This is a genomic window from Streptomyces sp. NPDC059917, from assembly GCF_042730635.1.
GTDB lineage: Bacteria > Actinomycetota > Actinomycetes > Streptomycetales > Streptomycetaceae > Streptomyces.
In genome coordinates this window covers 1-55,549 of the sequence record NZ_JBHWLC010000008.1, presented here as the reverse complement: position 1 = coordinate 55,549, position 55,549 = coordinate 1, and the positions used below count along the sequence as shown (strand labels likewise).

The following is a 55,549-nucleotide window of genomic DNA, read 5'->3' as shown; positions in this document are numbered from 1 at the left end:
TGAACGTGCCCGAGACGAAAGCAGCCGGATTGAACACGACCGGAACGACAGCAACCGTTACGACGGCGCCCGCTCCTACGACAGCGACCGGCATGACGGCGACCGCGGTGCCGACGATCGCCGGGGCCTACCTCTTCGCCTCGACGTCGCACTCCGACGAACGCGGCTTCTTCTGCCGCACCTTCGACGCCGACGTGGTCCGCTCGGTGGGCCTGGACCCGCACTCCTTCGTCCAGGACAGCGTGTCCCGCTCGGTCCGGGGCGTGCTGCGCGGCCTGCACCTGCGCTCGGGCGCCGGTGAGGCCAAGCTGGTGCGGTGCTCGTACGGAAAGGTCTTCGACGTCGTCGTGGACCTGCGCGCGGACTCGCCGACCTACCGCAACGTGGCCTCCTTCGAGCTGTCCGGCGACACGCAGGTGACCCTGTACGTCCCGGCCGGGTGCGCGCACGGCTTCCAGGCGCTCACCGAGACGGCCGACGTCTCGTACCGGATCGACCGGCCGCACGATCCGGCCGAGGACGTGACGATCGCCTTCGACGACCCGGAGCTGGCCGTTCCCTGGCCGCTGCCGGTGACCTCGATGTCCCAGCGGGACCGGCAGGCACCGGGCCTCGCCGAGGCCCTGAAGCAGCGGAAGGGGTGACGCCGACATGAGCGAGACGGAGTTCTCCCTGCCGCTGTCGCGGGCGGCGAGCGAGCGGATGCACGCCGTGATTCCCGGCGGCGCGCACACCTACGCCAAGGGCGACGACCAGTACCCCGAGCACCTGGCGCCGGTCATCAGCCACGGCCGCGGCGCCCACGTGTGGGACGTCGACGGCAACCGTTACGTCGAATACGGCTCCGGCCTGCGGTCGGTCAGCCTCGGTCACGCCCACCCGCGGGTGCTGGAAGCGGTGCGCCGGGAGCTCGACCGCGGCAGCAACTTCGCCCGGCCCTCCATCGTGGAGGTGGAGGCCGCGGAGCGGTTCCTGGAGACGGTGCCGACCGCCGAGATGGTGAAGTTCGCCAAGAACGGCTCCGACGTCACCACGGCCGCGGTACGGCTCGCCCGCGCCGTGACCGGGCGTGCGCGGGTGGCGATCTGCGGGGACCAGCCGTTCCTCTCCGTGGACGACTGGTTCATCGGCACGACACCGATGTCCGCCGGTATTCCGGACGCGATCCGCGATCTCACCGTGGCGTTCCCGTACGGGGACCTGGCCGCCACCGAGGAGGTGCTCACCCGCCACCGGGGCGAGATCGCCTGCCTGATCCTCGAACCCGCCGGTCACACCGAGCCGCCGCCCGGCTACCTGGCCGGGCTGCGGGAGCTGGCGGACCGGCACGGCTGCCTTCTGGTCTTCGACGAGATGATCACCGGTTTCCGCTGGTCCGAGGCGGGTGCCCAGAGCCTGTACGGCGTCGTTCCCGACCTCTCGACGTTCGGCAAGGCGCTGGGCAACGGCTTCGCCGTGTCCGCGCTGGCCGGCCGTCGGGAGGTGATGGAGCGGGGCGGTCTGCGCCACGCGGGCGACCGGGTGTTCCTGCTGTCCACCACGCACGGCGCGGAGACGCACTCGCTGGCCGCCGCGATGGCGGTGCAGACCACCTACGTCGAGGAGGGGATCACCGCGCGGTTGCACGCCCTCGGCGAGCGGTTGGCCGCCGGTGTCCGTGACGCCGCGGCGGGCATGGGTGTCGGCGACCACGTCCTGGTCCACGGCCGGGCCAGCAACCTGGTCTTCGCCACCCTCGACGAGGACATGCGGCCGTCGCAGCCGTACCGCACCCTGTTCCTGCGCCGACTCCTCGCGGGCGGGGTGCTGGCCCCGTCGTTCGTGGTGAGCAGCGCGCTCGACGAGGCCGACATCGACCACACCGTCGACGTGGTGGCGCAGGCGTGTGCGCTGTACCGGAAGGCACTGGACGCCGGTGACCCCACCCCCTGGCTGGGCGGGCGTCCGGTGAAACCCGTGTTCCGCCGTCTGTCGTGAAGTGACGTGCTGTGAAACGTTTCTGAGGAACCGTCATGGCGGATCACGTCAGTGACGCTCCCGTCCACCGGCGTGGACCATCCGGTCGGCCGTACGGTCGACCAGCCACGCGACGGCCGGGATCGCCGCGAGGGCGGTGCACCATCCGCCGAGCGCGTCGGTCGGGTAGTGCGCGCCCAGGGCCACCTGTGCCCACCCCATGGCCGCGCCGCCCACCAGCGCCGCGGTGAGCACGAGCAGTGTGCCGGCCGCCTTGCCGAGACCGAGGCGGCCGGTCACGAGCAGTGCCACCACGAGGAGGAGCGCGGTGAGGAAGGCGGTGTGTCCGCTCGGGTAGGACAGGTAGCCGCCGTTGATGGTGCGCCCCACCACGTATTTGAGCAGGGTCGTGGTCCCCACGGTCAGGGCGACACCGGCGACGAGGAGGACGGCCGCGCGGCGGCGTCGTAGCAGCAGGCATCCCGTCACCACGGCGGCGACCAGCACCACCGATCCCGCGGGCTCGCCCAGGAAGTCCAGGGCCAGGGCGACGTGCCGCCACGGTGACGGCCGCAGGCCGTCCACCACTCCCCCGATCCGGGAGTCCACCGTGGCGGGTCGGCTGTCGTCGGCGTACCGGACCCCCAGCACCACGACGACCAGTGCGGCGAGAGCGGCGATCGATCCGAGCCACAGGCTCAGCACCGGAGGCAGCACGGCACGCGTCGGCCGGCCGGTCACACGCCCGTCCAACGCGGTCCTCCCGTCACGTCCGATGCCTTCGCCGACCGGTCAGAACAGGGACACGGGCGCCAGCTTCCGGCCGCCAGCCTAACCAACAACCAGGTTCCGGTAAACCAAGCTCCGGTCAGGCTCGGCAAAGCCAAGTCAAGTACTGGCAAACGGAGTTGATGATCCAATGGACGGTTTCATTCCTCGTCCTCGTCCCCCTCCTCGCCCCGGGCGAGCCATGGCGCGGTGGGCGCACCGTCGGGGTCCAGCCCGTACGGCCAGCGCGAGTGGAGGTCGAAGAGGAGCCCGTAGCGACCGGTGTCGGCGACGCCTCGGTAGAGGGCGTCGGTCGTCGCCGCCGGGGCGCCGCCGCGCTCGTACCGGCGCACCAAGAGGTACAGGGCGTGGACGTCGTCGGTGTCCGCCGCCTCGCGGTAGAGGCCCTCCACGTCCGCGTGCCGCCCGTCCCGTTCCCGCGACACGGCGAGGTCCACCAGGGCGTCGCCGTCCCCGAGCGCCGCGGCCTCGCGGTAGAGGGGTTCGGTGTCCTCGCGTACGCCGCCGCGGTCCCGCCAGCGCGCCAGATGGTGCAGCGGGTGGTAGTCGTGGAACCGCCTGTACACGGACTGTCGGGCGATGTCCTCGGCGCCCCGTTCGTCGCCGCTCTCGTCCCGCCACCGGGTCAACTCCCGCAGGGCGTTGGGGTGACCGGCCGCGGCGGCCGCGCGGAAGAGGGGCTCCGCGCCCACCAGGTCGCCGGCCGTGGCGCGCAGGACCGCCAGGTCGCGCAAGGCCTGCGGCCGACCGGCGGCGGCCGCCTCCCGGGCGAGGACCTCCGCTTCGTCGGGGCGACCCGAGCGCTCCTTGAGGACCACCAGGGCCCCCAGCGCGCGGGGATGTCCGCCGTCCCGCGCTTCCTGGAACAGGGATTCGGTGGCGGCGAGGTCGCCGGTGGCCGCCCGTCGCACGGCCAGGTCGAACAACGCCTCCACCGCCCCGCCCCCGGCCGCCCGGAAGAGCCGCTCGGCCTGCGCCGACTCCCCCGCCTCCACGTGCCGGACCCCCCTCTCGTGGAGGGTCACGGGCCCCCGGGCGGCCATGTCCCGGGCGAAGGCGGCCCCGGCTTCGGACGGTCGCGCGTGGGGGCGGTCCCACACCAGGTCCACCAGTTCGTCGAGCCGTTCCTCGACCGTCGCCCCCCGCTCGGGCAACGCCGCGCGCTCACGGTCCTGCGCACGTCGGTCCAGGTGGTGGGCCCACCGGAGGCGGTGACGGAGCTTCGCCTGCTCGGCCAGGGCGCGCAGGTCGCCGGTGTGCACGAGGTGCGCGTGGGCGGCGCTCCAGAAGGAGGCGGGCGGGCACAGTCGGCGCCGGGCGTCGCGACCGTACTGTTCGAGGTAGTCGGCGAGCCGCAACACCCGCCCGGCATCCGCCCCTTCGGCGGGAGCGGCCCGCCCGCCGGGGGAACGCCGGGCGGTCCGGGGCACCGCGAGGCGCAGCGGGGCCTGTTTGCCGTGGACCGGCTGTGCCAGCTCGGCCAGGGCCGCCCGCTCCCACTCGGCCGTGTCCTGGAGGGCGTCGTAGTCGTCCTGCCCGATGTAGTCCAGGGCGGCCTCCCTCAGGAAGCGCTCGGGCAGGTGGAACCCGACGCCCAGCCGCCGCGCGTCCACGGCCGCGTCGAGCAGCGCCCTGGCCGCGGGGCTCGCCGTCAGGTAGCGGTGGAGGAGCAGCGGGGCGCCCGCCAGGTCCTGGGCCACGCGGCCGCTCGTCCGGCTCCGGCCGAGCGCGTCGGCCAGCAGGCCGTCGCCCGCCGCCGCGCGGGCGCTCGCCTCGCGCAGCGCCTTCTCGTCGAAGGCGTCCGCCACCGTGAGGAGTCGGCCCGCCAGGAGTTCCCGCACCCTGCTGTGGGGATCGGGCGCGCCGGGTGCGGGCGGGGCGGTGTACCGGCGCTCGTACTCCGGCCACAGGGTGCCCAGTACGAGCACCGGACCGCGGCCCGTGGTGGTGAGGAGCCCGTGGAGGGCGGCCGCGACGCGCTCGCCGTGGTGCGGGTCGCCGAGGTAGTGCTGGGACTCGTTCAACCACACCACGGTGCGGGGACCGACGCGGGCGAGGTCTTCGACCGCGGCCTCCACCCGCGACGGGTCGAAGGGGTGCCACAGCCACCACCCCCGCGCCGCCAACGGCTGTACGGCCTCCCAGCACGCCCGCGTCTTGCCCGTCGAGGAGGACCCGACGAGCACCACCATCCGGCTCCGGCCCGCGCCCGCCGCGCCGACGGCTTCGGCGAGCACCCGGTCGTGGTCCCTGGTCACGTATCCCGACAGCGCGGCGGGGTGGTGGCCGGCCCCCGGTCCGGCGGGGTGCACCTCCAGATGGTGCGGGTCCCAGTCACCGATCGGCTTGCCGAGGCGACCGGGCTCGGCCGACCCCTCCCCGGCGTCGGGGGCCCCGGCCGCGCGACGGCGCAGTTCGAGGAGTTCGGCGCCCGCGAGACCGAGCGCCTCGGCGAGGGCCGCCACGGTGGCCGCCGAGGGGACCGGGGCCCGGGCGCCGAGGGCGTCGTGCACGGTCGTGCGCCCCAGTCGGGCCCGGGCGGCGAGCCGGGTCTTGGTCAGACCGGCCAGGGCGAGGCCGTCGGCCAGCCGTCGGCGCAGCTCCGCGAGCGCCGCGCCCGGCGCCCCGTTCCCACCGTCCACGTGCCGCCCCTCGCGCCCCGCGCGTGCCGTCCCTACCGGTCCGCGCGCTCGTAGGGGGTCATCATCTCCCGTCCGCGCCGCGGCGATCGCGCCTTTCTCGACGCGCGGCCCGCTCGGCGGGGGCGGCCGTACCGGGAGAGCGTTCGGTGGCGCACCGTGTCGCATAGGATCCGTTGCGTCACGTCCTCGCCCTGCCGCGCCGCGTCGACGGCGCGTACCGGGCCTACTTGGGGAGACCCGATGACCACGGCCTCCGACCGTCCGCTCCCCCGGGTCAGGCCGGGACCGCCGCCCGGGGCTCCGCCGCCCGAGCTGCCGCCGCAGGAGGTGGCGGCCTGGCAGGCCCGCGGCGGCGAACTGATCGAACTCCTCACCCGGGCGGCCGAGCTGGGCCCCTTGGCGGCCTTCACCCTCGGCCCGCGCCGCACGGTGCTGGTCACCGGCCCCGAGCAGGTCCAGCACGTGCTCGCGCAGCACCCGGAGGGGTACGTCAAGCAGTCGCACCGCGCCGGGCTGCTGCTCGGCGAGGGCGTGATCACGGCCGGCGGCGAACCGTGGAAGCAGCAACGTCGGCTGCTCCAGGGTCAGTTCACCTCGGTCGGCCTGCGCCGGTGGGAGCAGCGGATCGCCGAGGCGGCCGCGCGGACCGAGCGGCGCTGGGCCGAGTGCGCCCGTACGGGCGAGCCCACCGATGTCGGCGCCGACATGCAGTTCTTCGCCCTGGACGCCATCTGGCGCACCCTCACCGGGGATCCGCTGGACGACGCGACCCATCGTGAGCTCGACGCCATGAACGAGGTGGCGGTCCACCTCTCCGCGCTCACGGCGACCGCCCCGGCCGACCAGGAAGCGGTGACGGCCGCGCTGGCCCGGATCGACTCCGTTTGCGCCCGCGCGATCGCCGGGGCCAGGGAGCGGCTCGCGGGCGGGGACGAGACCGGGGGCGGGCTGCTCCGGGTCTTCCTGGAAGCGGCGCGGACCATGCCGCGGTACACCGATCGGCTGATCCGCGACGAGCTGGTCAACCTGCTGGTGGCCGGCCACGAGACCACCGCCAAGACGCTGTCCTGGCTCTTCCTCCGGCTCGAACGGCACCCCGACGTCAGGGAGCGGGTGCTCGACGTCTGCCGCAACGGCTCGCCCGAGCAGCGCCGCGAGGTGGTCACCGCACTGATCAACGAGACGATGCGGCTGCACCCCGCCATCTGGCTGATCCCCCGCCACGCGGCGGCGGACGACACGATCGGCGGTTTCCGGATCGAGGCGGGCAGCCACGTGCTCAGCTCCCCCTACCTGACCCACCGCGATCCCGAACTCTGGCCGGAGCCCGAGGTGTTCGATCCCTGGCGCTTCATCGAGCCGGGCCGTCGCCCCGGCCGACTGGGCGCCTTCTACCCCTTCGGCCTCGGCGCCCGGGCCTGCCTGGGCCAGCAGTTCACCTACCGCGAGATGCTCTGCGTCCTCGAGCTCCTCCTCCCCTCCTACGACCTGGACTTCCAGGAGCTCCCGCACTCCACCTTCTTCGGCGTGGTCCTCCACCCCGTGGGCCCCCTGCGCGCCACCGTCCGCTCGCTCTAGGATCACGTCGACGCGATCGACCGCCGCGGTCGCGTCGGCCATGGTCAGGGAGCAGAGTGCCGTCTTTCGTCCACCGCATCACCAAGTACGACCCCGCCGACCGGGACGAGGGCGGCGGCTACGTCGGTGCCGAGGAGCCGGAGAGCGACCACGGTCCGGTGGAGGCGGCGTACTTGCGGGCGGTCGCGGCCTTCGCCGAGGACAGCGGCGTCGACCGGCTGACCGTACGCGGTCCGGGGATCTCCAGCTCCGTCCACTTCGGCCTGGCCCCGGCCGCGGACGGGCACGGCCTCGCCGGGCTCTTCCCGCCCGACCTCGGCGGGTTCCACGACGGCGCGGAGGTGCCCCTCTCCGTCGGCCTGGAGCTGGTCCGGGTGATGCTCCGCGGCAGCGGTGCCTGGTGCGGCCTGGAGGTGGAGGGCCGCTTCGCCGTGCACGTCGACTGGGACCAGTACGTCTACGTGAGCAGCGACCGGCCCTGCGCGGGGGCGGTCGCCCGCACCCGGGCGCTCGGGCTCTTCCCGGAACGGACGGACCGTTTCGACCCGGCCGAGGACGAGGACGACGAGCCCGGCGTGCAGCGGCCCGCCGACGAGGACTTCTGGGACCACGTGCGCCGGCTCGTCGCCACCCGGGGTGCCGTGGTGCTGGAGGAAGGATTCGTCTACAACGCCACGCGCTGGCACCGCCTCACCCGGGACACTTTCGATCCGGTGCGCGCCGGGCTCGCCCCGCGCTCCCGGCTGACCGTGTGGCCGGACCTGTCGACGGACGTGGCGGCGGTCCTCGCCGCGCTGCCCCCCGACGCGGTGGAGTTCGTGTGGGAGGACGAGGACGGGGCGATCACGGGCACGGAGGCCGACGAGTGCGACTACCCGGCGCTGGCCTCCCGCATGACGGGCGCCCGGGCGGCCGCGGCCCTCGCCCCGTACGGCGATGAGCGCAGGCCGCTGCTGTCCGGCGTGTTGCCCGACGCCGACGGCGTCCTGCGCGCCCGGTGGAGGACGCCGGCGACGCCCAGCGACCGGACCTGGGCCTTCCTCAAGACGCTCCGGCGCGGGCAGATCTGTACGGGCACCGTCGTCGCGATGCCCGACTTCGGCGTGACCTTCGTGGACATCGGGGGCTTCACGGCGATGATCAACCTTCCCGAGCTCTCCTGGCGCCGCGTCGAGCACCCCCGCGACCTCCTCAGCATCGGACAGCGGATCTCGGCCGAGATCCTCGACGTCGACCTGTCGAGGGAACGCGTATCGCTGTCGTTGAAGCGCACCCGGCCGAACCCCTCGCCGTAGCGCACGACGCCTTCTCACCCCGTGTCGAGGAGCCGGTCGAAAGCGGCGGGAAGCCGCTTCCAACCGCCGGGACCCGCCGCGTACTCGGCGTCCGTCAGCAGGCAGGAGTCCAGGAGCCGCTCCAGCCGGTCCCGGTCGAGGCCGGGCGAGGTGAAGACCAGGTGCTGGCAGCAGTCGCCGTGCTCCGGGTGCCAATCGAGCACGGCCGCCGCCCTGCGCACGGGTGGGACCAGCTCCCACGCCGCCTCCGGCAACGACGCCAACCAGGGACCGGCACTCTCCACGCAGAGCGCGCCGCCGGCCGCTTCCCAGGCGAGCATGGTGTCGGGGCGGTCGGCGAGCCAGAACCGGCCGCGGCTGCGGGCGGCGACGCAGGACAGGTCCTCCAGCGCCCCGTAGAGGCGTTCGGGGTGGAAGGGCCGCCTACGGTGCCACACGACGGTGGCGACACCCGCCTCGTCGGCGTCCTGGGGCAGGAGCGCGCACGCCGGGTGCTGGGCGGCGGCCGCGGCCTCGACGTCGAAACCGGCGAGCGCCGCCCTGGCGAGTTCGAAGGAGTCGGCGCGTACGCGCCGGGCGGTGGGGTGCAGTTGCGCGAGGAGCGCGCGGTCCGCGTCATCGGCCCCTTCGGTGTCCCCGTGGGCGTCTTCGTCGCCCTCGACGAGGGCGAGGACCGGCGCGTACTCCAGCTGTCGGGCCCAGGTGTCCCCGATCGTGCGCCGGTCGGTGGGGGCCGCCGCGAGGCCCGCGGCCACCAGGTCGTCCCCGTTGGCAAGGACGGGCAGGACGAGCGCGGGGTCCACGGCGGTGATCACGTTGGTCAGGACCAGCCGGTCCCCGCCGCGCGCGGCGATGACCTCGGCCACGGCCTTGGGTTCGACCGAGTCCCACAGCTCAACCACGGCGAGCCGGGTCGAACCGCCGTCCGCCAACCGCTCCAGCTGCGGCACCAGGTCCTCGCGCAGGGTGCAGCAGGCGCAGTCGTCGACCGGCGGGGGCTGCGCGCGGGAGAGGGTGCCGCGGGCGTCGCGGAGCACGCGGACCACGGCGCCGTCGCACGCCCCGGTCAGATCGTGGTGCAGGGCCACGCTGCCCGATACGGAGCGCAGGAGTCGTTCGACGACCTCCTTCCGCGCCTCGGCGTGCATCCCGGCGACGACGACCACGGGGAGCTGGTGTCCGCGGCCCGTCACCGGGCGCCGTAACGGCGCTGGAACTTCTCGACGCGGCCGGCGGTGTCCACGACGCGGGCGGTGCCCGTGTAGAAGGGGTGGCTCGCGGAGGAGATCTCCACGTCGACCACCGGGTAGGTGTGGCCGTCCTCCCAGTCGACGACCTTGTCGCTGGTCATGGTGGAGCGGGTGAGGAACGCGGTGCCGGAGGCGGTGTCGCGGAAGACGACGGGCCCGTAGGCGGGGTGGATGCCGGGCTTCACGGCGGGAACCTTTCGACGGTGGGGCGGAGTCGGCCGAGGTCGTGGTCTGGCCGACGGTCGGGGGCGGCCCGACCTGACGCCACTATATGGCAATGGTTTCCATTTTCAATACGGCTGTAGACGTCGGCCCCGCGCGCTGCGTGTTGCCGCCGTGCTGCGGCAACGTGAACTGCGTGAACAAGCCGTGACCGGCGGCCGCGGAGAGATCCGGATCGCGCGGGCAGCGGATAGCGTCGCCGTCAGAGCCGTTCCGCGGAGCAATCGCCACCCGGAACCACGGTCCGGGCAGCCCATCGGCAGCCGCCGCGCCGCCGGCCCCCTCGCCTCGGCCGACCCCGCGGCGCCTCGGGGAGCGCACGCCACACAGCGCCCGCTCCCGCCACTCCCCCTCCAGTCACAAGGACCCCTGATGCCCTTCTCCCTGCCCGCGGGCGGGCGCCTCACCGCGCTCGCCGTCTCCCTCGTCGTGGCCCTCGGCGCCGCGACGCTGGGCGGAGCACCCGCCTCCGCCGCCGCCCCGGCATCCCCCTACGGGCCGCAGGCGCCGCAGAACCCGTTCACCGCCGCCAACGGCGCGGCCACCATGCACGGAGACACCGCCTCCAGCGGCACCACGTCCTACCCCGGGCCCGGGACGTCCGGCATCAACTACACGCGCACGGCGCTGGCTTCGGCGTGCCCCACCGTGGTCGTGGGCGGCGACGGCTACGTGGTCTCCCTCTGCACGACCATCTTCGGCCGGACGCCGACGGCGCACCTGCTCGACCCCGCCACCGGGGCGGACCTCGCCTCCCTCGCGCTCCCCAAGGGCAGCCTGTTCGGCGGCGTGTACGCCTACCTCGACAACGAGGACCGCCTGGTCGTCGTCGACGGGAACGACAACCTCCTGCGCATCGGCCACCACCGGTCCGCCGACGGCTGGGCGCTCACGGTGGACCGGTCCGTCCCCCTGGGCGACGCCGTCCCCGCTGGGGACAACATCGTCGGCCTGACCCCCGATTGGGACGGCAGGGTCTGGTTCGCCACCAGCGGCGGCGTGATCGGGACCGTCGACGACACCCACGGCACGGTGCGCGCCATCAGCACCGGCGAGGGCGTCCAGAACAGCATCTCCACCGTCCCCGGGCACACCGCGGTGGCCACCGACCACGCCCTCTACCTCCTGTCGGCCGCCCCCGACGGCACCCCCGTCGTGGACCGGCGCACGCCCTACGACCGCGGGCCTGCCCGCAAGCCCGGCCAGCTCAGCTGGGGCACCGGCACCACCCCGAGCTTCTTCGGACCGGGCGACGGCACCGAGTACGTGGCCATCGTCGACAACGCCGCCCCGCACGGGAACCTCCTCGTCTACCGGGTCACCGGCGGCCCGGAGCCGATCTGCCGGATCCCCGTGCTCACCCAGTTCGCCCGCAGCGGCACCGAGGACGCCGTCATCGCGACCGGCCGCAGCGTCTTCGTCACCAACACCTACGGATACCCGTACCCGGCGCTGCCCGAGGGCGCTCCGGCGAGCCAGCCCGCCTCCGCCGGTTTCGACGGCGGCCTCAGCCGGATCGACGTCAACGCCGAGGGAACGGGCTGCTCGGTGGTGTGGAACAGCACGGTAAAGTCGGCGGCGTTGCCCCGCCTCTCCCTGGCCGACGGAAAGATCTACACCGTCTCGGTGACCGGGCCGACCGGCAGCGCCGGACTCAACACCTTCGCCCAGTACCACCACTCGGTGCTCGACCCGGCGACCGGCGCCCAGCTCAGCAGCTCCTTCCTGGGCATCGGGCTGGTCTACAACCCGCTCCAGATGCGCGGCACGGCCGCCCCGGACGGCACCCTCTACCAAGGCACCGAGACCGGAGTGGTCCGCATCTCCAAGCGCTGACGGGACCTCACCCGGTCGACGTCGTGCGTCGCGGAGGCACGCGCCCCGACCCGGGCGGCAGGGCGCGTGCCTCCACGACGCGCGACGTCGACCGGGATGTCAGGGAGCCCGGTGCGCCGGTCCGCCGGCTCCGCCCTCGTGGGTCAGGGCTTCGATGTACGCGGCGAGGCGACCGGCGGCGCGCAGTTGGGCCAATCCGCGCGCGGTGAGGTCGCGCTGCCACCGGCCGAGGCCGGCATTCAGCGCGTCGAGGCCACCGGCGTCGCGGAGGGCTCCGAGGATCGTGGCGATGGCGCCGAGGGGCTGGCCCCCTCGGCGCAGCAGGTGCGCCAGCTCGGCGTCGCGCACGTCCCGTGCGAGGTACTGGCGGTGTCCGGTGCGCGGGTCGCGCGGCGGGGTGAGGATTCCGGCCCGCTGCCAGCCGCGCAGCGTGGCCGGGTCGAGCGCGAGGTGGCGGGCGAGTTCGCCGATGCTGTACGGCGCGCGGCCGCGGTCCGCCGCCTCCGGGGCGGCCGCCGCGAGGTGCCGGAGACCCTCTTCGACGGCCCGGAGCGTGGCGCGGTCGCGCGCCAGGAGCGCGTGCCCGGCATCGATGTGTTCCAGGGCCTCGTCGAGCCGACCGCCGGTGACGGCCCGCATGATGCGTCGACCCGTCGAGTGGCCGAAGGCGGGGACGAGCGCCAGGTGGGCCGCGAGACCGGCGGCGTGGACGGCGGTGTAGTCCCGGTATCCCGCCGGGCTGCGGCGCGCCGGGGCGATGATGCCGGCGTCCTCGTAGTTGCGGACCGCCTGGGTGGAGAGGCCGTGGCGGCGGGCCAGGTCCACGGGTCTCATCTGACCTCCACTTGAAGGTTGGGGCCCTGTTCATGGGGTGCGGGCGCGAAAAGTCTCCACCGGGCGTTCAAGGATACGATCCAGAGGCATGACACAGAGCACGCATACGGTGGCGGGCGACTTCGACCTGACCATGGACGAGCTGCGCGCCGTGGCGCACTACGCGGTGCGGCACGCCGAGGACGTCCTGCCGACCTTCGAGCGGGCGGTTCCCGATGATCCGCGCCCCCGCACGGCCGTCGAGGCCGCCCGGGTCTTCGTCGACGGCGCCAGGAGGACGGCCCTGCAGCGCACGGCCGCCGTCGACGCCCACCGGGCGGCCCGGGCCGCCCCCACCGAAGCCTCCCGGCTGGCCGCACGGTCCGCCGGTGACGCCGCGGCGGCCGCGTACCTGCACCCCATCGCCCGGGCGAGCCAGGTCGGCCACATCCTGCGGGCCTGTGCGAACGCCGCACGCGTCGGGGAGCTGGAGGCCGGCGGCGACCCCGCGATCGGGGACGCCCTGCTGGAGCGGTCCCGCCGACGCGCGACGCCGTTGCTGATCGAGGTGTTGCGCCGCTACCCGGCCGCGCCGGCCACCGGCGGCCGGGTCGCCCTGCTGATGAGCGCCCTGGACCTGTCCCTGCGCGCGCGGTGGTCGGCGTCGTGATCCTGCCGACCGTGCGCGATCCCCGGTTCGTGACGCTCCGCCGTGGCGGGACCCTCACCGACGCCGACCACCGGCTCCTCGCCCTGTGGGCCGCCGCGTGTGCGGAGCACGTGCTCGACCTCTTCGAGTCGGTCAGGCCCGAGGACCCGCGCCCCCGCCATGCGATCGGGCAGGCACGGGCCTGGGTGCGCGGCGAGGTCAAGATGATGGCGGCGCGGGCGGCGGGCGGCCATGCGATGGGCGCGGCCAGAGACCTGCGCGGGGCGGCCCGGCACGCCGCGTACGCGGCCGGGCAGGCCGGGGCCGTCGCCCACGTGGCCGCGCACGAGCTGGGCGCGGCCGCCTACGCGATCAAGGCCGTACGCGCCTCGGTACCGGAGGCGGCGGGCGCGGAGGCCGCGCGACGCGAATGCCGGTGGCAGCGCGAGCAGCTCCCGGCGGCGATCCGCGACCTCGTGCTCGACGACCAGCGGCTGCGCAACGACATCTGCTGGTCGGTCTTCGACTGCTGAAGCGGTCGCGCGCCCGCCCGGGTTGGGCTCGTGGCTCAGCCCCAGAGGGCGGCCAGGTGGGCGTCCAGGACCTCCTCGGCCTCTGGCGGGGTGAGGTTGCCGATGAGGACGTGGGTGGTGAGGCCGTCCGCGAGGGCGATGAGGGTGCGGGCCTCGCGCCGCGGGTCGAGGGGCGCGGCGCCGTCGGTGTCCCGGGCGGCTTCCGCCATGAGGTGGGTGAACGCCTCGTACAGGGCGCGGTAGTTCGCCTTCAGCGTCGTGGCGAGCTCCTCGCTGACGGTGGCCTGCGCCACGAAGGCGAGCCAGACCCTGGCCTCGGTCCGGTGCTCCTCCCTGAGCAGCGCGATCTCCGTGGCCGCGTGCCCGAGGGCGGTCGCGGCCGACTGGGCCGGACTCCGCAGGAGGCGGGACCGTACGCGATCCGCGATCTGCTCGCTGATGTGTCCGAGCGCGAAGACGAGCATCTCCTCCTTGGTGCGGAAACAGCGCTGGACGGCGCCCATCGACACCTGCGCGCGGGCCGCGACGTCGCGCAGGGTCACGCCCTCCAGCCCGCGTTCGTCGGCGAGCCCGCAGACGGCCTCGGCGATCAGGCGCCGCCGCCCTTCGTGATCCACCTGCCTGGGCATGCCCGACCCCGCCTCCTCCGCGGTTGCCCGCGTCTCCCGCGGCGCTCCGCCACGACAGCAGTTTATGCGATGCGCCCGCATCGGTTCCAAGGGTACGGTGTCGTTCCGATGCGAGCGCATCGGAACGAGACGGGGAGGGAAGGGCTATGCGGGATGCCCTGTGGAAGATGTCGGCCGCCGCTCAGGCGGAGGCCGTGCGCCGAGCGGAGGTCTCGGCCGTCGAACTGGTCGACAGCCATCTGGACCGGATCGCCGAGGTCAACCCGCGGGTGAACGCGGTCACGCAGCTCCTGGCCGAGCGGGCGCGGGCGGGCGCGGCGCGGCTGGACCGTCGGCGGGCGGCCGGTGAGGAACTGGGACCGCTGGCGGGCGTACCGTTCACGGTGAAGGAGAGCACCCCGATCGAAGGCGTGCCGACCACCTTCGGCGCCGAGCGCTTCCGCGACCTGGTGGCGGCGGCCGACGCGCCTCCGGTGGCGCGGCTGCGCGCGGCGGGGGCCATCCCGGTCGGGCACAGCAACGTTCCCACCCTGATCCTGGCGGGGATGCACACGCGCAGCGAGCTGTTCGGCGACACGGTCAACCCGTGGGACGACGGCCGCACCCCCGGCGGCTCCAGCGGGGGCGACGCGGTGGCCGTGGCCACCGGCATGGCGGCGCTCGGGCTGGGCAACGACTCCGGCGGGTCGGTGCGCATCCCGGCCCAGTTCTGCGGTGTGGCCGGGCTGAAGCCCTCGACGGGCCGCTTCCCCGCCGACCACCGCGTGCTCGGCCCGGACGATCCCGGACCGGCCTCCCAACTGCTGGTCACGGACGGCCCCTTGGCCCGGACCGTGGACGATCTCCGCATCGCCTACGAGGTGCTGGCGGGAACCGATCCGCGCGACCCGCGTGCCGTGCCGGTGCCCGCCTACGGCCCGCCGCTCCCGGGCCGCGTGACGGTCGCGGTGGTCGCCGATCCCGGCGGGCACGGCGTCCACCCCACGGTGCGCGCGGCGGTCACGACCGCGGCCGACGCGCTCCGGGACGCCGGTTACGACGTCCGCGAGGTGCCGGACGTACCGCGGCTGGACGAGGCCCTGGAGGCGTACGGCCGGATCACGGTGACCGAGTTCGCCCCGTCCTGGCCGGTGGTGCGCACGCTCCTGGGCAAGGGCGGCGACCGCTACATCGCGATGATGATGGAACGGACCCCACCCGCGAGCGCGGCCGAACTCGTGCGGCTGATGGGCACGTGGCTGAGCATCCGCCGCTCGTGGGCCGAGTTCCTCGACACCTACCCGCTGCTGCTCGGCCCGGTCTTCACCGAGCCACCGGTCGAGCCGGGGCTGGAGTCGCGCGACCGGGCGGGAAGGGACCGGGTCGGCTCGGCCATGCGCCTGTGCACCGTGACCAGCTTCGTGGGCGTTCCCGCCGTGGCCGTGCCGACGGGAGTGGTCGACGGGCTCCCCTGCGGGGTGCAGGTCGTCGGCCGCGCGTTCCGGGAGGACCTGTGCCTGGACGCGGCCCGGGCGATCGAGGAGCGGCTCGGCGTCCTCACACCCGTCGACCCGCGGCCGCGGAACCCGCGGGGCCGGGCGCACTGACGGACGGGGTGCGGGCGTGGGGGGCGGTGCAGCGGTGGGATCGGGTCTACGGTCGGGGCATGACTGCTGAATCACTGCGTTCCGTCACCGTCGAGCGGATCGGGCCGGGGCTCTTCTCCGCCACCAATGCCCGCGGGGGCACCATCACCTTCAGTACCGGTTCCGGGGAGGGGTTCACCCCCGTGGAGCTGTTGCTCGCCGCGATCGGCGGCTGTTCCGCGGCCGACGTGGAGGTCGCGACCTCGCGGCACGCGGAGCCCGACACCTTCTCCGTCGACGTCCGTGGGCACAAGGTCCAGGACGAGGGCGGAGGCAACCTGATGACGGACCTGGAGGTCGCCTTCACCGTGGGCTTCCCCGAAGGGGAGGGCGGCGACCGGGCGCGGGCGATCCTGCCGCGTGCCGTGAAGACCTCGCACGACAAGCTCTGCACGGTCAGCCGCACGGTGGAGGCCGGGGCACCCGTCGTGACGAGGGTCGTCGAGTAGGGCGGCCGCCCCAGGACGCGAAGCGGCCGGTCGCCCCCGGGCAGGGGCGACCGGCCGCTCGCCGTGCCGGTCCGGGGCCTCAGGCCCGCTTGCGGCGCCCGGCCGCGATCAGGGCGTAGGCGATCAGGAGCACGACGGTGAAGGCGAGTCCCACCCCCGCCGCCTGGCGCATGTCCGGGACCTCGATCGCGGTGGCCGCGACGGCGAGGACCCCGGCGCCGGCCACCACCGCGAGCACCGGACCGCCGGGGACGCTGAAGCCGGTGAAGTCCGCCGGGTGCGCGTCGCGGTGGCGGCGGAAGGCGACGTACGAGGCGAGGATCAGCAGCCAGACGAGCAGGACCGCGAACAGGGCGATGGACATCAGGATGCCGAAGATGCCGCCGACGTCGTAGAAGGCGAGGAGCGCGGCGACCGCGATGCCCAGCGTGGAGGCGGCCAGCGCCGCGGCCGGCACGCCCCGGGCGGTCAGTGCGGCCAGCGGGGCCGGAGCCAGGCCGTCGGCGCCGAGGGAGTGGAGCAGGCGGGAGGCTCCGTACAGGTGGGCGTTGGCGGCGGAGATCGCCGCGATGAGCACCACGAGGTTGGTCAGGGTGGCCGCGGCGGGCACACCGACGTCGGAGAAGACCCGCACGAACGGGCTCGCCTCCACGCTGCCGTCACCGGCGGCGAGCCGCTGCCACGGGATCAGGGCCATGACCAGGGTGATGGACAGGACGTAGAACACGCTGAGCCGCCAGGCGAGTTGCCGCATCGCGGTACGGATGGTGCGCTGCGGGTCGGCCGCCTCGGCGGAGGCGATGGCGACGACCTCGAATCCGGCGTACGCGAACATCACCACCGACATGGCGATCCAGATCGACTTCGCACCGTGCGGCATGAATCCGCCGTCGTCGGTGAGGTGCGCGAAGCCGGTGGCCTCGCTGTCCGGCAGACCGAAGAAGACGAGGAACGCGGCGCACAGGATGAAAGCGCACAGGGCGGTCACCTTGATGGTGGACAGCCAGAACTCGGTGGTGCCGAAGGACTTCACGTTGATGACGTTGACCGCGAGGACCACCGCCGCGACCGCGAGGATCGCGGCCGTCATCGGCACGCCCGGCCACCACCAGCGTATGTAGAGCGCGGAGGCGACGACCTCGGTGCCGATGACGACGACGGCGCTGAACCAGTACGTCCAGCGGGTGAGGAACCCGGCCCAGGGACCGAGGTACTTGTGCGCGATGACCCCGAAGGAGCCCTGGACCGGGTGGGCCGCGGACATCTCGCCGAGCAGCACCGCGATGATCGCGACGAGGACCGCCCCGATGGCGTAGGAGACGATCGCGGCCGGACCGGCGGCGCCCATGGCGGAGCCGGAGCCGAGGAAGAGGCCGGTGCCGAGGGCCGAGCCCAGGCCGATCATGGTGGTCTGGCGGTGGGTGAGCGAGCGCACCAGGCCCGGCTGCTGCGCGGACGGACCTTCGGGGGGACCGGCGGGTGCGGGCACGGGCGAGGACGCGGGGGCGGGTCTTTCCGGAGCGGCCATGGCGGGGACGTCCTTCTCTACGGAGAGCTGGCGGGGTGGGAGCGGGGCGGGAGCTGCTCAGAACTCGCTGTTGCGGAAGGGCTTTTCGGGGCGCGTCAGGTGGGGCTGTCCCAGGACCTTCTGCGAGGACAGCGCGTAGATGCCGTGGTTGGTCAGCACCCAGGCGATGTTGCGGTCCCACTCCACGTACACGCCGTGGGTCTGGTTGCCGTACGCGTAGTCCGGGGTCTCGGGGCCGTACGCCTTGGGGACGAAGTACGCCTCGATCTCGGGCCGGGCCGGGTTCTTCACGTCGAAGAACTGCACGCCCGCGTTGTAGAAGCCGTACCCGAGGACACCGGCGTCGTGCTTGCCGGGGTTGGTGTAGTAGCCGGTGCGCTTGGGGCCGAAGCTGCCGCGCCGCTGGCAGAAGTCCTGGAAACCGGCCGCCTTGGGCGGGGTCGGGCGGGGCAGGGTGCCGACGACGCGCGGGTGCTTCGGGTCCTTGGCGTCGATCTGGTAGACGTCCTTGTACGGCTCGTAGCAGTCCTCGGTGAGCGGGTAGCCGGAGTAGTAGATCATCCCGGTCCGCTCGTACTGCGACACGTCGATGTTGTCGCCCTCGGTGCCGGAGACGGAGGGCGGCAGGTCGAGGTGGCCGACGGCCTTCATGTGGGCCGGGTCGGAGATGTCGAGGACGGTCAGGCCGTAGCCGCCCATGGCGGCGAAGGCGTAACGCCCGCCCTGTTCCACCGGCTTGGGGATGAACAGCGGCATCCGCGCGCCCATCCAGCTGGTGCGGTTGCCGCAGCGCGGGTTGGCCCGGTACGCCGCGTCCTCGCCGGTGCGCTGGCCCGGCAGGTGCCAGGTGTCGAGCAGCTTCGGGTGCGCGGGATCGGACATGTCCCAGGACTGGTAGCCGGCGGAGTGCAGGTTGGTGGGGTACTCGGTGCCGGAGTAGGTGTCGTTCGGGGCGGTGGCGATGAACATGTACTTCTCGCCGGTCCAGTACGGCACGTCAAGCGAACCGGAGCCCTGCTGCGCCGTGTTCGGGTCGGAGGACAGCGGGTCCCGCTGGGTGGAGTCGGTGGAGACCGTGGCCAGGAGCTTCCAGTCCTTCTTGCGGGGGCCGTCGAGGCGGAAGACCTTGAAGCCCTTCAGGCCGGGCTTGGCGCGGAGCTTCTCGACACCGGCCGGGTCGCCGTACTTGTCGTGGCCGGGCTCGTCGGTGAGTTCGGAGATCTGCCGCTTGTCCTCGAAGCTCTGCACCATCACGTACGCGCCGAGCTTCTTGTTCCACTGGATGGTGGAGGCGCCCCAGTAGTCGCCCGCGGCCCAGGAGCCGTTGGCCTTGGACTCGTCGCCGCCGACGTCGCCGCGGGACATCTTCTCCACGACCGTCACCTTCTTCACGTCGGTGATGTCGTAGACGCGGCCCTCGGAGCGGTCGTACTGGAAGAGGTAGCGGCGGCCGTCGAAGTCGACGACGTTCTGCCAGGTGTGGAAGAAGTCGGGGGTGAAGTCGGCGCCCTCGTAGGCGGCTTCGACCTTCATGTTCTTGATGTACGAGCGGGTGTCGTACTTCTCGTTGCGGCCGGGGAAGGAGTGTTCGTGCTCCTCGTCGACCGGGGTGAGGGCGGGGTGGCGGAAGGTCCCGTCGAGCTGCATGCCGTAGGCGCCGGGGTCGGCGGGGCCGGGGCGGCGGTCCTCGCAGACGTCGGGGATGTTCGGGTCCTTGGCGGTGGCCGTGGTCGGGGCGGTGGTCGCGGTGGCGCCGGGCGCGAGCAGGGTCGCGACGGTGGCGACGGCCACGGCCGTGGCCAGTGCCGCTGTGGTGCGCAGGGATCTCATGTGAGTCCTCGAAGGTCTCGGCTGCGGGGGGAGGGAAGAGGGGGCCGGAAGCGGCGCGGGCGGGCCGTGCCGCGGGCCCTCAGGTGACGGTCGGGCGCTGCTGGAACTCCGGGACCCGGTGGGCGGACGTCGTCACGATGTCGCGCAGCTCCCGTACGGCGTGCAGTACGTCCGTGTGCGTGAGGTAGAGCGCGTTGAAGCCGAAGCGCAGCAGGTCGGGGGCCCGCATGTCGCCGATGACGCCGCGCGCGGTGAGGGCGGCGACCAGCGGGTACGCCTGCGGGTGGCGCAGCGCGACCTGGCTGCCGCGGCGCGCGGGGTCGCGCGGGGTGGCCATGGTGAAGCCGAGGCCGTCGAGGAGCGCGTCGGCGCATTCCTGGAAGAAGCCCGTCAGGGACAGGCTCTTGGTGCGCACGGCCGCCATGTCGACCCCGTCGTAGGCGGTGAGCGCAGCTTCCAGGGCGATCAGCGAGAGCAGCGGCGGGGTGCCGATGCGGGCGCGGGTGATGCCGGGTGCCGGGGCGTACGTACCGGACATCGCGAAGGGCTGCGCATGCCCGTGCCAGCCGGTGACGGGGTGGTCGAAGTCCTCCTGGTGCCGGTGGGCCAGGTAGGCGAAGGCGGGGGCGCCGGGTCCGCCGGAGAGGTACTTGTAGCCGCAGCCCACCGCGAAGTCGGCGCCGATGGCGTCGAGTTCGATGGGCAGCGCGCCGGCGGCGTGGCAGAGGTCCCAGTGGACGAGCGCCCCGGCCGCGTGGGCGGCGGCGGTGAGGGCCGCCATGTCGTACAGCTCGCCGGTGCGGTAGTCGACGGGGGCGTAGGCGGCGACGGCGACCCGGTCGCCCTCGGCGGCCAGCACCCCGGCGGCCTCCCGGGCGGGGACCCGGCGGACCTCGAGGCCGAGCAGCCGGCCGACGGAGTCGGCGACGTACTGGTCGGTGGGGAAGTGGTCGGGGTCGGTCAGCAGCAGGCGGCGGCCGGGGCGCATGCGGGCCGCGGCGAGCAGGGTGTTGAAGAGCTGGACGCTGGTCGAGTCGCCGACGACGACCTGACCGGGGGCTGCGCCAACCAGGCGGCCGATGGCGTCGCCGGTGCGGACGGGGGCGTCCCACCAGCCGTTGGCGTTCCAGGAGCGGATCAGGTCGGTGCCCCACTGGCGGTGCAGGGCGTCCTCGACCGCGGCGGGGACGGCGGTGGGCAGGGCGCCCAGGGAGTTTCCGTCGAGGTAGACGACGTGCTCGGGAAGGGCGAAGCGGTCGCGCACGTGGGCGATCGGATCGGCGGAGTCCAGCTCGGCGGCGCGCTGTTTCAACATGCGGGTACGTCCTCCGTACAGGAAGGGGTGGCGGTGGCCGGGCCGGTTTCCCGGCGCAGGTCGAGCGCGATGTCGGTGAGCAGGTCCTCCTGGCCGCCGACGAGCCTGCGGCGGCCCGCCTCGACGAGCAGGTCGCGGGTGTCCAGGCCGTGGCGGGCGGCGGTGGTCTCGGCGTGCCGCAGGAAGCTGGAGTAGACCCCGGCGTAGCCGAGCGTCAGCGTCTCGCGGTCGACGCGCACGGGCCGGTCCTGGGTGGGGCGTACGAGGTTCTCGGCGGCGTCGGTCAGCGGGAAGAGGTCGCAGCCGTGCTCCCAGCCCAGCAGGTCGAAGACGGCGACGACCGGTTCCAGCGGGGCGTTCCCGGCTCCGGCGCCCTGTCCGGCGAGCGAGGCGTCGACCCGGTGGGCGCCGGCCTCGACGGCGACGATGCTGTTGGCGACGCCGAGGCCGAGGTTGTGGTGGGCGTGGATGCCGATCTCGGTGCCCGGTTCGAGGACGTCGCGGTAGGCGCGGACCCGGTCGCGGACCCCGTCCATGGTGAGGCGGCCGCCGGAGTCGGTGACGTACACGCAGTGCGCGCCGTACGACTCCATCAGCCGTGCCTGGACGGCGAGTTCGGCGGGTTCGGCGAGGTGGGACATCATCAGGAAGCCGGCGACGTCCATGCCCAGCTCGCGGGCGAGCCCGATGTGCTGGGCGGAGATGTCGGCCTCGGTGCAGTGGGTGGCCACGCGTACGGAGGTGACGCCGAGGGCGTGGGCGCGGCGCAGGTCCGCCGCGGTGCCGATGCCGGGCAGCAGGAGCGTGGTGAGGCGGGCGCGGTGCAGGACGTCGGCGGCCGCCTCCAGCCATTCCCAGTCGGTGTGGGCGCCGGGTCCGTAGGTGACGGAGGAGCCCGACAGGCCGTCGCCGTGGGCGACTTCGACGGCGTCGACACCGGCCGCGTCGAGCGCGGCGGCGATGGCACGGACCTGGTCGACGGTGTAGCGGTGGGAGACGGCGTGCATGCCGTCGCGCAGGGTCACGTCCTGGACGTAGACGCGGGTCATCGGGCCGGGCTCCGTTCGGCCAGGCGCTCGGCGGTGCGCAGCGCGGCGGCGGTCATGATGTCGAGGTTCCCGGCGTAGGCGGGCAGGTGGTGGGCGGCGCCCTCGACCTCCAGGTAGACCGAGACCAGGAGACGGCCCCCACCGGCGAGCCCGACCAGGGGGTCGTCGGCGGCCAGGGTGCGGAACTGGGGCTGCTGCTTGAGTCGGTAGCCGGGGACGTAGGCGGCGACGGACGCGGCCATCTCGCGCACGGAGTCGGCGACGCGGTCGGTGTCGCAGTCGTCGACGACGCAGTGCACGGTGTCGCGCATGAGGAGCGGTGGTTCGGCCGGGTTGAGCACGATGATGGCCTTGCCGCGGGTCGCGCCGCCGACCTGTTCGATGGCGCGGGCGGTGGTGACCGTGAACTCGTCGATGTTGGCCCGGGTGCCGGGTCCCGCGGAGCGCGAGGCGATGGAGGCGACGATCTCGGCGTAGTGGACCCGGGCGACGCGGGAGACGGCGGCGACGACGGGGATGGTGGCCTGGCCGCCGCAGGTGACCATGTTGACGTTCGCGGCGTCCAGGTGCTCGTCGAGGTTGACCGGCGGGACGACGTAGGGGCCGATGGCCGCGGGGGTCAGGTCGATGAGCGTCTTGCCGTGGGGCGCGAGGGCGGCGGCGTTGGCGCGGTGGGCAGCGGCGGAGGTGGCGTCGAAGACGATGTCGATGTCGTCGAAACCGTCCAGGGCGATCAGGCCCTTCACCCCGTCGGCGCTGGTGGGGACGCCGAAGCGGCGGGCCCGGGCGAGTCCTGCGGAGTCGGGGTCGATGCCGATCATCGCGGCGGCGGTGACCACGCCCCGGCCGCGGATCAGCTTGACGAGCAGATCGGTGCCGATGTTTCCGGAGCCGATGACGGCGGCCTTCATCGGGCGGCCTCCTTCTCCATGTCGTGGTCGTGGTCGTGGCCGTGGTCGGGCGCGGTGCGGCCCGGGGCGCGGCCCCGGACGCTGTCCCCCACCAGGTCCTCCAGCCCGAAGAACCGGACGGCGTTGCCGCCCAGCACGGCCTCCTTCTCGTCCGCGGTCAGCCCGCTCTCGCGCACCAGCCGACCGATGTCCTCCTCGCCCAGGGGGAAGGGGTGGTCCGAGCCGAGCAGCACCCGCTCCGCACCCATCACGTCCACCAGCAGGCGCAGCGCACCCGGGTCGAAGACGGCCGAATCGACGGAGAACCGGTCGGTGTAGGCGGACGGCGGGCGCGGACTGTCGGCGCGCACCAGGTCCCGGCGGCGCCAGGCGTTGTCGGCGCGGCCGAGCAGGTACGGGAAGCTGCCGCCGCCGTGCGCGAACAGCAGCCGCAGCGAGGCGGGCAGCCGCTCGAAGGCGCCGGAGAGGATCAGCGACAGGATCGTCAGGTGGGTCTCGGCCGCCATCCCGGCGAGCCAGGCGAGCATGTAGCGGGAGAACCGCGGTCCGGTGGGCAGGTCCCAGGGGTGCACCAGGACGGCGGCGTCCTCGTCGGCGCAGTGCGCGAGGAACTCCACCAGCGCGCCGTGGTCCAGGTCGCGGTCGCCGAGGTGATTGCCGATGTGGACGCCGCGGAAGCCCTGGCGCATCGCCTCGGAGAGCGTGGCGCAGGCCGCCTCCGTGTCCTGCAGCGGCACCTGGCACAGGGGCGCAAGCCGTTCGGGAGCGTACGAACTGTAGTCGAGCAGGGACGAGTTGACGGCCGCGCACCAGTCGACGGCTCGGTCGGCGGGCAGCGAGTAGCCGAACATGAGCGGGGTGCTGGACAGCACCTGCACCGCCACCCCGAGGCGGTCGAGGTCCGCGACGCGGGCGGCGGGGTCCCACAGCGTGCGCCGCACCGGCCGGTACTCGTCGGCGCCGGCCATCATCATCCCGGCGTCCGGGCCGTCGGAGGTGCGCAGCCAGGGGGCCTCGTCGGACCCGGTGAGGCTCCGCGACCGGGCGCGGGTGATCTCCGGGAAGACGTGGGCGTGGATGTCGACGACGGTCATGCGTGCGCCCCGTCCCGACGGGTCCGCGGGCGCATCGCCTCGGGCCATTCCTTGCCGGGGTGCACGGCCCCGCAGTTGCCGCAGGTGCGGGCGGCCTCGTCGGCGTAGAAGGCCTCGAAGAGCGGCGGCAGGTCGTCGACGATCGAGGTCAGCTGCACCTCGCTGCGGTGCACCAGGTGGTGGCATCGCGTGCAGTACCACTCGAAGGCGTCGCGGCTGCCCTGCGGGCGGGCGAACTCGACGACCATGCCGATGCTGCCCTCCTCCGGGCGCTGCGGCGAGTGCCGTACGTGCGGCGGCAGCAGGAAGACGTCGCCCTGGCGGATGTGTATGTCGCGCGGGGGTTTGCCCTCCTCGTCCATGACCCGCAGCACCATGTCGCCCTGCAACTGGTAGAAGAACTCCGCGATCGGGTCGTCGTGGAAGTCCGTGCGCCGGTTGGGGCCGCCGACGATGGTCACCATCAGGTCGGCGTCCTGCCAGATCTGGACGTTGCCGACGGGCGGTTCGAGGAGGTGGCGGTGTTCCTCGATCCAGGCGTGGAGGTTGAACGGGGTCGCGCTCATGCGTGCAGCTCCTGCGGAAGGTGGGCGATGGCACTGATCTCGATCAGCAGGTGGGGGTGCGGGAGTTGGTGGACGGCGACGGTGGTGCGCGCCGGTCCGTCCGCGTCGAAGTACTCCGCGTAGACCTCGTTGTAGCCACCGAAGTCGTTCATGTTCACGAGGTACGTGGTGACGGACACCAGGTCGGCGAGGCCGCCCCCGGCGGCGCCGAGCAGGGCGCCGATGTTCTCGATGACGGCGCGGGTCTGGGCGCGGACGTCCAGGTCGGTGACGCCCATCGGGTCGGCGCTCGCGCCGACGAAGGTGCCGTCGGGACGGCGCGAGCTGGTGCCGGAGACGTAGACGAGGTCGCCGGCCCGGCGCAGGTGGGGGAAGCGGCCACGGGGCTCCGCGGCACCGGGGACGATCATGCGGTCTCCCTCCGGGTGGTGCGGGGGGCCGGGTCCGGGACCGGCGCCGTGGCGAACTGGACGCTGCCGAGGGTGGCGACCGTGGCGCGTACGTGGGTTCCGGGCGGCAGCGGTACGGCGGCCGTCGCCGCTCCGGCGAGGACGACGGTCCCGGCGGGCAGCTCCCCGGCGAGCCGGGCGGCGGCGGCCAGGGCCCGCAGCGGGTGCCCCAGGATCGCGGCGGTGGAACCGGTCTGGGCCGGGCGTCCGTCGATCTCCAGCAGCACGCCGAGGTTGGCCAGGCCACCGGGGTGCGTCAACTCGCCCGCGGCGGTCCAGGGGCCCACGGCGTAGCCGGCGGCGGAGGTGTTGTCGGCGATGACCTCGGGCAGGGAGAAGGCGAAGCCGTCGTACCGCGAGTCGATGACCTCCAGGGCCGGGGCCACCGCGGCGACCGCTGCCACCGGGTCCCCGCCGGGGACGAGGGTGTCCCCGAGCAGGAAGGCGACCTCGGGTTCGACGCGCGGATGGATCAGACCCGAGACGTCGTAGCGGCCGCCGTCGGTGATGCGCATCCGGTCGGTGATCCGGCCGTGGATCAGGTCGGACACCCCCATCTGCCGCATCTTGGCGAGGCTGGTGAAACCGAGCTTGAAGCCCGTGATCCGCTCGCCGCGCGCCGTCATCCGGGCCACCAGCGCCCGCTGGACGGCGTACGCCTCGTCGGTGGTGGCGAGCCCGGTGCCGCCGCCGGGGAGCGTGCGGGCGTCGAGGGCGGCGGTGTCGAGGCGTTCGGCGAGGGCGGCGACGTCGAGGCCGGTGGGGGTCGGGTTCATCGGGCCTCCCCCGCCGGTGCCCGCATCGGGTCGGCCCCGAAGGCCGCGCGGACCGAGCCGAGACCCTCGATGCGCGCTTCGAGCACGTCGCCGGGGGCGACGGCCGCCATGGGACCGAGCGCGCCGGTCAGCACGGTGTCCCCCGCTCGCAGCGGACGTCCCAGGCGTACGAGCGTGTCGGCGAGCCAGACCGCGGCGTGCAGCGGGTTCCCGAGGCACGCGGCGCCCGCCCCGGTGGAGACGGGCTCGCCGCGCCGCTCCAGGACCATGCCGGCCGTGCGCAGGTCGAGGTCGCGCAGCCGTACGGGCCGGGTGCCGAGGACGTAGGCGCCGCTGGAGGCGTTGTCGGCGATGGTGTCGACGGCGGTGATGTCCCAGTCGCGGATGCGGCTGCCGACGATCTCGATGGCGGGCAGCGCGAAGGCGGTGGCCCGGATGACGTCGGCGACGGTGTGCCGCTCGTGGTCCAGGTCGCCTTCCAGGACGAGGGCGACCTCGGCTTCCGCCTTGGGCTGGAGCACGGCGCCCCAGGGCAGGTCGGCGCCGTCGGGGACGGCGGTGTCGTCGAGCAGGGCGCCGAAGTCCGGGGTGTCCACGCCGAGCTGGGCCTGTACGGCGGCCGATGTCAGGCCGATCTTCCAGCCGGTGATGCGGCGGCCCTCGGCGAGGCGGCGGTCGGTGAGCAGGGACTGGACGGCGTAGGCGCCGTCCAGGTCGCCGCTCGGCAGGACGTCACGGACGGGGGCGCAGGGCACCCCGGTGCGGCGCGCCCGGTCGAGGAGCTCGGCGGCCCGCGTCACGGCGGCCGTCCGGTCCAGGGCCACGGGGGCATGGGTCACGGGGTCGTGGGTCACGGGGGCATGGGCCACAGGGTCGTGGGTCACGGGGTCGTGGGTCACAGTTTCACGCACACGTTCATCGGCTCGGAGAAGAAGTCGAGGGAGTGGTCGCCGCCCTCGCGCCCGATCCCGGAGGCCTTCACGCCGCCGAACGGGGTGCGCAGGTCGCGCAGGTTCCAGGTGTTGACCCAGGCGATGCCCACCTCCAGGGCGGGGGCGACCCGGTGGGCGCGGGTCAGATCGTCCGTCCACACCGTGGCGGCCAGGCCGTACGGGCCCGCGTTGGCCAGGGCGAGCGCCTGCGCCTCGGTGTCGAAGGGCGCCAGGTGGACGACGGGGCCGAAGATCTCCTCGCGCACCGCCGGGTGGTCCTCGGGCAGTCCGGTCAGCACGGTCGGCTCGACGTGGAAACCGCCGTCGCGCTCGTCGCCGAAGCGCGGCGCGCCGCCTCCCGCGAGGACCTCGCCGTCGGCGGCCGCCTTGGCCAGGTGACCCAGCACCTTGTCCCGGTGGGCGGCGGAGATCATCGGCCCGTAGCCGCCGAGCGCCCGCGCCCCGGCGGCGAGCCGCTCGGCGAACTCGTCGAAGACCGGGGCCTCGACGTACAGCCGCTCGGTGCACAGGCACACCTGGCCGCTGTGGGTGAAGGCGGAGCGGAGCGTACCCGCGACGGCCCGGTCCAGGTCCGCGTCGGCGAAGACCAGCCCCGCGTTCTTGCCGCCCAGCTCGAAGGAGACCGGTGCGAGGCGGGCCGCGGCGGCGCGCATGATGGTGGTGCCGGTGCCGGACTCGCCGGTGAAGGCGATCGCGTCCACGCCGGGGTGCTCGGTGAGCCACTGACCTGCGGCGTCGGCGCCCGGGCCGTGCACGAGGTTGAAGACCCCGGCGGGTAGTTCGGCCTCGGCGGTCACCTCGGCCAGCAGACAGGCCGTGCCGGGCGTGAGCTCGGAGGGCTTGGCCACCACCGTGTTGCCCATGGCCAGGGCCGGGGCGACCTTCCAGGTGAGCAGCAGCAGCGGCAGGTTCCACGGCGAGATCACGGCGACCACGCCGAGCGGCTTGCGCACGGTGTAGTTCAGCGCGCCCCGCCCGTCGGGGGTCGTGGTGTGCCAGGACCGCTCGGCGCGCCCGGCGAGGAGCTCGGCGTACGCGCGGAAGTTGGCGACGGCCCGCGGGATGTCGACGGCGGCCGCCAGCTCGCGGGGCTTTCCGGTGTCGGCGCACTCCGCGGCGACGAACTCCTCGAACCGCCGCTCGATGCCGTCGGCGATGCGGTGCAGTGCTCGGGCCCGGTCGGCGGGGCTCCACGCACCCCACGGCCCGCGCAGCGCCTCCCGGGCGGCGCGCACCGCGCGGTCGACCACCTCGACGGGGGCCGAGGGCACCTCGCCGACGGTGCGCCCGTTGACCGGGTCGACGAGCGGGAACGGATCGCCCGACGCGTCGAACCCGCCTCCCACGTAATGCCGCACAGGTGCGCTCACCTTGCAGACCTCCCCTAGCAGGTCGGGGCCTTCGGTTCTGGACCCCGGATCGTGCGGACATCATGCGCCGACATCGGTATGCCTAACCAATGCCAAATCATGTGGTTCCCATAGCGGTTCGGATATGGAAGGGTCAGATGCGGCCTGCAAAACCGCCGGGAACCGGCCAGCGCTCCGCCCGGACACGGCGCGTACGGCGGAGAGACCACGGCGGACAGAACCCTCTGGAAGGAGCGGCCCCGATGGACCTGCTGGACGGCCGGTTGAAGTTCCGGCACCTGACGCTCCTGGTCGCGATCGTGCAGCACGGGGGCGTGGCGCGGGCGGCGCAGGCGCTGCACCTCACGCAGCCCGCCGCCACCCGCACCCTGCGGGAACTGGAGGCCATCGCCGACCTGCCGTTGTTCGTGCGCGAGCCGCGCGGCATGCGCGCCACCGTCTACGGGGAGGCGCTGACCGGACACGCGCGGGCGGTGATCACGGAGGTCCGCCGGGCCGGTGAGCACCTGGAGGGCCTGCGGCAGGGCCACGAGGGCACGGTGACGGTGGGGACGTTGCTCGCCGGTGCGAACGTCCTGCTCCCCCGGGCCATCGCCCGCCTGAAGCAGGAGCGCCCCCGGCTGACCGTGGTCGTGCGCGAGGGAACCGTCGATGTGCTCCATCCCGCTCTGCTGGGCGGCGAGTTGGACGTCATCGTGGGTCGGGTGGGCCCGGCGCCGAAGGAGGGCGAGCGGCTGCACCAGCGGATGCTGTACCGGGAGCGGATCATGCTGGCGGTCCGTGCCGGACACCCCCTCCTGGCCCCGCGGCCCCCGGCGGGGACGGAGCCCGAGCCGCTCACGCTGCCGGACGCGCTGGCGTACCCGTGGATCCTGCCGGTGGAACAGACCGCGCTGCGGCAGGAACTGGAGGCCCTGTTCGTGGAGCAGGGCCTGGCGCTCCCGGTGGACCGGGTGGAGTGCACGTCGATCCTGACGATGCGCGCCCTGCTGCTCCAGACGACCATGGTGGCGCTGCTGCCCGAGCTGGTGCTGCGCGACGACGAACGCCTGGCGGCCCTACCGGTCGACCTCCCCTCGGTGAGCCGGACGGTGGGCACGACGGAAGCCTCGCACCGCACCCGCACCCCCGCCCTCCAGGCCCTCCTCCAACACCTGGACGAGGAGGCCGCCCACCTGGTCGGCCCACCCACCTGAGGCCCGGGGAATTCCTCGGTGACGACTCCGACGACATTTGGTGACCCGCCAGTGGTGCGGACGCGCGGTGAGCGGGGTGTGCCCGCACCGTCCATCTCGCCCGCACCTCAAGTGGTTTGTCCGCCTCACCCCATACGTCACTCTCCAAGTCCCGTGCCGCTTTTGAAGATTTTGTGAACGACCCAACCGCGACCCCGATGTGATCATCTTCCCGGCCGAGTCCGTCGCCGCCCCGAAGCGACGGCTCGCGATCGAGGAGGTCCGCATCCCCCATGAGGCTGCCCCACAAACGCCGCGCGGATGGCACCGACGGTACGGACGCCACTGGTCACGACGAGCGAACGGCAGGTCCGGACCGAGCGGATCGCACGGACCGCACCGACCGCACCGACCGCACCGGGCGCCCGCCGGGCCGAGCGGAGAGACGCAGGTCGGCCCGTAGGAAGGTCGGGCGCCGGCTCATCGACTTCCCCCGGCGCGGGCGGCGCGGCTGGCGGCGCTGGACGCCCTCCTGGAAGCTCGTCTGCGGCCTGTTCCTCTTCTTCGTCGCGGCCCTCACCGGCCTCTTCGTCACCGTCTACATACAGGTCGAGATACCGGACCCGCACGATTCGGCGAGCCGCCAGGCCACCGTCTACTACTGGGCGGACGGCAGCCGGATGGTGAGCGTCGGCAATGTGAACCGGCAGGACGTGAAGCTCGCCCAGGTTCCCGACTCCGTCCAGGGCGCCGTCATCGCGGCGGAGAACGCGGACTTCTACAGCGACTCGGGCGTCTCGGTGACGGGCATCGGCCGCGCCGCCGTCAACATCTTCAAGGGCCAGGAGACCCAGGGCGGCTCCACCATCACCCAGCAGTACGTGAAGAACACCTACCTGAGCCAGGACCAGACCGTCACGCGCAAGGTCAAGGAACTCTTCCTCTCCCTCAAGGTCAGCAACCAGCGGCCCAAGACCGAGATCCTGGAGGGATACCTCAACACCTCCTGGTTCGGCCGCGACGCGTACGGCGTCCAGGCGGCCGCGTACGCCTACTACGGCATCCCCGCCAAGGACCTGAACCCGAGCCAGGGCGCGCTGCTGGCAGCGGTGCTCAAGGGTGCGGAGAGCTTCGACCCCTCCCTCAGCGCCGACAACCACCAGCGCGCCGCGGACCGCTGGAGCTGGATCCTGGACCGCCAGGTCACCACGGGTTCGATGAGTGCCGAGGAACGCGCGAAGTACACGCAGTTCCCCGAGCCGAAGCCCCGCGTCAAGCCGACCAGCCAGGCGGGGCAGACCGGTTACCTCGTCGACATCGCCAACAAGTACATCAAGAGCCGCAGCGGGATCACGGACAAGGACCTGGCCGGTGGCGGCTACAACGTCCACACCACCTTCGAGAAGGACAAGGTGCTGGCGCTGACCAAGGCCGTCGAACAAGTGCGCACGGAGCGTCTCGACCCGAAGAAGCGGCCGGAGGACGAGTACGTCCAGGTCGGCGCCGCCTCGATACGCCCCAAGGACGGGGCGGTCGTCGCGGTGTACGGCGGCTCCGACGCGATCGAGCACTTCACCAACAACGCGGACACCTCGGGCGTTCCGGCGGCCTCGGCGTTCAAACCCTTCGTGTACGCGGCCGCCCTGGAGGAGGAGTCCACCGGCAGGAACCGCCCCACCGCCACGGCGGGCACCCTTCCCCCCAGGCCCGAACCGGCGGGGGCGGCGTCGGCGTCGTCCGCGGCCCTTCACGCGGCGCTGGTCAACTCCGACCACACGCCGTTCGTGGAGACCGGCAAGAAGATCGGGCTGAAGACGGTCAAGGAGGTGGCCGTCGCGTCGGGGCTGCGCGAGGAGAGCATGGCCAAGCTGGAGCCGACGTTCTCCATCGGCACCTCCACCCCCAGCGCCGTCCGGCTGGCCAGCGCCTACACGACCTTCGTCAACCAGGGCCGGGCCGCCGACCCCTACTCGGTGACCAAGGTCGAGCGGGGCGGCGTCGTGGTGGACGCCGGCTTCGGTCCGGGCAAGCCGCGGCGGGCGATCAGCGCCGACACGGCCGCGGCCGTCAGCTCGGCGCTGCGCCAGGTGAGCTGGACCACCCTCGGACCGCCCAAGGACGCGCGCACCTTCGTCCCGTCCTGGGCGGGCAGGACCGGTCCGAACGACCGCATGAACTCCGCCTGGTTCATCGGCGCGACGCCGGACCTGAGCACCTCGGTCGCGATGTTCCGCACGAAGCCCGACGTCCCGCAGCTGCTGCCGATGCAGGGCGTGGGCGGCCCCGATTCCGAGCGGGGCAGCGCCTTCCCGCCGCTGATCTGGAAGGCCTACAACGAGGCCGTCACGCCCGCGCGGCCGTAGCCGGAGCCGTAGGCCGTACCCACAGGTCCGGCGGACGCTTCGCCCTTGGGCCGGATGCCGCCGCGTACGGCCCCCTTCGGGTGAACGGACCGGCTCGGGCCGAACCGTACTGCGGCCCCGTGCCGAAGAGGGGGTGCGGGCCGGTACCGGGCCGCTGGCGCCCGGGCGCCACTGGAGCAACAAGGAGAGCCCTCATGTCTCGTCTTCTGAAGAGCGCAGCCCTCGCGATCGCCGTCGGCATGGCCGTCGTCGGTGGAGCGACCGCGGCGTCGGCCGACGCGGGCGCCTCGGCCGTGGCCGCCAACTCTCCGGGCCTCCTGTCGGGCAACGTGATCCAGGTCCCGATCCACATCCCGATCAACGTCTGCGGCAACAGCATCAACGTGCTCGGCCTCCTCAACCCCGCCGGCGGCAGCACCTGCATCAACAAGTGACGCCCCCGGCCTGACCCCGGCCCGGGGCGGAACTGCCGCAAACTCCTCCTCCGGGACCGATGAGTTCGGGCGGTGGCGGCGGTCATACCCGAGAAAGCCACGACAGCCGACCGGGGAGACCTCACATGTCCAGCACCGCCGCCACCACGCCCGCCACGACCACCACCGCCGCCGCTACCGGCACCCCCTCGGCCACGAAGTCCGGCAAGGCCGTCGTCCGGGTGGTCTGGACGCTGCGGATCCTGCTCGCGCTCTTCTTCGCCCTGGCCAGCGCGCTGCCCAAGCTGCTGGCGCTCCCCGCCGCGGCCACCGTCTTCGACTCCATCGGCGTGGGCCACTGGTTCATGTACCTGACCGGACTGGTGGAGCTGGCCGGAGCGGTCGGGCTGCTGGTCCGCCGACTGACCGGACCGGCCGCCACGGCCCTGATCGTCTTCTTGGTGTTCGCCTTCGTCACCCAGCTCACCGCCATGCACGGCGAGAACGCCGGGACCCCGTTCCTGTTCATGGTGCCGCTGGCCGTCATCGCCTGGAACCGGCGCGCCGAGACCGTCGAGCTGCTCGGCCGACTGCGCTGATCCGCTGCGCGCGGGGCCCGTCACACGCCCTGGGACGCGCCCTCCCGTACGGGAGCCCCGGGTGCCGGAGGAACGGGAGCGGCGTCCCGGGCGGCGGCGTCCAGCGCCGCTTCGACCCGCCGGTTGTTGGTCATGGACGCCGTGACGACCGTCATCGCCAGGAGCATCGCGGCCGCGGCGTAGAGCGGGGTGCGGAGGTCGAAGGCGGTGGCGAGCCAGCCGCCGAGGAAGGCACCCATGGGGGCGGCGCACATGGACAGCATGCGGGAGGTGGAGGCGACCCGCCCCATGAGGTGGGCCGGTACGATCGCCTGCCGCAGGGAGGGGCCGAGCACCATGGTGGCGCCCATGCCGGCCCCGCAGACCGCGAGCGCCAGCCCGGCGACGTACGCGTTCGGGGCGGCGGCCAGGCCCAGGATCGCGAGCCCTTCGACGGTGGCCGTGCAGGTCAGTGCGGTGCCGGTGCCCAGTCGTCGGCCCAGGTAGGAGGCGATGGCGGCGCCGAGCAGGCCGCCGGTGGCCTCCGCCGTGAGGAGCAGGCCGAAGCCGAAGGTGTCGACGCCGAGCCGGTCGTGGGCGAAGAGGGCCAGTACGGTCTCCACGGCGAGGAAGGCGACGTTCCCGACGGCCGGGCGCAGCGCGAGCCCGAGCAGCAGCCGGTCCCGGAAGACGTACGAGGCCCCCGCCCGCGCCTGCCGGAGCAGCGACTCGCGGACCTCCGGCGCGGGTCGGGGTACGGCGGGCAGCGTACGTACGAGCAGGGCGGAGACCATGAACGACACCGCGTCGGCGAGCAGCGGAACCGCCCGACCGAGCGCGAGCAGCGCACTGCCCGCGGGCGGACCGGCGAAGCCCGACATGGCCGTCTGGGCGCCGCGCAAGCGGGAGTTGGCGCGCTCCAGGAGTGCGGGGTCGCGCCGGAGCAGGTCCGGCAGGTAGGCGGTGGCGGCCGTGTCGAAGAAGAGTCCGCCGATGCCGAGGAGGAAGGCGACGGCCGCGAGCAGCGCGATGCTCAGCAGGTCGAGCGCCGCCGCCACCACGGGGATCACGAGCAGCACCGCCCGCGCCGCATCCGCGACCCACATCGTGCGTCGACGGTCCCAGCGGTCCACCAGCGCTCCGCCGAGCACGCCGAAGAGCAGCCACGGCAGCGTTCCGGCGGCCGTGACGACGGCGAGCGCCATCGGGTCCCGCGTCAAGGTCAGCGCGAGCAGGGGCAGGGCGGCGTGCATCACCCCGTCGCCGAGCGAGGACACCGTCTGCGCGGTCCAGAGCCGCCCGAACCCGGTCGGCAACTTCTTTGTTTCGGTGCTCACTTGGTGTCCTCCTCGGCCTGCTGGCGCGCCGCCGGGTGGAACAGCGCGAAGACGAGCGACGTGTCCGGGAGCGCCGGATCGGACAGCTCCCGGAACTCGTCCGCCAGGGCCTGCAAGCGCTCCCCCAGGTCCGCGAACTGCTCGTCGGTGAGCCGCAGGTGCGCCATCCGCACGTGCCGCTCACCGTCCGCGGGCGAGGCCTCCAGGTCGGCCACCGCGTGCCGCATCAGCAGGTCCGGGCCGCCTTCGCCCGGGTCCGGCAGCACGATCGACCGCGCGGCCATGGCGTAGTACCGCTCGGTGACCCCGCGGACCTTGCGCGTCCGGACGACCTTGACGAGGCCGGCGCGCTCAAGCAGCCGCACGTGATAGCTGGAACTCCCCTTCGCGAGGCCCACCCTCGCGGCGATCTGGGTGATCGTCGCCGGCTCGAAGCGGAGCACGGCCATGATCCGGTGGCGGGTGAGGTTGGAGACGGCGCGCAGCTGCTCGTCGGTGGTGACGTGGAACGTCTCGGGGACGTCATCGGTTGGCATGGGAGTAATGGTCAACGATTCTTGACCATTAAGCAAGGGCATATGCCGAGCGGGCGTTCGGGCGTGCCGGGCACCGACGTTCCCGCTGGTCGGCGGGCGGAACGGGAGGGGGACCCGGGGCGACTACACCCTTTGGCCTACCGCGCTTTGGGCCCTGCGGAGGACGATCTCGGGGCGCCGCCACGAGAGGGTTGATCCGTGCGAACAACCATCGGATACATCCTCGAAAGCATCGGCTACGTCGTAGGAGCCCAGGGGCTCATCGGCTTCGGGTCGCGAACCTTCTTCGACACGGAGTGGGGCTGGCTGCACAAGGTCGTCGACCTCCCGCCCGCCGCCTACCTCGGCATCGTCGCCGTGGGGCTGGTCCTCGTCGTCGTCGGGGTCAGGACACGAAGGACGCCCCGGCACCAGGAGACGGTCTGAGGACCGTCCCTCGATCGGCGGCTCGAGCGGCTCCCGGCCCCGCGCGCTGGACGACGGCCGGACGCGTGCTCCCCGTCGACGACGGCGCGCATGGCATCATCGGCCGCATGACTCACCTCCGTACAGGGAAGGGCGGCCACCGCCCCGTCCGATGAAGTGGCTGGACGAGGCCGTGGCCGCGGGGCACGTCACCGTGGCCGGCCACCCGTCCCGCATCGCGGTCATCGACGCGCTGCGCGCCGACCGCGCCGGTCCCGTATCCCTCCGACTGCTGCGACTCTCCTCCGCTGACGCCCCGTTCACGCGTCGCGCGGCCCTGGACCTCCTGTCGTGCGCCGAGGCCGGCAGCCCGTGGCCCGAGGCCGCCGCGGCCGCGCTCGCGCGGCTCGCCGACCCCGATGACGAGGTACGACGCCGAGCCGCGCACCTCGTCGTGCGGGCCGGTGGTCGGGACGCCGGGCTCCGGGCGCTCGGGGAACTCACCGACCCCGTGGTGCGCACCGTCCTCGCCGATCATCTCCAGGGTTCCCTCGCGCACCTGGGGGAGGACCCCCTTCCCTCCGTACGCTTCCTCGCCCGCCTGGAGGCCCTGCGCGTCGCTCCGGTACGCCAATGGCCGCCGCTCGACGGGGCGTTGCTCGCCGATGCCGGTGCGGCGGCGATCCACCTGGACGGTGTCGGGGGGCGCTGGGGCCGGGTCCTGTGCGGGCTGGGGCGCGAGCGGCACGTCCACGCGCTGACGGCGCGGCTCCTGCGCGACCCCGTCACCCGGGACATCGGCGCGGGCCTGGCCCGGGAGGCCTGTCACACCTGGCGGGCCGCCCCGGTCGCGCTCCTCCCGCTCCTCGTCCGTCACTGCGGACCGGACGTCAGCCCTGCCATGGCCGAAGCCCTCACCACCGCCTCCGTCTCGCGCGCCGCGATGCGTGCGCACGGCGCGCTGTTCGCCACGGTCGCCGTCACCCCGTATCCCCGGCCCCGCCACCTCTTCGGCAGTTCGAGCCCGCCGCAGGGGCCCGTGTACGACAGCGCCACCGCCGCCGCGATCCTGCGGGCCAAGCCCGTGGACACCGGTCGGCTCCGCCACGCCCCCGAACTCTTCGGAGCCTTGCTGGACGCGGGTCCGCTGAGCTTCCGCCAGGCTGCCCAGCTGTACAACCTGACGTTCAAACGGCCCGGGCGCCTCCAGGCGGTGTGCGCACCACTATGGCTGCGGCACGCCGGTCCCACCGCCGCGCCCCGCGTCCTCGCCCTCATGACACCGCACCTCGACGCCTACGGCATCGGCGAGTACTACGCGGAGGGACTGGCGCGCATGGGCCGCCGTGCGCTGCCCGCGCTGCCGTCGCTGACGGCACTGATCGAGCGACGTACCCGGATCCCGGTCAACGACTCCACCCGGGACGGCGAGACGATGCTCGACGAGAGCCTGCTCGCCGCCGCGCTCGCCGCCCGCCGCGCGATCCTCGCCGATGCCGCGCCCCGGCTCCCGCCGCCCACCCCCGAGCGGGCGTGAACCCGTGGGCGGGGTCAGCGGGCCAGGGAGATGGCGAAGGGGGCGAAGCCCTTCCGGCGCAGGACGTGGGGGACCACGAGGACCATGGCTTCGGTGGCGCGGGCCGTCGTGATGTCGCCGAGGTCCTCGATCTGTTCGGGACGCCAGCCCAGGTCCGCGAGGAGGTCGGTGACGGTCTTCTTCGCCTCGTCGTCATCGCCCGACAGGTAGGCGGTCGGTGGGGTGGTCAGGATCTCCGGAGCGGTCATGACCATGAACAGCATGGTGTTGAGGGTCTTGACGACCCGGGTGTCGGGGAGGGCGCTCTGGAGTTTCTCGGCGAGGCTGCTGCCGGGGTGGACGAGGTCGCCCGGGAGCCCGTCCTCGGCGTGGTGGGTGGCGTTGGAGACGTCGACGAGTATCTTGCCGGCCAGCTCGGTGCGCAGGTCGGCCAGGCGGTCGAGGGCGCTGTCGCCGGGGGTCGCGTTGATCACGAGGTCCGTGGTGCGGGCGGTGGTGCGCTGGTCGGCGAAGGAGATCCGCGGGGAGAGACCGGTGGCGCGGGCGGCGTTCTCCTTCGGGGTACGGCCGCCGAGCGTGACCTGGTGTCCGACCGCGGCGAGCTTGGTGGCGAGGTTGGCGCCGACCCGGCCGGTGCCGAGGATGCCGATGTGGGTCATGGGGTGGTGCTCCTTGTGGGTGTGGGGCGTCGGAGGGGGGAGGAAGGAGCGGCCGCGTCAGGCGAGCGGCCGCAGGATGTCCAGGGTGGCCCGGTGGAGGCCGGGGGCGGCGGCCAGGAAGTCGCCGCTGGCGGTGCTCCAGGGCGCGCCCGCCAGGTCGGTGACGGTGCCGCCGGCCTCGGAGACCAGCAGGGCGCCGGCGACCAGTCCGGAGCGGACGTCGGAGAACTGCCAGAACGCGTCCGTCCGCCCGGCGGCGACGTGGATGAGCTGCATCGTCGCGGGCACGGACACCCGCACCACGAGGCCGTTGATGAGCATGGCGGTGACCGAGTCGCCGATCCGCCGGAACGTCGCCTCGTCCTCGCCGGGCTTGGCCTGGCCGGTACCGATGAGGGCCGCCCCCAGATCGGTCTTGGCGGACACCTTCAGCGGGCGGCCGTTGAGGTGGGCGCCGCCGCCGGCGACCGCGGTGTAGGTGTCCGCGGTCAGCGGCAGGTGGACGACCGTGAGCACCGGGTGGTTGTCCCGGACCAGCGTGGCCGTCACGGCCCAGTCCGACATGCCGTGGACGTGGTTGATGTTGCCCTCGGCGGGGTCGACGACCCACCACTCCCCCGCCGGGAGCGCGCCCCCGGCCAACTCGTCCTCGGCCCACCGCGACCCCGGCCGGGCCCGCAGCAGCGGCTCCCGGAGCACCGCCAGCACCGCGTCGTCGTTGGCGTGGATCTCCGCCACGACCTCCTCCAGGCTCACTCCCCGGGCCTGCGGGGTGAAGCGGTCGAGCAGGATCAGACCGGCGGTCTTCACCGCGGCGGTCACCTCGGACAGGAACGCGTCGGTGACAGCGGCGGTGGCGGTGGCGGTGGCGGTCGTAACGGCAGTGTTCATGGAGGGCTCCCCTGGTTTCGGTCCGTACGTCGGTCGGGCGGGCGGTGCGGGGGGCGACCTGCGCCGCTCCCCTTGCCGCACTCCGAAGTTATGGCCCCCACCAATTAACGACAAGTGCATGCTCTGCACTTGTAGAGTTACTCCCATGCAATTGGACCTGAACCTGCTCACCGCCCTGGACGCCCTCCTCGAAGAGGGCAGCGTCGCCGGCGCCGCAGCCCGTCTGCACGTCACCGCCCCCGCGATGAGCCGCTCGCTGGGCCGCATCCGCAAGGCCACCGGCGACCAGATCCTCGTGCGCACCGGCCGCACCATGGTCCCCACCACGCGCGCGCTCGCCATGCGCGCCCAGGTCCACACCCTCGTGGAGCAGGCCCACCAACTCCTCGCCGCGCAGCAGGAGCTCGACCTGGCGGGGCTGAAGCGGGTCTTCACCGTGCGCTGGCACGACGCCCTGAACGCCGCGTGCGGCACGGCCCTGATCAGCGCCGTCCGCGGCGAAGCCCCCGGCGTCCAGCTGCGCATGTCCGCCGAGCCGGGCACCGACACCCCGGAGCTGCGCCGCGGCGAGGTCGACCTCGAATCGAGTGCCGGCATCCCGTCGCTCCCGGACGTCCGCCACCGCCTCGTCGGCAGGGACCGGCTGGTCGTCGTCGTCCGCCCGGGCCACCCGCTGACCGAAGGCGCGCTGACCCCCGAGCGCTACGCGGCCGCCGAGCACCTCACCGTCTGCCGGCGCGGGAACCTGCACGACCCGCTCGACGACGCCCTCGCGGCGACGGGCGGCCTCGAACGCCACGTCGTGGCCTCCGGTCCCACGTCCGCCTTCGCCATGCAACTCGTCCTCGCCACCGACCTGGTCGTCACCATGCCCGACGCGGTCACCCGCACCGCCCGGGAGCAGCTCGGCCTGGTCGCGCTGCCGCTACCGGCGCCGCTCCGGATGCCCGACGTCCCCCTGTACCTGCTCTGGCACCAGCGCTACGACGACGACCGCGCACACGCCTGGCTGCGCGAGTTGGCCGTCCGCACCATCCGGCCGCTGTTCGCGCCGCAGTGAGGCGGCCGCCCGTCGGCAGGGCTCGGCACGGCGGCCGACAGGTGCGTCACGCCGGGTGGATGAGGCGGCTCTCATAGGCGAACACCACGGCCTGTATCCGGTCGCGGAGTTCCAACTTGTGCAGGATGCGCCCCAGATGGGACTTCACCGTCGCCTCCGCCAGGTCGAGCGCGGCGGCGATCTCGCTGTTGGACCGACCGGCGCCGACCTGGACGAGCACCTCGCGTTCACGCGCGCTGAGCCGGTCCAGCCGCTGGGCGCGCTCCCCGGCGCTGCCGTCGGGGATGTGCGGGCGCAGGTCCTCCAGGAGGCGGCGGGTGATCCGCGGGGACACCACCGCGTCGCCCGCGGCCACGTTGCGTATCGCCGCGAGCAACTCCTCGGGCCGGGTGTTCTTCAACAGGAAGCCGGACGCTCCGGCCTTGAGCCCGGCGAAGGCGTACGCGTCCAGGTCGAAGGTGGTGAGGATCAGCACCCTGCTCCGCGGCGAGACCCGCACGACCTGGCGGGTCGCCTCGATCCCGTCGGTCCCGGGCATCCGGACGTCCATGAGGACGACATCGGGGCGCAGCTCCCGGGCGAGGCGTACGGCCTGGGCCCCGTCGGCGGCCTCGCCGACGGGCGCCATGTCGGGCTGGGCCTCCAGGACCGTGCCGAAGGCCATGCGCAGCAGTGCTTCGTCGTCGGCGATCAGGATGCGGATCGTCATGCGGACGCCCCTGCGCCGCTGCCGAGGAAGAGGCGCGTACGCACTCCCCAGCCGCCTCCCGGGAGCGGTCCGGCCTCCAGCGTCCCCCCGTAGGCGGCCGCGCGCTCGCGCATGCCGGGGATGCCGTGTCCGGCCGGGGTCGCGACGGGCGGGCCGGAGCCGCTGTCGGTGACGTCCACGGTGACGGTCCCCGCGCCGACCGCGGTCCCGGCGCCCGTGCCCTCCCCCGTCCCCGCTCCTGTCGAGCACCGCACGCGGACCCTCGCGTGCGTGCCGACGGGCGTGTGTTTGAGGCTGTTGGTCAAGGCTTCCTGCACCAGGCGGTAGACGGTGAGTTGTGCGGTGGCCGGTACGTGGTCGTGCTCGCCGTGGACCTCGACGCGGGTCGGCAGCCCGGCGGCGCCCATCTGACCGGCGAGCGCTTCCAGTTGGGCGATGCCCGGCAGCGGGTGGCGCTCCGCGCCCGCCCCGCCGTCCGGCTCGTCGGCCCGCAGGATCCCCAGCGAGCGCCGCATGTCGGTCAGGGCCTGCCGACCCGTCTCGGAGACCTGGTGCATGGCGGCGGTGGCCCTGTCGGGCGCGCGGTGCTGCGCGTACACGGCGGCGTCGGTGAGCGCGACCATGACGGACAGGTTGTGGGTGACGATGTCGTGCATCTCCCGGGTGATGCGGGCCCTCTCCTCGGCGGCGGCCAGTCGCGCCCGCTGGTCCCGCTCCCGCTCCAGGCGTGCCGCCCGTTCCTCCACGGCCGCGAGGTAGGCGCGCGTGGTCCGTACGTTCACCCCCAGGACCGCGGCGGCGACGACCATCGCGGTCACCGCGACGAAGGGGGTCAGGAACGCGCCGTCGGTCGCCCAGCTCAGGCAGGCCACCAGGGCCCCGCCCTCCGCGACGGCGGCGGCGATCAGCGTGCCGCGCCGGTCCGCGTGCGCGGCCACCGTGTAGAGGGCCACCAGCAGGGCGACGTCCGCGGGCAGCGGGACGTCCATCAGCCACTGGGCGAAGGCCGCGGCCGCCACGGCGCCGAAGACCGCGCGCGGGGCCCGGCGCCGCCACACCAGGGGCAGCGCGAGGGCGGCGGTGAGGGCCGCGGCCACCGGCAGCTCTCGCGGCGCGCGCGTGGTCACGACATTGAGCAGGAGGAGCGCCGGCAGCAGCGCGTCCGCCACCACGGGCGGCAGCCGCAGATCCCGGAACCGGTACCGGTGCCCCACCACCTCGATCATCACGCGTCCCGTCGGTTCGGCTCAGGAACCGCGACGCTCCGGAACTCCGGCGCTGCGGCAGCCCCGTCACCGTAGACCGCCGGAGCGTGCGGCACATGAGTCCAGCGTCTGACGGCGCGAGGGCGGAGTACGACCGCAGGAGGAGTTCCGGTACCTCCCCCGGTCGCAAGGAGTCCGCGGACCCGACCCCACCGCTTGCCCTCCCGGTCGCACGGGGATCGCGTCGGCGTGCGACCCCGGTCACCTGCCGGGGCGACCCGGGACCGATGTGGCGCCGTCCGCCCGGCGCCGAGCATGGCCGGGTGAACGAGACCATCGCGGGGCTGTACCTGTCGCCCCTGGAACTCCTTGCCCTGCTGGGCGCCGTCGCGCTGGTGTCGGCGCGCTGGCTCCCCGCCGCCGCCCGCCCACCCGTCGCGTTCGCGGCGGCGTCGGTACTCGCGGCGTCCGCGCTCGTGCTGGGCGTGACGTCGGGGATCCGCTGGCAGATGTGGCCGGTCCTGGCGGGCGGCGCCGTCGCGTCGCCGTTCGCCCTCGCCCCCCTCCTGCGAGCGAGCGGCCCGCCGCGCCCGTTCCGGCACCGCCGCGCCGACCGCGCCGACCGCACCCCCCACACCGCCCGGCCCGTCCGGCGGGCGCGCTGGTGGCTGGCGCTGCCGGGATCGGCGGCCTGCCTCGGCCTCGTCGCCACGGGCCCGGTGGCCGCCTGGGCCTTCCCCGTCCCCGTGTTCCCCGAGCCGACGGGGGACTACGCGGTGGGCACCCGGGTGGTGCAGTGGACCGACCCGGGCCGCCCCGAGACCTTCACCGCCGACCCGCACGACCTGCGCACCGTCGTGGTCCAACTCTGGTACCCCGCCCGGGAGATCCCCGCGGGCACGCGCCGGGCCCCGTACCTGGGACGCACGGAGCACGAGGCGCGCACCGTCTCGCACGCCCTCGCCCGCGGGGTCGGCCTGCCCGACTTCCTGGTCGACGGCGTCCCCCGGGCCCGCACCCGCTCGGTCTTCGACGCCCCCGTGGCCGGTGGGGGCGGACGGTTCCCGGTCGTACTGTTCTCCCCCGGGTCGGGTGGCGTGCGCACCCAGAACACCGCCTGGGCGGAGGAACTGGCCAGCCACGGCTACGTGGTCGCCGCCCTCGACCACCCCTACGACTCCGCCGCCGTCGTCCTCGCCGACGGGCGGACGATCGAGGGCGTGACCGCCTCCAGCGGAGACCGGGACGAGGACGCCGAGCTGGCCGCCCGGTGGACGGCCGTCCGGGCCGCCGACCTCGGCTTCGTCCGCACCCGGTTGGAGCGAGTGGACCGTCCGGACCCGGGCGGGAGCGCGGACCCGCTGACCGGGCGCCTGGACACCGGTCGGATCGCGGTCGCGGGCCACTCCCTGGGTGGCGCCGCCGCGCTGCAGGCGGCGCGGCAGGACCGCCGGTTCGCCGCCGTCATCGATCTGGACGGCTACCCGCACGGCCCGGCCTCGCCCGCCCTCGCCCAGCCGACGCTCGCGCTCACCCAGGCCGTCACCCCGGAGACCGACCCGCGCTACCTCCCCCGCCTCACGGAGGCACTGAGGCGCAGTACCGCGACGAGTTACCGGCTCACCGTCACCGGCGCCGCACACCTCACCTTCATGGACGGCCCCCTGTACCTGCCGCCCGTGCCCTCGCTCGTCGGCTCCCTGGGCCGTACCGGGAGCCCCCGGGTCGTCGCCGCCGCCACGCTCGCCTTCCTGGACGCGACCTTGCGGCGCGAGCCCGGTGACCTGTCCGGCGCCCTGTCGGCGTACGGCGAACTCAGCGTGTACGCCCCGGACGGCGGCCGCTGATCGGCGTTGCCGCGCCGGTGGCCGTCACTGGCGGGGAACGGCGACGCCGGCCGCGCGCAGCTTCGTCTCGACCAGAGCGTTCAACCTGGCGACGGACCCCGATCCGTCCTCCCGGTGGTGGTTGACCATCCCGTACCGGGAGGCGGTCTCGGGGTGGTCCCGGAACCCGACCGGCATCGACAGCAGCGCGCGGTCCGCGAGCAGTTTGTCGGCCAGCGCGGACGCCAGCTCCTCGATCCGCGGGTCGTCCGGGTCCCAGGACCGGGCGTCCAGGCCGCGCCGGGTCAGCTCGACGGACTCGGGGTCGTCGAGCGAACGTTCCAGCCGGGTGAGGAAGGCGTCGAAGATCTCCGGTACCAGTGCCCGGGCCAGCACCAGGGCCTCCCGTTGACCGGACACGTAGTCGCAACCGAAGCCGAGTGCGACGAGCCGGTCCAGGACCGCGCAGGCCCGGTCGGGCAGCAGGGCCCGGTCCCCGTGGTCGAGGCGATGCAGCCGGTCGCGGCGCGCGGTCAGCTCCTCGATCCGTTCGGTGAGCCGCCGGTGGACGTCGCCCAAGGTGGCCGCGAAGGCCTCGGGGTCGGCGTCGAGCAGGTCGGCGATCTCGGCCAGCGGCACACCGGCCGCGGCCAGGGTCCTGACCTGGACCAGCCGGAACAACTCGCCCGACCGGTAACGGCGGTAGCCGGACACGTCACGTTCCGGCTCGGCTACCAGGCCCAGCCGGTGGTAGTGGCGCACGGTCTTGATCGTGACACCGACGTACGAGGCCGCCTGGCCGATCGTGAGCCCGTCTGCCATCGGCTCGGCGCACCTCCCGTTCGTGGACGGCCGTCGGCCCGTCGGCAACTGCCGTCGCCGGCGAGCATAACGCGCGCGCCGCGGTCGCGGGGTTGACCTTGACCTTGGGTCAAGGGTGCAGGTTTCTCCGTAGGCCGCCACGACAACCGCGACGGCGCACCCGCACACCACGCAGAGGAGACCCGTCTCATGGGATCGGTCGACACCACCAACACCCACACCAGCGGCACCCACACCAGCAGCACCGACGGCGGCACCGGAAACGACAGCGGCTTCACGGACGACGGGCTGCGCCGATTGCGCGAAGTGCTGGCACGGCACGTCGAGTCCCGGCGGATTCCGGGACTCGTCGCCCTGGTCGGCCGCGGCGGCCGGACGCACGTGGAAGCGATCGGGACGATGCGTCACGACGGTGGCGCGCCGATGCGCCGGGACACGATCTTCCGGATGGCGTCCACGTCCAAGCCGGTCACGATGGCCGCGGCGATGGTGCTGCTCGACGAGTGCCGTTTGCGCCTGGACGACCCGGTGGACCCGTGGCTGCCGGAACTCGCCGACCGGCAGGTGCTCAGGCGGCCCGACGGACCGCTGGACGACACCGTCCCGGCGCGGCGGCCGATCACCGTGCGGGACCTGTTGTCCTCCACGTTCGGGCTCGGCGTGGACTTCGAGTCGATGGCCTCGCCGATCCGGGCGGCGACCTTCGAGCGCCTCGACTACAGCGTGGCCTCCGGGCCGGCGCCCGGGCCGGACGAGTGGATGCGGCGCCTCGGCGAACTGCCGCTGCAGTACCAGCCCGGCGTCCGCTGGCAGTACGACCTGAGCAACGAGGTGGTCGGCGTGCTCGTCTCCCGGGTCGCGGGACGGTCGTTGGAGGCGTTCCTGCGCGAACGCGTCCTCGATCCGCTGGGCATGGTGGACACCGCCTTCCACGTGCCCGCCGACAAGGTGGACCGGCTGCCGCCCCTGTACGGGCCCGATCCGCAGACCGGCGAGTTCACCGTGTGGGACGAGGCGGTGGGGGGACGGTCCAGCACGCCGCCCGCCTTCCAGGGCGCCGGTGGCGGGTTGGTCTCCACCGCCGACGACTACCACGCCTACTTCCAGATGCTGCTCCACCACGGGATGCACGGCAGTGAACGGATCCTGTCCCGGGCCGCCGTGGAGCTGATGACCACCAACCGCCTCTCGACCGACCAACTGGCCGCCCGGGAGGCCATGTTCGCCAACGTCGCCCACCTGTCCTGCGGCCAGGGATCGGCCGGCGGCTGGGGCTTCGGGATGGCGGTGCGCACCCGGCGCGACGACTACGCGCCCGTCGGCCAGTTCGGCTGGTTCGGCGGTACCGGCACCACCGCCCACGCGGACAGGACCACCGGGATCACCGGTGTCCTGCTCACCCAGGTCGGGCTGTCCACCCCGGATTCACCGCGCGCCATGAACGACTTCTGGACCACCGTCCACCAGGCCGTCGCCTGACGCCGGTGCCGGGACCGGTCCGTGCCGTGCGGCGCCCCGCATCACCCCACTGACCGACCCCGCTCCCGGCGCGAACAGCCGGCGTCTCGTCTGGCTGGCCTCCGACGGCGATTCGAACCCCGTCGGAAGCGCCTTCCTGCGCCTGTTCAACAGTCCCGAACAGGAGCACCTGGCCGAACTGACCCTCCGGGTCCATCCGGCGGAGCGGCGCCGACACGTCGGCTCGCGGCTCCTGGACGCGGCCGTGGCCGCTGCCCGGACGGATGCCCGCCGCTGCGTCATCGCGCAGGCCGGGGCCGGATCGCCGGGCGACCGCTTCCTGCCGGCGCGCGGTTTCAGGAAGGTCCTCACCATGCGGTACACCCGCCTGGCGCTGGCCGACGCGGACACCGCCGCCCTCGCCCGCGTCGTCGAGCGTCCGCGTCCCGGCTACCGGCTGATGTCATGGCACGGAACCGTGCCCGACGACCTCGCCGAGACGTTCGCCGCCTCCCGCCGTGCCATGGACGACATGCCCATGGACGAAACCGACTACGGCACGGTGAGCTGGGACGTGGACCGGGTCCGGGCCGCGGCGAAGGCCGTCGAACAGCGGGGCGACCACCTGCACACCGTCGTCGCCGTGGACGCGCGCGACGGTTCGATCGCCGGGTTCACCGAGCTGGTCGTCCCCGGCAGCGGCCGAGGTGACGGCCAGCACTACGGCACCGGCGTGTTGCCCGAGCACCGTGGGCACGGCCTCGGCCGGTGGATGAAGGCCGAGTCGATCCGGCACGCCCAGGAGCGCCATCCGCACCTCGACGGCCTCCTGACCGACACCGCCGACAGCAACACGTCCATGCGGCGGATCAACGACGGTCTCGGCTACACGCCCACGCACACGACGCACCAGTACCAACTCGACCTCTAGGCAGCGGCGGACGGTCGGGCCGGTCCCGGAGACCTCGTGGACCGGCCCGACCAACCAACCACCGACAGACCGAAACCACCCGACCCGGTCAGGAGTCGGAACGGAACGCCCCGTGGACGCGCAGGTCGCCGTTGACGGCCACCTTTCCGTCGTTCGTGTGCATGATCCAGGCGCCCCCGCTCCGGACCGACAGGTGCCCGCCCGCGTTCACCTTCCCCTGGAGGCGCGATTCGCCCTGGACGCGCAGCATGCCGAGGGTGGTGAGGTCTCCGGCGACCGTGACCGTCCGGTCCGCCTTCACCTCGCCCTCGGCGTCCAGGCGCCCGTGGACGATCAGCCGCGGCGGGCCGTCCTGCGTCTCCAGCACGTCGTCGACGCTCAGTCCGCCGTGGAGGGTGAGGCGTTCCTTGACCTGGGCGCGGTCGGTCGCCAGGTCGTTCAGGTCCGCCTTGTCGGCCGCGACCGTGCCCCACTGGCGGCTGCCGGATCCCTGGAAGACGTTCAGCCCGGAGGGCGGGAACTCGATCCACCCGTCGGCGGCCGTGCGGCCCTGCACCCACTGGGTGTTGACGCCGTTCAGGTCCGCCAGGTCGGCGGCGACGGTTCCCCAGTCCTGCTTCCCGTCCTTGCGGACGTTCACCCCCGACTGCGGGAACTCGACCCATCCCTTGCCCGCGTCCCGGTCCCCCACCCACTGGGTGTTGATCCCGGCCACGCTGAGCTTGTCGGCCGTCACCGTTCCCAGGTCGCCGCCGCTGCCGTGGCCGACCCTGATTCCGTCGGACGGGAAGCGGATCCACCCGGCGTCGCCCCCGCGCCCCCGGACCCACTCCGCGGTCACGGTCTCGACGTCGGCCCGCGCGGCCGAGAGGGCGCCGGGGTCGTCGGCGGCGTCGCGGATCCACGCCCCCTGCGGGGTGAAGACGATCCGGCCGCGGTCCGTCGTGCCCTCGACCCACGGGCTGTGGATCCCGGCCGTCGCCGTGACGCCCTCGAACTCGGGGCTGCGCAGGTGGACCGTGGTGGTGAGGAAGTAGCCGGGCTGTGCTCCGCCCGGGGACGTCGCGATCAGGGTGTACGTGGCATCCCGCTTGGGCTCCCGGCCCGGGGCCGGTGACCACTGCCAGCCCGTCGTGCCCTGCGTCGGCGCCGCCGTCTCCGGGGAGCCGTCCGGGCCCTGGATCCGGTAGACGAGGGTGTCGGGCCCGTCCCACCGCAGGACGACGTCCGCACCGCCGGCCACCAGGGACTGCTGCGCACGGAAGTTGCGCGGGACCTTGGGCAGTTGCTTGAGCAGGCTCAAGGTCACCGGGGTCCTGCGGACGAAGGCGCCGTTCGCGGCCCGCTCCGTCACGCGCAGCAGCACCAGCCCCGACGCCGCGGAGACGGGGAAGCCGTCCAGGACCAGGACCATCGAACCGGCTTCCTGGAAGAGCGTGTTCGGCCGGGCGGTCACGGTGAGGACGCCCGCGGTGTCGTCCCAGGCGACGAGCGGCTCCTCCCCCTGCTTCGTCCCGGTGTTCCGCTCCACCCGGGCGGTGATCGTCTTCGGGTCCGCCGTCAGGTCGCCGTCCCCCTGGCCGCAGGGCACCCGTACCTCGATGGAGTACCAGATCACCTCGTCCATGGTCGGATTGGAGACGACGACGTAGACCGATCCCTGGCGTTCCTCGCCCGCGGCCGGCACCTGGAGCGGAGCCGGATCGGTGAGTATTTCGTAGTGCAGAGAAGCCATCGCTGAAGACCCCCTGGTTACGCTCTCCGACGCTCGCCCCCGACGGGCCAGCCCCTCCAGCACAACACCCACCGGTCCGCCCGACACGCGGATCGGCCCCAACCGGCCCGAAACAGAGGTTCGCTGGCCGAATCGGGAATCTCCCACTTTCTGGCTGCCGTCCTCCTGCGGTCCGGGGGCGGACGCGGGCCGGGAGGACCTCAGGACCGCGTCCGTTCCGTCCGGGCGCCGACGCGGAAGCGCAGCCGGCAGATCACGGCGTCGGTGTCGCGGCGCACGGCGTGGGCGACCACGGAGCCGCGCTGGTTCTGGAGCATCCGCTGCCACAGGTGGGCGGGTTCGGTCTCCGGGATGAGTACGGTGATCTGGGCGCCCGGACGGCTCCGGGCCAGCTCGCGCACGTACGCCGACACCGGGCGTCCCACCTCGCGCCTGTCCGAGGCGAGTTCGACGAGTTCCATGCCGGGGTTCCACAACTCCCAGTCCCGGCGCAGCGCTTCCGCCGAGCGGAGGTCCTCCGACGCGGGATGGGTGACGGTGACCGCGAGGACCTCGTCACCGAGGGAGCGAGCGGCGGTGAGGGCCTGGCAGGTCAGCCGGGACAGCCCCGCTACGGGGACGACGACCAACGAGTGCGCCCGGTGCGGCGGTCGGGGTACGCGCCCGAGCTCGAGGCGGTCACCGATCTCGCCGTACGCCCGGTGGACCTTCTCGAAGCCCAGGACCATCAGCGGCAGCGCGAGGACGATCACCCAGGCGCCCTCGGTGAACTTGGTGGCGGTGACGACCACGGCGCAGACACCGGTCAGCAGGGCGCCGGAGCCGTTCAGCGCCGCCTTGGCCCGCCAGCCCCTCGGCCGCTCCGCCTGCCAGTGCCGGACCATCCCGACCTGGCAGATCGTGAAGCCGACGAAGACCCCGATGGCGAAGAGCGGGACGAGGGTGTTGGTGTCGCCGCCGGAGAGGACGAGCAGCGCGGCGGAGACGACGGCCAGCGCGAGGACGCCGTGGCGGTGCACCTGCCGGTCGGCCTTCAGGGCGAAGAGGTGCGGTACGTGGTGGTCGCGGGCCAGCAGGCCCATCAGCACGGGCAAGCCGCCGAAGGAGGTGTTCGCGGCCAGCGCGAGCAGCACCACGGTCGCGAACTGGACCGTGTAGAAGGCCGCGTTGTGGCCGAAGGAGGCGTCCGCGAGCTGGGCGAGGACGGTGACGCCCTCGACGGGCTGGAGGTGGAAGCGGCCGATGAGGATCGACAGTCCGATCAGCATGACGCCGAGGAGCGCGCCGAGGGCGACCTCGGTGCGCTGGGCCCGGCGGGCGGCCGGCGCGCGGAAGGAGGGGACGGCGTTGGCGACGGCCTCGACTCCGGTGAGGGCCGAGCAACCGGCGGCGAAGGCCTTGAGCAGCAGGAGCGCCCCGACGGTGGTGGCTCCTTCGCCGAGTACGGAGGCGTGTCCGGCGGCGGAGGCGGTGCTGACCGGTCCGTCGCGCAGGAGGCCGACGACGATCATCGCGAGGATCGACCCGACGAAGAGGGCGGTGGGGACGAGGAACGCCTTGGCGGAGTCGACGATCCCGCGCAGGTTCACGGCGGTGACCAGCACCAGGACGGCGAGGCAGATCCCCACCCGCTCGTCGTGGAGGCCCGGGAAGGCCGAGGTCAGGGCGGCGACGCCGGCCGTGACGGAGACCGCGACGTTCAGGACGTAGTCGAGGATCAGCGAGGCGGCGGCGACCAGGCTCGTACGCCGACCGAGGTGGCGCCCGGCGACCGCGTAGGCACCGCCGCCGTCCGGGAACGCGGCGATCACCTGGCGGTAGGAGGCCACCAGCACGGCCAGGAGCGCGGCGATCGCCAGGGTCACGGGGAGGGTGAACCCCATGCCGTGCGCGCCGGCGGCGGCCAGGACGAGGACGATCGCCTCCGGCCCGTACGCGACGGACGCCATCGCGTCGAGCGACAGCGCGGCGAGGCCCTGGACGGCGGTGAGCCGGTGCCGGTCCGCGGCCACGGCCTCCACGGTCGCGGTCCCTTCCCCGGTCGCGGTCCAGCCGGTGTCCGGGGGCTCCTCCCGGCTCGGCCCCCGCGCCGCCCCGGTCGTCTTTCCTACCTGCATGGCCATGTCGCCAGTCCCTCCGAATGAGCACGTCAGGACAGCGTCGAAGGCGTACGGGGTGGTCGGCGGCGCTCTTGGCATGATCCATACGGCGGCCCCGCCGCTCTTCACGCGATCCATACGCACGGGCGGGCGTCGGCTCGGACACGGGGACAATCCCTGCCCGCGAGGGCGTGACCCCAGGGCTGCCGGATCGTTTCTCCTTGTAGCGCGCCGGATGCACATTCCGCTCCCCTGCGGCGGCGCGCCACGCGGAGGCCCCGGGAACCATCTCCCGGGGCCTCCGCACCCGTGACCGAGCCCGTAGACCCCGTGGCCGCGCCCGTCGCCCCCGCAGCGGATCCACCGCGCGGCGTCGGCGGCTGATCGATCCCCGGTCGAAACACCGCGCACCCCCTGGCGCGCCCTCCGGGCCCCGGCGCCGGGGCCCGCGCCGACCTGCGGGAACCGTGTGTGAGCATGGGGCTGTTCCGGCACATCCGAACGTCATGGGGGGACCATGCGCACCCGTACCACCCTCGCCTCGACCGGCCTGGCCACCGCGCTCGCGGCCGCGCTGGTCCTGTCCGGCTGTTCCGCGTCCGGCGGCGGCCCGCGCGCGGGTGGCGGCGGCGCCACCGCCTCCGTACCGGCGGCGCCCCCCGCGCCCGCCACGGGCGGCGGCCCCGGCTTCGAAGGACCGCGACCGCAGGACCAGAACCTGCTCGCCTGGACCGGCGACCCCGGTGACGCGGGGCACGTGACCGCCCAGTCGGCGGCGGGTGTGGGCGGCCGCGTCACCTTGGTGCGGATCGTGCTGCGGGAGCGGATAACCTGGTCCAACATCTGGCTGGGGCTGGCCGGCATCGACCCGAAGGCCCAGCTCGCCAACTGCCAGCTCGGCGTGTACGACGCGAAGGGCGCCCTGGTCGCCGCCACCGCGGACATCTCGCCGCAACTGATGACCGACGCCGTGGCGAAGCCGCTGCCCCTGACCACACCGTTCGCCGCCGACCCCGGCACGTACTTCATCGCCCTGCTGCTCAACGGCAACTGGGCCACCAACGGCCTCACCCTCAAGTCCACGGGCGCCGGCATCTCGGTCAACGCGGGCCTGGCCCCGCCGAACCTGCGCTACAGCACCCTGCTGACGGGCCAGACGTCCCTGCCGGCCACGGTCAACCTCGCCGAACAGTCCACCAGCACCATCAACACCGGCTGGGCCAGCCAGTGGTACGCGATCTCCTGAGCCGACGGCGCCCGTACCCAAGGCGTCCGCGGCCCTACGGCCCGTCCGTCTCCGGGCGGCGCAGGCGGTAGCGGACGCCGTCCTCCCCGGATCCCGCCCGCTCGAAGCCCGCCCGGGCCACCACCGCGTGGGAGGGGAGGTTGCCCTCCTCGACCACGGCGTGCAGCTCGGTGAGACCGGGCCGGGCGAACGCCAGGGCGGCGAGCGCGCGCAGCGCCTCGGTCGCGTGGCCGTGGCCGCGGGCCGAGGGGACGAGGTCGTAACCGACCTCCGCGTGGCCGTCGGGGTCGGGGGCGCCGTGGAAGCCCATGCCGCCGATCGCGCGGCGGTCGCTCAGCCGGACGATCGCGTACGGGCCCCAGCCCGGGTGGTACTCCCCCACCTCACGGGCCAGCCCCACCATCCCGGAGGCGATGCGGGTGCCTTCGCCGGGGCCCTCCTCGGGCCAGTGGAATCCGCCGTCGCCGCCCTCGTACAGGTCGGCCGCGGCGGACGGGGAGATCTCGCAGAGCACGACCCCGACGCCGGGGACCGGGTCGTTGTACCAGCGCCAGCCCCGCCGTCGGGGCAGGCCCGGCAGGTCGGCCCGGCCGGTGGCGACGAGCAGCGACCCCCACGGGCCGCCCTCGGCGGAGCGCGGCGCGTGCGGGAAGAGCCGGTCGAGGACCGGCCCGGCCGTGTCCGCGGCCCCCTGCCACTCGGCGTCGCCCAGGCCGTGCGCGATGTCGTGGGTGTGCAGGAGGAGCTCGGCCGCCCCCATCGCGGCGAATCCGTCGGGGCCCGCCGGACCGGCGGGGTGCCAGGCCCGCACGTCCTCGCCGGTCGTGCGGACGGCGGCGGACAGCATCCTCCCGCTCGCCTCGACCAGGTCGACCAGCCCGTCGGGCGGGGTGCCGGGAGCCGCTGCGACGACCAGCGGGAGGTAGCCGCCGGTGACGCGCCCGGCCAGCTGCGCGGCGAAGCCGGTGAGGTCGCCGGCCAGGTGGACGGCCGTTTCGCGGCAGCTCCACTCCAGCCCCGCCGCGGGCACGGACCAGTCGAGGTGCGCGAGGGCCCGCAGCGCCCGTACGGCGTCCGAGACGGCGCGGTCGAGGTCCTGGGGGCCCATGTGTGTCATGCCACGACCCTACGGGCCGCCCGGTGCCCCGCCGCGCGCGGCCGGCCGCCCCCGTCCGCGTCGGGGACGGCGAGGTGACGCACGGGGGCGCCGCACGTCGACCGACCGCGGGACCCGGACTATCGTGCCGATCCGTAACGTCCCCCGGCCGCGCTGACCGGCCGTTCCTCCCCCGGGGCACCGACCTTGAGAGGCACCATGCGCATGGACGACCCGAAGCGACACGCCCTCGACGCGTTGGCGTCGCAGGCGGCATTCGACGAGGCGTTGCGGAAGATCGACGCCGACGCGGGCTTCGACGCCGCGCACGGGATCGATACGAGCACCGTGGTGGAACCCTGGGAGATCGAGGAGGCCGACGCCGCCACGCTGGAGCACAACTCCCGCTACTCCCCCACCCCGCTGCGCACGATCCGGCAGGCCCTGGCCGCGTCCCCCCTGCGCCACGAGGACGTGTCGTTCGTGGACTTCGGATCCGGCAAGGGGCGCGTGCTGCTCGTGGCCGGGGAACTGCCCTTCCGCAGCGTGATCGGCGTCGAATTCTCCCGGAGCCTGTGCGAGACCTCCCGGCGCAACATCGAGCGCTTCGGTACGGACCGCCGACGGTGCGGATCGATCGAGGTGCACCACGGGGACGCCGCGCGGTACGCGGTCCCGGACGACGCCGGGTTCTTCTTCCTCTACGAACCCTTCACCGGGACGATCGCCCGCGCGGTGCTCGCCAACATCCGCGCCTCCCTCCTGCGCCGACCCCGCGGGGCGGTCCTGTGCCTGGTGGGGGACGACCTGCTCCCGGTGATCGCGCAGGACCCGGAATGGGAGCGGGTCGGCGAGGTGCTCGTCTCCCCCGACGCCCCGTACTTCGACACCCACCTCTTCTCCTTCGCGCCCCGGCCGTAGTCCGGGGCGGGGCCTGCCGGGGCGGCGCGAGGGGTGGGGCGTGCGCGCCCGGCGCCGGGGCGTGGTGTACCAAGTTCTTCGTGACCGAACAGATCCAGCCCTCGACCATCCGCGTGTTCATAGCGCTCGCCCCGCCCGACGAGGCCAAGGACGAGCTCGCCCGGGCCCTGGGCCCCGCCTACGACGCGTACCCCCGCATGCGGTGGAACCGGATCGAGGACTGGCACATCACCCTGGCGTTCCTCGGCGAGCTACCGGTGTCCGCGGCGGGGCTGCTGCGGCCGCCGCTCGCCGAGCTGGCGGCGGCGCGGCCGCCGGTGGAACTGGCCATGCGCGGCGGCGGGCACTTCGACGAGCGGGTGCTGTGGAGCGGGATCGAGGGCGACCTCGAAGGGCTCCACCTGCTCGCCTCCGAGGTCCGCGCGGTGGTCAAGGAGGCCGGGGTGGCCTTCCCGGAGCGGGCGCTGCGTCCCCACCTGACGCTGGCCCGGGCCCGGCGCGACGATCCCGCCAGCGTGGTGGAGGCGGCCGCCGGGCTCTCCGGTTTCGTCGGGCGCCCGTGGCGGTCGCGGCGCCTGCACCTGGTGGGCAGCAACATCGGCCGCGGGCCGGGCCCGATCCACTACCGCGACATCGAGGCGTGGGACTTCGACGGCGGGCGCTGAACCCGGTGGGGCGGCGCCGTAAATGGGTCGTCCGCGGCCGGGCGCGGTGGCAGGATCCGCTCGACGGGATCGTCTCCGAGAGGTGGCCGTGATGTCCCTTGCCGCACCCGGGCCCTCCGGGTCCGCCGCACGCGCCGGGTCCGCCGGGGCCGCCGGACCCCTGGCCGATCCGCTGGTCAGGACCCCGGCCGGGCTGCTGCGCGGCGGCCGGGAAGGGGGCCTGGCGGTCTTCCGCGGGATCCCCTTCGCCGAACCGCCCGTCGGCGCGCTGCGCTTCGCCGCGCCGCGTCCGGTGCGCGGCTGGGACGGGGTGCGGGACGCCCGGGCCTTCGGGCCGCCGCCCCCGCAGGCCGGGGTGTTCGGGATGGACGCGTGGTCGCGCGAGGCGGCGGGCGACGACGACTGGCTGACGGTCAACGTCTGGTCGCCCGACCCCGGGCCCGGCGCGGGGCTGCCGGTGATGGTGTGGATCCAGGGCGGCGCCTACGTGATCGGCGCCGCCGGACTGCCCGAGTACGACGGCGCCCGCCTGGCGCGCGAGGGCGGTGTGGTCGTGGTGACCTTCAACTACCGCGTGGGCATCGAGGGCTTCGCGCAGATCGACGGGGCGCCCGCCAACCGTGGCCTGCTCGACCAGATCGCCGCGTTGGAGTGGGTGCGCGACGGCATCCGGGCATTCGGCGGGGACCCCGACCGGGTCACCGTCTTCGGCCAGTCCGCGGGGGCCGGGTCGATCGCCGCGCTGCTCGCCACGGGGCGTGCGCGGGGGCTGTTCCGGCGGGCCGTCGCGCAGAGCGTGCCGGGGCCCTTCTTCGCTCCGGAGCTCGCCGCCGACATCACGGCCGCCTGCGCGGACGAGCTGGCGCTGCGGCCCACGGTGGCCGATCTGGCCGAGGTCGATCCGCTCCTGCTGTCCGCCGCGGGGGACGCGGTCACCGCGTCGCTCGACCGGCGGGTGCGGCGCTGGGGCCTACCGGCCCACCGCGCCATGGCCTTCGCGCCCGTGGTGGACGGCGAGGTGCTGCCCGTCACGCCGTGGCGGGCGCTGGGCGAGGGCGCCGGGCGGGACGTCGAGCTGCTCGTCGGCCACACGCGCGCCGAGCAACGGCTCTTCACGGTGATCGAGGGCCTGCTGGGCGCCGTGGGCGAAGCGGAGGCGGCGGACGCCCTGCGGCTCTTCGCGCCGGGACCGGACGGGGCGCGCCGCTACCGCGACGCGTTCCCGACGGCGGGTCCGCAGGAGCTGTACGAGCTGGTGCACTCGGACTGGCTGTTCCGCATGCCGTCGCTGCACCTCGCCGAGGCGCAGACCCGGGCGGGCGGGCGGGCCCACGTCTACGAGCTGACCTGGTCCGCTCCGGGCATGGGCGGTGTCTTCGACGCCTGCCACGGGCTCGACGTCCCGCTCGTCTTCGGCAACCTCGACCGCGGTCGGCCCGCCGCGCTGATCGGCGAGGCCGCCGCCGCGCGGGCCGAGGCGGAGGCGGTGTCGGCGTACGTCCGCGACGCCTGGACGGCCTTCGCCGCGCACGGCGACCCGGGCTGGCCGGCGTACGACGCCGCACGGCGTCCGACGATGTGCTTCGACACGGCTCCGGCGGTCGTCCCCTACCCGGAGGAGGCCTCCCGGCTGCTGTGGCGGGACCACGTCTTCGCCGCCCACCCGCTGCTCGCCTGAGCCGCTAGGGGGTGTCTGACGGATGTCCGTGGGGAAGGAGCGGTGTCCGGTGCGTGCTCTCGGCGTGCCGACCGGAAGCCCGTGTACTGGACGTACT

At 73.8% G+C, this 55,549-nt stretch carries 51 protein-coding genes (1 of these 51 cut by a window edge); 24 read left to right on the top strand and 27 right to left on the bottom strand.

Features of this window, described 5'->3' with window-relative positions; all coding sequences use genetic code 11:
- From ACFWAR_RS07150 to ACFWAR_RS07140, 3 genes are all read left to right on the top strand, one after another.
- Positions 1–3 carry the 3' end of a polysaccharide pyruvyl transferase family protein gene (locus tag ACFWAR_RS07150; RefSeq protein ID WP_385773958.1) on the top strand. The gene continues 1,257 nt to the left of window position 1, outside the view, so the window shows 3 of its 1,260 coding nt (coding positions 1,258–1,260); its start codon lies beyond the left edge, outside the window; it ends in the stop codon at positions 1–3.
- Between the two features lie 89 nt (positions 4–92).
- Positions 93–644 (top strand): dTDP-4-dehydrorhamnose 3,5-epimerase, encoded by a 552-nt coding sequence (gene rfbC / locus ACFWAR_RS07145; RefSeq protein WP_385773956.1) that lies wholly within the window; start codon positions 93–95, stop codon positions 642–644.
- Between the two features lie 7 nt (positions 645–651).
- Positions 652–1,977 carry a glutamate-1-semialdehyde 2,1-aminomutase gene (locus ACFWAR_RS07140; RefSeq protein ID WP_385773954.1) on the top strand — a complete coding sequence of 442 codons (1,326 nt, stop codon included), beginning with the start codon at positions 652–654 and terminating at the stop codon, positions 1,975–1,977.
- Between the two features lie 48 nt (positions 1,978–2,025).
- Here ACFWAR_RS07140 and ACFWAR_RS07135 read toward each other — a convergent pair whose 3' ends face one another.
- A complete protein-coding gene (locus tag ACFWAR_RS07135; RefSeq protein WP_385773952.1) occupies positions 2,026–2,697 on the bottom strand; it encodes a phosphatase PAP2 family protein in 672 nt (223 codons plus the stop codon).
- A 188-nt stretch (positions 2,698–2,885) separates the two neighbouring features.
- A complete protein-coding gene (locus ACFWAR_RS07130; protein WP_385773950.1) occupies positions 2,886–5,387 on the bottom strand; it encodes a helix-turn-helix domain-containing protein in 2,502 nt (833 codons plus the stop codon).
- A 240-nt stretch (positions 5,388–5,627) separates the two neighbouring features.
- Between ACFWAR_RS07130 and ACFWAR_RS07125 the strand changes: the two genes are divergently transcribed.
- Positions 5,628–6,965, top strand: coding sequence for a cytochrome P450 (locus ACFWAR_RS07125; RefSeq protein WP_385773948.1), 1,338 nt, complete (start codon positions 5,628–5,630; stop codon positions 6,963–6,965).
- A 56-nt stretch (positions 6,966–7,021) separates the two neighbouring features.
- The gene (locus ACFWAR_RS07120) at positions 7,022–8,260 is read left to right on the top strand and encodes a S1 RNA-binding domain-containing protein (protein ID WP_385773945.1); all 1,239 of its coding nucleotides are present in this window, start codon (positions 7,022–7,024) and stop codon (positions 8,258–8,260) included.
- A gap of 14 nt (positions 8,261–8,274) precedes the next feature.
- Here ACFWAR_RS07120 and ACFWAR_RS07115 read toward each other — a convergent pair whose 3' ends face one another.
- Both ACFWAR_RS07115 and ACFWAR_RS07110 read right to left on the bottom strand, forming a co-directional pair.
- Positions 8,275–9,408, bottom strand: coding sequence for a CobW family GTP-binding protein (locus tag ACFWAR_RS07115; protein ID WP_385774155.1), 1,134 nt, complete (start codon positions 9,406–9,408; stop codon positions 8,275–8,277).
- A 41-nt stretch (positions 9,409–9,449) separates the two neighbouring features.
- Positions 9,450–9,695, bottom strand: coding sequence for a type B 50S ribosomal protein L31 (locus ACFWAR_RS07110; protein WP_385773943.1), 246 nt, complete (start codon positions 9,693–9,695; stop codon positions 9,450–9,452).
- A gap of 409 nt (positions 9,696–10,104) precedes the next feature.
- Here ACFWAR_RS07110 and ACFWAR_RS07105 point away from each other — a divergent pair, with 409 nt between their 5' ends.
- Positions 10,105–11,568: a hypothetical protein gene (locus ACFWAR_RS07105; RefSeq protein ID WP_385773941.1), complete on the top strand. Its 1,464-nt coding sequence runs from the start codon at positions 10,105–10,107 to the stop codon at positions 11,566–11,568.
- Between the two features lie 99 nt (positions 11,569–11,667).
- On the opposite strand, the gene ACFWAR_RS07100 is transcribed toward ACFWAR_RS07105, so the two are convergent.
- Positions 11,668–12,402, bottom strand: a complete 735-nt coding sequence (locus ACFWAR_RS07100) for a MerR family transcriptional regulator (RefSeq protein WP_385773939.1) — start codon at positions 12,400–12,402, stop codon at positions 11,668–11,670.
- A gap of 88 nt (positions 12,403–12,490) precedes the next feature.
- Here ACFWAR_RS07100 and ACFWAR_RS07095 point away from each other — a divergent pair, with 88 nt between their 5' ends.
- Both ACFWAR_RS07095 and ACFWAR_RS07090 read left to right on the top strand, forming a co-directional pair.
- Entirely contained in the window at positions 12,491–13,051 is a 561-nt protein-coding gene (locus ACFWAR_RS07095) for a putative immunity protein (protein ID WP_385773937.1), read from the top strand.
- Positions 13,048–13,563: a putative immunity protein gene (locus ACFWAR_RS07090; RefSeq protein ID WP_385773935.1), complete on the top strand. Its 516-nt coding sequence runs from the start codon at positions 13,048–13,050 to the stop codon at positions 13,561–13,563. The genes ACFWAR_RS07095 and ACFWAR_RS07090 overlap by 4 nt, the downstream gene beginning before the upstream one ends.
- Positions 13,564–13,598: 35 nt before the next feature.
- Here ACFWAR_RS07090 and ACFWAR_RS07085 read toward each other — a convergent pair whose 3' ends face one another.
- The gene (locus ACFWAR_RS07085; protein WP_385773933.1) at positions 13,599–14,192 is read right to left on the bottom strand and encodes a TetR/AcrR family transcriptional regulator; all 594 of its coding nucleotides are present in this window, start codon (positions 14,190–14,192) and stop codon (positions 13,599–13,601) included.
- A gap of 146 nt (positions 14,193–14,338) precedes the next feature.
- On the opposite strand from ACFWAR_RS07085, the gene ACFWAR_RS07080 reads away from it, so the two are divergent.
- Positions 14,339–15,778: an amidase gene (locus ACFWAR_RS07080; RefSeq protein ID WP_385773931.1), complete on the top strand. Its 1,440-nt coding sequence runs from the start codon at positions 14,339–14,341 to the stop codon at positions 15,776–15,778.
- 59 nt (positions 15,779–15,837) lie between these two features.
- Positions 15,838–16,266 carry an OsmC family protein gene (locus tag ACFWAR_RS07075; RefSeq protein ID WP_385773929.1) on the top strand — a complete coding sequence of 143 codons (429 nt, stop codon included), beginning with the start codon at positions 15,838–15,840 and terminating at the stop codon, positions 16,264–16,266.
- Between the two features lie 79 nt (positions 16,267–16,345).
- On the opposite strand, the gene ACFWAR_RS07070 is transcribed toward ACFWAR_RS07075, so the two are convergent.
- The 11 genes from ACFWAR_RS07070 to ACFWAR_RS07020 all read right to left on the bottom strand — a co-directional run bounded on the left by ACFWAR_RS07070 (position 16,346) and on the right by ACFWAR_RS07020 (position 28,095).
- On the bottom strand, positions 16,346–17,794 hold the full coding sequence (locus ACFWAR_RS07070; protein ID WP_385773927.1) for an amino acid permease: 1,449 nt from the start codon (positions 17,792–17,794) through the stop codon (positions 16,346–16,348).
- Positions 17,795–17,851: 57 nt separating this feature from the next.
- Positions 17,852–19,624 (bottom strand): LVIVD repeat-containing protein, encoded by a 1,773-nt coding sequence (locus ACFWAR_RS07065; protein ID WP_385773925.1) that lies wholly within the window; start codon positions 19,622–19,624, stop codon positions 17,852–17,854.
- A gap of 79 nt (positions 19,625–19,703) precedes the next feature.
- Entirely contained in the window at positions 19,704–20,939 is a 1,236-nt protein-coding gene (gene kynU, locus ACFWAR_RS07060; protein ID WP_385773923.1) for a kynureninase, read from the bottom strand.
- On the bottom strand, positions 20,933–21,988 hold the full coding sequence (gene dmpG / locus ACFWAR_RS07055; RefSeq protein WP_385773921.1) for a 4-hydroxy-2-oxovalerate aldolase: 1,056 nt from the start codon (positions 21,986–21,988) through the stop codon (positions 20,933–20,935). The genes kynU and dmpG overlap by 7 nt, the downstream gene beginning before the upstream one ends.
- Positions 21,985–22,899, bottom strand: coding sequence for an acetaldehyde dehydrogenase (acetylating) (locus tag ACFWAR_RS07050; protein WP_385773919.1), 915 nt, complete (start codon positions 22,897–22,899; stop codon positions 21,985–21,987). The genes dmpG and ACFWAR_RS07050 overlap by 4 nt, the downstream gene beginning before the upstream one ends.
- Complete coding sequence (locus ACFWAR_RS07045; protein ID WP_385773917.1) at positions 22,896–23,993, bottom strand: amidohydrolase family protein; 1,098 nt, start codon at positions 23,991–23,993, stop codon at positions 22,896–22,898. The genes ACFWAR_RS07050 and ACFWAR_RS07045 overlap by 4 nt, the downstream gene beginning before the upstream one ends.
- Positions 23,990–24,559, bottom strand: coding sequence for a 3-hydroxyanthranilate 3,4-dioxygenase (locus tag ACFWAR_RS07040; protein ID WP_385773915.1), 570 nt, complete (start codon positions 24,557–24,559; stop codon positions 23,990–23,992). Before ACFWAR_RS07040 ends, ACFWAR_RS07045 begins: the two co-directional genes overlap by 4 nt.
- Positions 24,556–24,969: a RidA family protein gene (locus ACFWAR_RS07035; RefSeq protein ID WP_385773913.1), complete on the bottom strand. Its 414-nt coding sequence runs from the start codon at positions 24,967–24,969 to the stop codon at positions 24,556–24,558. The genes ACFWAR_RS07040 and ACFWAR_RS07035 overlap by 4 nt, the downstream gene beginning before the upstream one ends.
- Complete coding sequence (locus ACFWAR_RS07030; protein WP_385773911.1) at positions 24,966–25,784, bottom strand: 2-keto-4-pentenoate hydratase; 819 nt, start codon at positions 25,782–25,784, stop codon at positions 24,966–24,968. The genes ACFWAR_RS07035 and ACFWAR_RS07030 overlap by 4 nt, the downstream gene beginning before the upstream one ends.
- On the bottom strand, positions 25,781–26,623 hold the full coding sequence (locus ACFWAR_RS07025; protein WP_385773909.1) for a 2-keto-4-pentenoate hydratase: 843 nt from the start codon (positions 26,621–26,623) through the stop codon (positions 25,781–25,783). Before ACFWAR_RS07025 ends, ACFWAR_RS07030 begins: the two co-directional genes overlap by 4 nt.
- 56 nt (positions 26,624–26,679) lie before the next feature.
- Positions 26,680–28,095: a 2-hydroxymuconic semialdehyde dehydrogenase gene (locus ACFWAR_RS07020; RefSeq protein ID WP_385773907.1), complete on the bottom strand. Its 1,416-nt coding sequence runs from the start codon at positions 28,093–28,095 to the stop codon at positions 26,680–26,682.
- 254 nt (positions 28,096–28,349) lie between these two features.
- On the opposite strand from ACFWAR_RS07020, the gene ACFWAR_RS07015 reads away from it, so the two are divergent.
- The 4 genes from ACFWAR_RS07015 to ACFWAR_RS07000 all read left to right on the top strand — a co-directional run bounded on the left by ACFWAR_RS07015 (position 28,350) and on the right by ACFWAR_RS07000 (position 32,657).
- Positions 28,350–29,303, top strand: coding sequence for a LysR substrate-binding domain-containing protein (locus ACFWAR_RS07015; RefSeq protein WP_385773905.1), 954 nt, complete (start codon positions 28,350–28,352; stop codon positions 29,301–29,303).
- Positions 29,304–29,575: 272 nt separating this feature from the next.
- A complete protein-coding gene (locus ACFWAR_RS07010) occupies positions 29,576–31,645 on the top strand; it encodes a transglycosylase domain-containing protein (protein ID WP_385773903.1) in 2,070 nt (689 codons plus the stop codon).
- Between the two features lie 194 nt (positions 31,646–31,839).
- The gene (locus tag ACFWAR_RS07005; RefSeq protein WP_385773901.1) at positions 31,840–32,079 is read left to right on the top strand and encodes a chaplin; all 240 of its coding nucleotides are present in this window, start codon (positions 31,840–31,842) and stop codon (positions 32,077–32,079) included.
- A 125-nt stretch (positions 32,080–32,204) separates the two neighbouring features.
- Positions 32,205–32,657: a DoxX family protein gene (locus tag ACFWAR_RS07000; protein WP_385773899.1), complete on the top strand. Its 453-nt coding sequence runs from the start codon at positions 32,205–32,207 to the stop codon at positions 32,655–32,657.
- Between the two features lie 20 nt (positions 32,658–32,677).
- Here the strand turns inward: ACFWAR_RS07000 and ACFWAR_RS06995 are convergent, their stop codons facing one another.
- Complete coding sequence (locus ACFWAR_RS06995) at positions 32,678–33,952, bottom strand: MFS transporter (protein ID WP_385774153.1); 1,275 nt, start codon at positions 33,950–33,952, stop codon at positions 32,678–32,680.
- Positions 33,953–33,969: 17 nt separating this feature from the next.
- On the bottom strand, positions 33,970–34,509 hold the full coding sequence (locus tag ACFWAR_RS06990) for an ArsR/SmtB family transcription factor (protein WP_385773897.1): 540 nt from the start codon (positions 34,507–34,509) through the stop codon (positions 33,970–33,972).
- Between the two features lie 198 nt (positions 34,510–34,707).
- Between ACFWAR_RS06990 and ACFWAR_RS06985 the strand changes: the two genes are divergently transcribed.
- Together ACFWAR_RS06985 and ACFWAR_RS06980 are read left to right on the top strand one after the other, a co-directional pair.
- On the top strand, positions 34,708–34,935 hold the full coding sequence (locus ACFWAR_RS06985) for a hypothetical protein (protein WP_385773895.1): 228 nt from the start codon (positions 34,708–34,710) through the stop codon (positions 34,933–34,935).
- 151 nt (positions 34,936–35,086) lie between these two features.
- Positions 35,087–36,451, top strand: coding sequence for a hypothetical protein (locus ACFWAR_RS06980; protein ID WP_385773893.1), 1,365 nt, complete (start codon positions 35,087–35,089; stop codon positions 36,449–36,451).
- A 14-nt stretch (positions 36,452–36,465) separates the two neighbouring features.
- On the opposite strand, the gene ACFWAR_RS06975 is transcribed toward ACFWAR_RS06980, so the two are convergent.
- Positions 36,466–37,110, bottom strand: a complete 645-nt coding sequence (locus tag ACFWAR_RS06975; protein WP_385773891.1) for an NADPH-dependent F420 reductase — start codon at positions 37,108–37,110, stop codon at positions 36,466–36,468.
- Positions 37,111–37,167: 57 nt separating this feature from the next.
- A complete protein-coding gene (locus ACFWAR_RS06970) occupies positions 37,168–38,001 on the bottom strand; it encodes an inositol monophosphatase family protein (protein WP_385773889.1) in 834 nt (277 codons plus the stop codon).
- 145 nt (positions 38,002–38,146) lie between these two features.
- Between ACFWAR_RS06970 and ACFWAR_RS06965 the strand changes: the two genes are divergently transcribed.
- Positions 38,147–39,061: a LysR family transcriptional regulator gene (locus ACFWAR_RS06965; protein WP_385773887.1), complete on the top strand. Its 915-nt coding sequence runs from the start codon at positions 38,147–38,149 to the stop codon at positions 39,059–39,061.
- Positions 39,062–39,107: 46 nt separating this feature from the next.
- Here the strand turns inward: ACFWAR_RS06965 and ACFWAR_RS06960 are convergent, their stop codons facing one another.
- Together ACFWAR_RS06960 and ACFWAR_RS06955 are read right to left on the bottom strand one after the other, a co-directional pair.
- Positions 39,108–39,770, bottom strand: a complete 663-nt coding sequence (locus ACFWAR_RS06960) for a response regulator (RefSeq protein ID WP_385773885.1) — start codon at positions 39,768–39,770, stop codon at positions 39,108–39,110.
- Positions 39,767–40,996 (bottom strand): sensor histidine kinase, encoded by a 1,230-nt coding sequence (locus tag ACFWAR_RS06955; RefSeq protein WP_385773883.1) that lies wholly within the window; start codon positions 40,994–40,996, stop codon positions 39,767–39,769. Before ACFWAR_RS06955 ends, ACFWAR_RS06960 begins: the two co-directional genes overlap by 4 nt.
- Positions 40,997–41,262: 266 nt before the next feature.
- Here ACFWAR_RS06955 and ACFWAR_RS06950 point away from each other — a divergent pair, with 266 nt between their 5' ends.
- Positions 41,263–42,822 (top strand): alpha/beta hydrolase family protein, encoded by a 1,560-nt coding sequence (locus ACFWAR_RS06950; protein WP_385773881.1) that lies wholly within the window; start codon positions 41,263–41,265, stop codon positions 42,820–42,822.
- Positions 42,823–42,846: 24 nt separating this feature from the next.
- Here ACFWAR_RS06950 and ACFWAR_RS06945 read toward each other — a convergent pair whose 3' ends face one another.
- Positions 42,847–43,623 (bottom strand): MerR family transcriptional regulator, encoded by a 777-nt coding sequence (locus ACFWAR_RS06945; protein WP_385773879.1) that lies wholly within the window; start codon positions 43,621–43,623, stop codon positions 42,847–42,849.
- A gap of 189 nt (positions 43,624–43,812) precedes the next feature.
- Between ACFWAR_RS06945 and ACFWAR_RS06940 the strand changes: the two genes are divergently transcribed.
- Both ACFWAR_RS06940 and ACFWAR_RS06935 read left to right on the top strand, forming a co-directional pair.
- Positions 43,813–45,102 (top strand): serine hydrolase domain-containing protein, encoded by a 1,290-nt coding sequence (locus tag ACFWAR_RS06940; protein WP_385773877.1) that lies wholly within the window; start codon positions 43,813–43,815, stop codon positions 45,100–45,102.
- A gap of 40 nt (positions 45,103–45,142) precedes the next feature.
- Positions 45,143–46,012: a GNAT family N-acetyltransferase gene (locus ACFWAR_RS06935; protein ID WP_385774151.1), complete on the top strand. Its 870-nt coding sequence runs from the start codon at positions 45,143–45,145 to the stop codon at positions 46,010–46,012.
- Positions 46,013–46,100: 88 nt separating this feature from the next.
- On the opposite strand, the gene ACFWAR_RS06930 is transcribed toward ACFWAR_RS06935, so the two are convergent.
- The gene (locus tag ACFWAR_RS06930; RefSeq protein ID WP_385773875.1) at positions 46,101–47,747 is read right to left on the bottom strand and encodes a hypothetical protein; all 1,647 of its coding nucleotides are present in this window, start codon (positions 47,745–47,747) and stop codon (positions 46,101–46,103) included.
- A 200-nt stretch (positions 47,748–47,947) separates the two neighbouring features.
- Positions 47,948–49,870: an APC family permease gene (locus tag ACFWAR_RS06925; protein WP_385773872.1), complete on the bottom strand. Its 1,923-nt coding sequence runs from the start codon at positions 49,868–49,870 to the stop codon at positions 47,948–47,950.
- A 493-nt stretch (positions 49,871–50,363) separates the two neighbouring features.
- Between ACFWAR_RS06925 and ACFWAR_RS06920 the strand changes: the two genes are divergently transcribed.
- Entirely contained in the window at positions 50,364–51,092 is a 729-nt protein-coding gene (locus ACFWAR_RS06920; protein WP_385773870.1) for a hypothetical protein, read from the top strand.
- Between the two features lie 34 nt (positions 51,093–51,126).
- On the opposite strand, the gene ACFWAR_RS06915 is transcribed toward ACFWAR_RS06920, so the two are convergent.
- A complete protein-coding gene (locus ACFWAR_RS06915) occupies positions 51,127–52,209 on the bottom strand; it encodes a GNAT family N-acetyltransferase (RefSeq protein ID WP_385773868.1) in 1,083 nt (360 codons plus the stop codon).
- A gap of 204 nt (positions 52,210–52,413) precedes the next feature.
- Here ACFWAR_RS06915 and ACFWAR_RS06910 point away from each other — a divergent pair, with 204 nt between their 5' ends.
- The 3 genes from ACFWAR_RS06910 (at position 52,414) to ACFWAR_RS06900 (ending at position 55,452) form a co-directional block, all read left to right on the top strand.
- Complete coding sequence (locus ACFWAR_RS06910) at positions 52,414–53,109, top strand: class I SAM-dependent methyltransferase (RefSeq protein ID WP_385773866.1); 696 nt, start codon at positions 52,414–52,416, stop codon at positions 53,107–53,109.
- 80 nt (positions 53,110–53,189) lie between these two features.
- Entirely contained in the window at positions 53,190–53,774 is a 585-nt protein-coding gene (gene thpR / locus ACFWAR_RS06905) for an RNA 2',3'-cyclic phosphodiesterase (RefSeq protein ID WP_385773864.1), read from the top strand.
- Between the two features lie 91 nt (positions 53,775–53,865).
- Positions 53,866–55,452 carry a carboxylesterase/lipase family protein gene (locus ACFWAR_RS06900; protein WP_385773862.1) on the top strand — a complete coding sequence of 529 codons (1,587 nt, stop codon included), beginning with the start codon at positions 53,866–53,868 and terminating at the stop codon, positions 55,450–55,452.
- Positions 55,453–55,549 lie beyond the last annotated feature (97 nt).

Coding starts and splice junctions, on each gene's coding strand:
- rfbC (WP_385773956.1), top strand. CDS start 93: ATGACGGCGACCGCGGTGCCGACGATCGCCGGGGCCTACCTCTTCGCC.
- ACFWAR_RS07140 (WP_385773954.1), top strand. CDS start 652: ATGAGCGAGACGGAGTTCTCCCTGCCGCTGTCGCGGGCGGCGAGCGAG.
- ACFWAR_RS07125 (WP_385773948.1), top strand. CDS start 5,628: ATGACCACGGCCTCCGACCGTCCGCTCCCCCGGGTCAGGCCGGGACCG.
- ACFWAR_RS07115 (WP_385774155.1), bottom strand. CDS start 9,408: ATGCACGCCGAGGCGCGGAAGGAGGTCGTCGAACGACTCCTGCGCTCC.
- ACFWAR_RS07105 (WP_385773941.1), top strand. CDS start 10,105: ATGCCCTTCTCCCTGCCCGCGGGCGGGCGCCTCACCGCGCTCGCCGTC.
- ACFWAR_RS07100 (WP_385773939.1), bottom strand. CDS start 12,402: ATGAGACCCGTGGACCTGGCCCGCCGCCACGGCCTCTCCACCCAGGCG.
- ACFWAR_RS07095 (WP_385773937.1), top strand. CDS start 12,491: ATGACACAGAGCACGCATACGGTGGCGGGCGACTTCGACCTGACCATG.
- ACFWAR_RS07085 (WP_385773933.1), bottom strand. CDS start 14,192: ATGCCCAGGCAGGTGGATCACGAAGGGCGGCGGCGCCTGATCGCCGAG.
- ACFWAR_RS07080 (WP_385773931.1), top strand. CDS start 14,339: ATGCGGGATGCCCTGTGGAAGATGTCGGCCGCCGCTCAGGCGGAGGCC.
- ACFWAR_RS07075 (WP_385773929.1), top strand. CDS start 15,838: ATGACTGCTGAATCACTGCGTTCCGTCACCGTCGAGCGGATCGGGCCG.
- ACFWAR_RS07070 (WP_385773927.1), bottom strand. CDS start 17,794: ATGGCCGCTCCGGAAAGACCCGCCCCCGCGTCCTCGCCCGTGCCCGCA.
- ACFWAR_RS07065 (WP_385773925.1), bottom strand. CDS start 19,624: ATGAGATCCCTGCGCACCACAGCGGCACTGGCCACGGCCGTGGCCGTC.
- kynU (WP_385773923.1), bottom strand. CDS start 20,939: ATGTTGAAACAGCGCGCCGCCGAGCTGGACTCCGCCGATCCGATCGCC.
- dmpG (WP_385773921.1), bottom strand. CDS start 21,988: ATGACCCGCGTCTACGTCCAGGACGTGACCCTGCGCGACGGCATGCAC.
- ACFWAR_RS07050 (WP_385773919.1), bottom strand. CDS start 22,899: ATGAAGGCCGCCGTCATCGGCTCCGGAAACATCGGCACCGATCTGCTC.
- ACFWAR_RS07045 (WP_385773917.1), bottom strand. CDS start 23,993: ATGACCGTCGTCGACATCCACGCCCACGTCTTCCCGGAGATCACCCGC.
- ACFWAR_RS07040 (WP_385773915.1), bottom strand. CDS start 24,559: ATGAGCGCGACCCCGTTCAACCTCCACGCCTGGATCGAGGAACACCGC.
- ACFWAR_RS07035 (WP_385773913.1), bottom strand. CDS start 24,969: ATGATCGTCCCCGGTGCCGCGGAGCCCCGTGGCCGCTTCCCCCACCTG.
- ACFWAR_RS07030 (WP_385773911.1), bottom strand. CDS start 25,784: ATGAACCCGACCCCCACCGGCCTCGACGTCGCCGCCCTCGCCGAACGC.
- ACFWAR_RS07015 (WP_385773905.1), top strand. CDS start 28,350: ATGGACCTGCTGGACGGCCGGTTGAAGTTCCGGCACCTGACGCTCCTG.
- ACFWAR_RS07010 (WP_385773903.1), top strand. CDS start 29,576: ATGAGGCTGCCCCACAAACGCCGCGCGGATGGCACCGACGGTACGGAC.
- ACFWAR_RS07005 (WP_385773901.1), top strand. CDS start 31,840: ATGTCTCGTCTTCTGAAGAGCGCAGCCCTCGCGATCGCCGTCGGCATG.
- ACFWAR_RS07000 (WP_385773899.1), top strand. CDS start 32,205: ATGTCCAGCACCGCCGCCACCACGCCCGCCACGACCACCACCGCCGCC.
- ACFWAR_RS06990 (WP_385773897.1), bottom strand. CDS start 34,509: ATGCCAACCGATGACGTCCCCGAGACGTTCCACGTCACCACCGACGAG.
- ACFWAR_RS06980 (WP_385773893.1), top strand. CDS start 35,087: ATGAAGTGGCTGGACGAGGCCGTGGCCGCGGGGCACGTCACCGTGGCC.
- ACFWAR_RS06975 (WP_385773891.1), bottom strand. CDS start 37,110: ATGACCCACATCGGCATCCTCGGCACCGGCCGGGTCGGCGCCAACCTC.
- ACFWAR_RS06970 (WP_385773889.1), bottom strand. CDS start 38,001: ATGAACACTGCCGTTACGACCGCCACCGCCACCGCCACCGCCGCTGTC.
- ACFWAR_RS06965 (WP_385773887.1), top strand. CDS start 38,147: ATGCAATTGGACCTGAACCTGCTCACCGCCCTGGACGCCCTCCTCGAA.
- ACFWAR_RS06960 (WP_385773885.1), bottom strand. CDS start 39,770: ATGACGATCCGCATCCTGATCGCCGACGACGAAGCACTGCTGCGCATG.
- ACFWAR_RS06955 (WP_385773883.1), bottom strand. CDS start 40,996: ATGATCGAGGTGGTGGGGCACCGGTACCGGTTCCGGGATCTGCGGCTG.
- ACFWAR_RS06950 (WP_385773881.1), top strand. CDS start 41,263: ATGTGGCGCCGTCCGCCCGGCGCCGAGCATGGCCGGGTGAACGAGACC.
- ACFWAR_RS06945 (WP_385773879.1), bottom strand. CDS start 43,623: ATGGCAGACGGGCTCACGATCGGCCAGGCGGCCTCGTACGTCGGTGTC.
- ACFWAR_RS06940 (WP_385773877.1), top strand. CDS start 43,813: ATGGGATCGGTCGACACCACCAACACCCACACCAGCGGCACCCACACC.
- ACFWAR_RS06930 (WP_385773875.1), bottom strand. CDS start 47,747: ATGGCTTCTCTGCACTACGAAATACTCACCGATCCGGCTCCGCTCCAG.
- ACFWAR_RS06925 (WP_385773872.1), bottom strand. CDS start 49,870: ATGGCCATGCAGGTAGGAAAGACGACCGGGGCGGCGCGGGGGCCGAGC.
- ACFWAR_RS06920 (WP_385773870.1), top strand. CDS start 50,364: ATGCGCACCCGTACCACCCTCGCCTCGACCGGCCTGGCCACCGCGCTC.
- ACFWAR_RS06915 (WP_385773868.1), bottom strand. CDS start 52,209: ATGACACACATGGGCCCCCAGGACCTCGACCGCGCCGTCTCGGACGCC.
- ACFWAR_RS06910 (WP_385773866.1), top strand. CDS start 52,414: ATGGACGACCCGAAGCGACACGCCCTCGACGCGTTGGCGTCGCAGGCG.
- ACFWAR_RS06900 (WP_385773862.1), top strand. CDS start 53,866: ATGTCCCTTGCCGCACCCGGGCCCTCCGGGTCCGCCGCACGCGCCGGG.